Source organism: Turicibacter sp. (assembly GCF_017941855.1).
In the GTDB taxonomy this organism is placed as follows: Bacteria; Bacillota_I; Bacilli_A; order MOL361; family Turicibacteraceae; genus Turicibacter; species Turicibacter sanguinis.
The window spans coordinates 1-57,671 of record NZ_JAGAVR010000123.1; the positions used below are offsets into that span (position 1 = coordinate 1).

Consider the following 57,671-nt stretch of genomic DNA (forward strand, 5'->3'; position numbering starts at 1 on the left):
ATTTATTTTAAGTTTTCAAAAAACAGGTGATTTTGGATCTTCTCAATGGGCTGGTTTTGAAAATTATAAACGTTTATTTTCAGATCCAGCCGTTTGGCAAGCCACAGGGAACACATTAAAATACGTCCTCATGGTGATTCCATTTATTATCATCTTTTCATTATTAGTTGCTGTCTTATTAAATCAAAAAATTAAAGGGAAAAGCATTTATCGCGTTATTTATTTTTTGCCAATGGTTGCGGCACCAGCTGCTGTTGCGATGGTTTGGAAATGGTTATTTAACTCAGAATTCGGTTTAATTAATTATTTATTAAGCCTCATTGGAATACAGGGACCTCAATGGGTAAGTGATCCTAATTTCGCTTTAATTGCCATTGCCATCGTTGGAATTTGGAGTGCTGTTGGTTACAATATGATTTTATTATTAGCAGGTCTTCAAGAAATTCCAAAAGATTATTACGAAGCCGCTAGTATTGATGGAGCAGGATCAATTCGCCAATTCTTCAGTGTCACATTACCATTAGTTTCACCAAGCTTATACTTTGTAATGGTCACAAGTATCATCTCAGCGTTCCAAGTATTCGATGTTATCTTCATGATGATTGATAAAACAAGTATGGCAATTGAAAGTACACAATCACTTGTTTACTTATTCTATCAACATTCATTCACCGTTAATGATAAAGGTTATGGATCAGCGATTATCATGTTATTATTAGCCATTATTATGGTCATTACATTTATTCAATCAAAAATTGAGAAAAAATGGGTACATTACTAAGAGAGTAGAGGTGAGAAAAATGAAAAAAATTAAAAAAGGGAATCTATTAATTCACATCATCTTAATCTTAGGTGCTGTCGTCATGATTTTACCTTTCGTATGGATGGTCTTAACATCTTTAAAAACATTAGGAGAATCAACTCAGATCCCTCCAAAAATTTTCCCAGACAAAATGCAATTTAGTAACTATACAGAAGTACTTCGTTTATTACCATTTGGAAAGTTCTATCTTAATACGATTTTAATGATAATCTTCCGCGTTATCGGATCAGTATTATTTAGTGCCATGGCTGCTTATGCTTTTGCAAGATTAAATTTTCCAGGAAAGAAATTTTTCTTTAGCTTAGTTTTAATTCAAATGATGGTACCAGGACAATTATTTATCATCCCACAGTTTAACTTAGTTCAAAACTTAGGGTTATTAAACACCGTCACTGCCTTAGTGATTCCAGGGGTAGTAAGTGCTTTTGGAACATTCTTATTGCGTCAGTTTTTTATGGGAATTCCAGCCGAACTTGAAGAAGCAGCAAAACTTGATGGATGTAGTATTGGACGTACTTTCTTTACCATCATGCTCCCGCTTGCTAACTCTGGACTCGTTGCACTTGGAATTTTCACAGCATTATTTGCTTTCAAAGACTTAATGTGGCCGTTAATTGTTAACATGTCAATTGATAAAATGACGCTATCTGCTGGATTAGCCTCATTACAAGGACAGTTCTCAACAAACTTCCCGCAATTAATGGCGGGGTCATTACTTGCCATTTGGCCAATGTTATTAATCTTTATCGTTTTCCAACGTAAATTTATTGAAGGAATTGCAACAACTGGAGGAAAATAATTAAATTTCATTCTTTATACCTGCCTATTTTAAAATATAGAGGACTGATTGCTGCCTACCCATATCAGTCCTTTTTTCTGTTATAATTTAATAAAAGGGTAGAAACATGAAGATCGAAAAGCAAATGTATGAAATAGTAATAAAATTTATTGAGAAAAGATATCTAACTGGCTTAAGAGAGACAGTTGTCATAAAACTCGGTACTGTATCATATAACAATGGTATATTAGAATTTCGTATTACCTAGTGATTGAGGAACTCTCTCTACGAGAGGTTGGGGCCCAAAAAGTTATTCATCAATACAATGTTAAAAGGGACGCTAAATTGTTAGCGTCCCTTTAGATTATTTATATTCTGGTAACCATCCTTCGTGGGCTTTGATTAAATCATCGACTAAGGCGTAGATGTCATCAATTGAAAGCTCAGATGAAGTATGAGGATCAAGCATGGCTGCATGGTAAATATGTTCTTTTTTTAGTGTTAAAGCTGCTTTAACGGTTAACTGATGGACGTTAATATTGGTACGATTTAAAGCGGCAAGTTGTGGAGGCAAATCTCCTACAAAGCAAGGTGTGACACCACTTGCATCAACTAAACATGGGACTTCAACCACGCAGTCATTAGGAAGGTTAGTAATTAAGCCAGTATTTAAAACGTTAGCGCCAATTTTATAAGGCTTGTTTGTAATCATGGCTTCCATGATATAGGAAGCATATTCGTGGGTACGGGTATGAGATAAGCTATGATCATGAACAATCTCTTCGCGGAGTTTATTCCAGTTTTTGATTTGTTCTATACAACGACGAGGATATTCATCTAGTGGAATATTAAAACGCTCAATCAACTCAGGGTATTTCTCTTTAATGAAGTAAGGCATATATTCTGAGTTATGCTCACTTGATTCCGTTACATAGTAGCCAAATCGTTTCATGATTTCAAAACGAACCATATCATAGTGTTTTCCTTCAAAAGCAATTGCTTTCTCTTTGATTTTTGGATATAAATCTTGACCATTCGATTCAACTTCTAATAACCATGCCATGTGGTTAATCCCTGCAATTTTATACGAAACATTGTCGTATTCCATCCCTAAATGACGTAAAAGATCTGGTGCACACACTTGAACGCTATGGCAAAGCCCGATTGTTTTAATTTTAGTCGCCTTTAAAACGGCCAACGTTAAAATACTCATTGGATTCGTGTAGTTTAGTAGCCAGGCATCTGGACAAACTTCTTCCATGATTTTGCAGTAGTCAAGTAGAACGGGAATCGTACGCAGTCCTCTAAAGATACCGCCAATTCCTAACGTATCGGCAATCGTTTGACGAAGACCATACTTTTTAGGAATCTCGAAATCTGTAACCGTACAAGGCTCATATCCTCCGACTTGGATGGCATTCACAACAAATGTTGCATCAGTCAAAGCTTCGCGAGCATCCGTATAAGAAACAATTGTTGCACGGCTTTCATTGCAGTTTTTATTAATATTTTCAAGCATTTGATATGATTCGTCTAATCGTTTTAAGTCAATATCGTATAAAGCAATATGAGCATCTTGAAGACTTGGGGTTAACATACAATCCCCTAGTACATTTTTAGCAAAGACTGTACTTCCGGCTCCAATAAAGGTAATTTTAATCATTTATAAATCCCCCTAATAGTAAGTTGTTTTTACCTCTCCATTATAATTATTGTGAAATCGTTTTAATAGGTCTAGATGTCGGATGCATATGGAAAAATGATGGTTGTTATAAAAAATAACTAAAATTTTACTAAAACGAAGTTGTTTATTCAGGTTAACTATAATATAATAACTTTGGAAACGTTATCTTTAAAAACGATTAGAAGACGTCTTAGGTTATGAGGAAAAAAGCAATAGAAGTGTATAAAGAGGAGAGATAGGATGGGATTTTTAATTGATGAAAAACGCCAACTGTTTGGATTAGAAACAAATAAAACAACATATGCTTTTGCAGTTGATAATATGGGATTATTACGTCACTTATATTGGTGACCAAAAGTAAATAATCTTGAAGATTTTGACGTACCGGCTTTAGCGGAAATGTCGAGTAACGATCCAATCTTGGATTTAACGGATGAAGAATATCCAGTCTTTGGTGGGATGCGTTATAAGGAACATTGTTTAAAAGTAAACTTTGCTGATGGAACGCGTGACATTGAGTATCGCTATGTTGGGTATACGCAGACTGAAGAGACGTTAGTGATTCACTTAAAAGATGCACATTACGAGTTTGAGTTTGATTTACATTATAAAGTATATGAAGTTCAAGATTTAATCGAACGTACAGTATCGGTTCGTAATACTGGGAACGATATCATTGAAATTGAAAAAGTTCATAGTGGACAAATCCATCTTCCATATCAAGATTTAACGTTAACAAGCTCTCATGGACGTTGGTTAGCGGAGTTCCAAGAATTTAAACAACCACTTGGTCAAGGGAAAATCGTGTTAGAAAACCGACGTGGGATTTCAACGCATCATCACAATCCATTCTTTGTTTTAGATCATCAGGCATCAGAAACAAATGGAGAAGTATACTTTGGGGTTTTAAAATTAAGTGGAAACTTCCAAACGATTATTGAACCACGTCCTTATGGCGGAACGCTTGTTCAAATGGGAATCAGTTCACACGACTGTGTGATTTCACTGCAACCAGGTGAGGAATTCATGGCTCCTTCCATGTTAGTGGGTTACACGAATTCAGGATTTGAGGCGATGACACATGCCATGAATGACTTTGCTAAACAACATGTCCTGCGTGATGGAGTTCGTCCTGTCCTTTACAACTCATGGGAAGCAACTGAGTTTGATGTTCACTGTGATGAACAAATTGCATTAGCTAAAAAAGCGAAAGAGATGGGAGTCGAGTTATTTGTTATCGATGATGGATGGTTTGGGCAACGTCATTCTGATGCAGATGGACTTGGAGATTGGTATGTAAATACCGATAAGTTCCCTGAAGGATTAACCCCCTTAATCTCGGCTGTTAAAGAGATGGGAATGATGTTTGGAATTTGGATTGAACCAGAAATGGTGAATCCACCAACACAGTTATTAAAAGATCATCCGGACTGGATTTATCATTTTGAAAATCGTATGAATGATACGTCACGTAACCAAATGGTATTAAATGTAACGTTACCCGAAGTGCAAGAATTTATATTTAATATGATTGATGATTTATTAGCAAATTACGAGATTGATTATATTAAATGGGATGCAAATCGCCCAATCTCTCAAACAGGAATTTCACGTGATATGTGGTACCGTCATATTGAAGCGGTGTATGACATTGCACGCCGTGTGAAAGAGAAGTATCCAAACTTATTACTTGAAGCTTGTGCAAGTGGTGGAGGACGAGTAGACTATGGAATGTTAGATTCATTTGATGATTTCTGGACAAGTGATAACACAGATGCCTATGACCGTCTAACAATTCAACGTACTTACTCATATGTGTACCCAATTAAAGCGATGCGTGCCTGGGTAACAGATGCTAACAATCGTTCGACGATTCCATTAACATTCAAGTTCCATAGCGCTATGATGGGGACACTTGGAATGGGATGCAATATTTTAAAATTTACAGAAGAAGAGATGGAATTATCTCGTCAGTTGATTGAAGAATATAAAGAAATTCGTCATATTATCCAAGATGGGGATTTCTATCGATTAAATCCGATCACGTCAAATAACTATCAGGTATATGAATATGCAAATGAAGATGAAGCTGTCTTATTTGTCTTCTTACCTCAAACACAAATTTCACGTCTTGGCGCTTGTATTAAAATACGAGGACTTGATGCAGATGCACGCTATGAATTTAACTTAAGTGATGATCTCATCATCAAATCGGGATCGTATTTAATGAATCACGGAATTCAAGTGAAGTTATCAGGTGATTATGCAAGTACCATTATTAAATTTAAAAAAATAGCTTAACCAAAAGACTGTATCAGCTTATTTGATACAGTCTTTTTGGCTAATGAGGGGGGGATTGTTTTTTGTAATTTAAGTAAAATAAACTAATTTTTAGTTTTATAAAACGGAAAACGATAACTTCAATGTTTTTATATAGGTGTAAACGGTTTTTCAAAGATGGTTTAATGGAAATAAAAAAGGAATAATATGATCTATTTTCAATATATTTTCGTTTAAAAGTCGCTATTAAAGGTAAAAAAATAAATAAATTTTACTCAAATATGTTGTAAAACGATTTCACACGTGGTAGTATATAACCATGATAGATGATGTAAGCAATTACAGAAAACGATTGCTTTCAAACCAAAAAGGAGGGGGAGTTAGTGATGAAACTAACTGCTAAAGAGAAATATTCGTATGGTATAGGGGCATTAGGAAAAGATTTAGTTTATGGTATTGTGGCGACCTATTTAATGTTTTATTTTACAGATGTTGTGGGGTTAGCTCCAGCGTTTGTCGGAACATTATTCTTAGTTGCACGTATTTGGGATACAGTAAATGATCCAATTATGGGAATGATTGTAGATAATACCAAAACTCGATTCGGTAAATTTAGACCTTGGATTTTAATCGGAACACTTATTAATGCTGTTGTGTTAATTTTCTTATTCAAAAAACCTGATTTAGAGGGATTACCTTTATATGCTTACTTCTCAGTGATGTATATTTTATGGGGGATGACGTATACCATTATGGATATTCCTTATTGGTCAATGATTCCTTCTTTAACAAAGGATAAACAAGAACGTGAACGTGTGGCTGTTATTCCTCGTATCTTTGCTAGTATCGGTGGTTTAACAATTGGAACATTTGGTTTAACATTTGTTGCCCTTCTTGGGGGTGGAAACGATGTTAAAGGATTTGAATTATTAGCAGTTGTCATTGCAGCCATCTTTATTTTAAGTTCTGTGATTACCTGTCTTAATGTTAAAGAGCCTTCAACATTAACGGCTGAAGGAACAGATAAAAAAGCAGACCGCGTAACATTCAAACAAATGACTCAAATTATCCGTAAAAATGATCAGTTAATGGTCTTCATGGGTGTTGTATTATGTATGAATTTAATGATGCAACTTTTAGGTGGAATGGCGATTTACTACTTTAAGTATGCAACAGGTAATGATGGAATGTTCAAAATTTACAATGGAACAGCAGGACTTGCTGAAATTGGTGGTTTATTATTATTCCCGATTTTAGCTCGTAAAATTGGACGTCAAAAATTATTTAAAGTGGGATGTTTCATTCCAGTTATCGGATTGGTCGGGTTATTATTCTCAGGATTATTAGCACCAAATCAACCGATCTTCACCATGATTTCAGCCATTTTAGTACGTGGTGGAGGAGGGTTCGTCTTAGCTTCAACAACCGTTATGCTTGCAGATGTTGTTGACTATGGGGAATTTAAATTAGGAACACGTAATGAAAGTATTATCTTCTCTGTTCAAACGTTATTAGCAAAAGCAGCGTCAGCCTTTAGTGGATGGGCGATTGGTGTAGGGTTACAATTAATGGGATATGAAGCGAATCAATTACAATCTGCTGGAACAATTATGGGAATGCGTGGATTAATGATTTTCGGACCGATTGTGTTTATCATCTTATGCTTCGTCATTTACAAAAAGTTCTATAAGTTAAATGGAGATTTCCATGAGGAAATCATCATGGAATTAGAAGCACGTCAAGCTTTAAAACCTGCAAAGATTCAAGGATAATAAAGAGCCTCAGCGATAGCTGAGGCTTTCTTTTTAGGTAAAAACGATGATGAAATGACAAAAAAGAAGATAATTTAATCAAATGAATAAGAATACGAGCAGATGTGTTAATACAGTCAAAAATATGTCTTTTTAAATAAAATTCAGGCAATCATTTTCCGACAATCAATCAAAGAATGGAGAAGAAGCCTGTCATATTAACGGAAAATCGACATTGTAAACGGTTAACTATTCGTATTGTTGGATAGTTTTGTAAAATGATAGATTTTCAAAAATGGGTAAGGATGCTAAAATGTTGTTATATGTTTATTTAGGTTTAACTGGGGGGAATTATAGATGCGAGTATACGAATTTGCACGAAAATATAATATGACAAGTAAAGAAGTTGTAACGGTATGTCAAGAACTAGGGATTGAGGTCAAAGCTCAATCTAAATTAAATGATGAATCTCTTGAAGTACTGAATGGACGTTTAAGTCAAGGAAAAGACACAGAGGTAAAAGAGATAAAAGAGGTCGTGAAGCCTACAGTCATTAAACGTCAAAAAGTTAAAAAGCCAATGTTATATGTGGTAACGGAATGTGAACCATTTACAAACCTTGGAGAGCTTGGAAAAGTTTCGAAAGCATTTGTTGAAGCTCAAGAGGGAGATGTAATAGTGGCTTTACCAAAGTATTTAAATATATCTGAAACATTTGGAAATGAAATGGATTGGCTTATGGATTTACCGGTTAAATTCGGAACACATGAAGCTCGTGCTTCAATTTTTAAATTAGTAGAAGGAAATGTGACGTATTTATTTGTTGGAAATGATCACTACTTCCACCGTAATGAGATTTATGGATTCGCAGATGATGTGGAACGTTTTGCTTTCTTTAATCGTGCCATCTTAGATGTGTTACCTCTTTTAGGAATGCAAGTGGGTGAAATTCAGGTGAATGAATGGCATACAAGTATGTTACCGTTAATGTTACATGTTGATTATCATCAACATCCTTATTTCTCGAAAGTCAAAACAACGTTAAACATTCATAATTTAGAATATCAAGGTTGGTATGATGCAAGCATTTTAACAGAAGTATTAGGAATCAGTCGTGAGTATTATGACAATGGATTGACACGTATGGGGGATTCTGTTAACTTACTAAAGAGTGGAATTGAAACAGCACATAAAGTCGTTTTAACAGATATTAGTGCTGGGCAAATGAAGTTAGATGGAATGGTGAACAGTGGAATTACGGCTGTTTTGGAAAATAAAGTCCTAAATCAAGCAGTATAAGAGATGATGAGTTGTTTCAACAGAAGGTGAAACAACTCTTTTATTTTTCATTTTAAGAGAAGAAAGGGGGACTAAATCTAAATCCGTTAGTTGATTTAGTTTGAAAAGAAGTGCATAATAAAGGTATCTAAAAAAATCAAAATAAGATTCAGAATAAATGGTTAATATTCTGTCTCGTTATAGAAGGTGAATCAATATGTCAATTCAGCGTAATGCACCATGTTGGTGTGGTAGCGGGAAAAAATATAAGCAGTGTCATTTAGATTATGATCGAGTAGTTGAATCATACAAGCGTAAAGGGATTGTGAAAACACCTGAACAAATTGAAGGAATTCGCCGTGCAGGTATTGTGAATACGAAAATTTTAGATCGTGTGGCACAGTTTATCAAAGCAGGAATTTCAACGGAAGAAATCAATACGTTAGTCCATAACTATACGATTGAATTAGGTGGGACACCGGCACCGTTAAATTATCAGGGATTCCCTAAAAGTACATGTACGTCAATTAATGATGTTGTTTGTCATGGAATTCCGTGTGAGGAAGAAGTTTTAGAAGAGGGAGATATCATTAATGTTGATGTCACAACAATCGTTGACGGTTACTACGCAGATGCTTCGCGTATGTTCACGGTTGGAACTGTTTCAAAAGAAAATGAAGATTTAATCCGTGTGACGAAAGAATGTTTAGAACTTGGATTAGCGGAGGCAAAACCAGGGAATCATATTGGTGATATCGGTGCTGTCATTGAAGAACATGCTGAAAAACACGGTTATAAAGTAGTCGCTGAAATTGGTGGTCATGGAGTGGGAGTTGAGTTCCATGAAGAGCCGTTTGTACCACACGTTGGAAAGCGTGGAACAGGTCCATTAATTGTGCCAGGTATGACGTTTACAATTGAACCGATGATTAACATGGGAAGGGCAGATGTTTGCCAGGATGAAGAGGATGGATGGACAATCTTCACTGAGGATGGAATGCCGAGTGCTCAGTGGGAATATACTATTTTAATCACAGAAGATGGAAATGAGATTTTAACTCATTAGTTGAAGAGGACGTTAAGTCCTCTTTTTTTACATCATTAAGGTAATGGATAATCAAGATTGTTGAGTTAACTAGGTGGTATCGTATTTAAATGAGTAGGAAAGTTACGGAGAAGGCTTGCATGTGATTGCTATCGGTAAAAAAATTTTATTTACCTTAATGGATGGGGTGCATCATGATCAAATCAACGTAAAGAAGAGGTAGAAAATTAAAGTTTCTACCTCTTTTTTTTTATTTAATGGATAAATACTAGGCGCCATGTTATAATTTGTAGAAAGATGTAGAAACATCGTGAGGGGGAAAAACTAAATGAAAAAGTATAAGAGTGTTTTTGTGGGGATTGGAGTGGTTATTGTAACACTGATTGTGTTGAGTATGTGTACAACAAAGATTAAACCAGGGTATGTAGGTGTTGTTTATAGTTTAAATGGTGGAATTAAAGGTCAAGTATTAACGCAGGGGTTACATGTTGTTAATCCACTTTATAAAGTGACGAGCTATTCAGTGGCAACAGAACAAGGATATTTATCTGCGGATTCGAAAGAAGGATCAAGTGGAGATGATAGTTTCTTAATTCCTACTTCTGATGGAAAAACAGTTAATATTGATTTGGAGTATTCTTATCATTTTGACAGTGAGTTATTACCACAAACTTTTACCAAGTTTAAAGGTCAAGATGGAAAGGCAATTGAAGAAACATTTATGCGCGGAAAATTAAAGACGTGGGTTGGAGAAGTTTCATCAAAGTTTTCAGTAATTGATATTTATGGTGATAAACGTACAGAATTAAATGCTAATGTTTTAGAGTATGTAAAAGATAAATTTTATGAATATGGAATAGTAATTGACTCAGTCAATGTTTCCCGTATTGGATTAGATGCTCAAACAGAAGAGGCGATTCAACTAAAAATTAATAAGCAACAAGAGCTAGAAACAGCTCGTTTAGATAAAGAAAAAGCAGAAATACAGGCTGAACAAAAGTTAGTAGAAGCACAGGCTGAAGCAGATGCGAAAAAAATTGAAGCTCAAGCTGAAGCAGATGCTGAATTGATTAAAGCAGAAGCTCAATCGGAAGCTAATCGTATGATTTCAGAGTCATTAACTGAAGAGTTATTAAAATTAGAACAAATTCAAAAGTGGAGTGGAGAAGTTCCGCAAGTGCAGGGAGCCTCAACGCCAATTATTAGTTTGGATTAATATGAAAAGGAGTTGTCTTTTTTACAGATAACTCCTTTTTTCTATAAAGGTTAATAAATTTCGTGAAAACGATTTACCTTAATAAAAATCTATGATAAAATATTACTATAATTATTAATAAAATTTAGTAAAATATTTTCCGAAGGGGAGGAATCGGGTATGAAAACAACAGAAGAAATTCAATCAGTGTTAATGAATCCAGAAATTTTTGAAATCAACCGTTTAAAGGCACATAGTGATCATCGTTATTATCAAACATTAGCAGAAGCAGTGTCTAAAGGTGAGATGACGTGGCGCCACTCATTAAATGGACAATGGTTATTTAAATATAGTGAAAATGTGATGGAGCGTCCAGTTGGGTTTGAAGCGTTAAACTTTAATCTTGATGGATTTGAGCGTATTAATGTTCCAGGGCATATCCAATTACAAGGTTATGATAAACCACACTATGTGAATACTCAGTATCCTTGGGATGGGCATGAAGAATTAAAACCTCCATACATTCCAGTTAACTATAATCCAACGTCATCTTATGTGACTTACTTTGATGTGCCAAAAGAGTGGGGTGGGCAACCAGTTTGTATTTCATTTCAAGGGGTCGAGACTGCTTTTAACGTTTGGTGTAATGGAGAGTTTGTTGGATATAGTGAGGATAGCTTTACGCCAAGTGAGTTTGACTTAACAAATTTTATCAACCGTGAAGGTGAAAATAAATTAGCAGTTCAGGTTTATAAATGGTCAACAGGAAGTTGGCTTGAAGATCAAGATTTTTGGCGTTTATCAGGAATCTTCCGTGATGTTTATTTATTCACGAAACCAACGACTCATGTCGAAGACTTATTTGTGAAAACAACACTAAAAAATGACTATCAGGATGCAATGGTCAGCGTAGACTTCAGGGTAATCGGTGAAGAGGCAACGATTGTCGCACAATTAGTGGATGTAGAAGGTCAAGCTGTAGCAAGTGGAACTTGCGAAGTGGTAAATGAAACAGCACACCTTGAACTAGAAGTAGAAGGTGCCCACCTATGGAGTGCAGAACATCCGTATCTTTATCAATTGCAATTAGAAGTGAAAGTGAAAGGTGAAGTTGTTGAAGCGATTTGTCAACGTGTTGGAGTCCGCCAATTTGAAATGATTAATAAAGTGATGCACTTAAATGGAAAACGTATCGTCTTCCGTGGAGTTAATCGCCATGAATTTAGTGCGACTTATGGACGTAGTGTCACAAATGAAGAAATGGAATGGGATGTTAAATTCTTAAAAGAATATAACTTCAATTCAGTTCGTACGTCACATTATCCAAATGCGTCTTACTTCTATGAATTATGTGATGAGTACGGTCTATATTTAATTGATGAAACGAATCTTGAAACACATGGAACTTGGCAACGTATGGGGGCAGTTGAAGAAAATGACGTGACACTTCCAAACGGACGTCCTGAATTTTTAGAAATTATTTTAGATCGTGCAAAGTCAATGCTTGAACGAGATAAAAACCACCCAAGTATTTTAATTTGGTCTTGTGGAAATGAAAGTTTCGGGGGAGAAAACTTATATAAAATGTCGGAGTACTTCAGACATCGTGATGAAACGCGCTTAGTCCATTACGAAGGGGTATTCTGGGATCGTCGTTTCAATGGGACATCGGATATGGAAAGTCGTATGTATGCAAAGGTTCCAGAAATCCGTGAATACTTAGATAATAATCCTGAAAAACCATTTATTTTATGTGAATATACCCATGCAATGGGCAACTCAAATGGTGGAATGGATCGCTACATTGAATTAGAAAATGAGTATGACATGTACCAAGGTGGATTCATTTGGGATTATATAGATCAAGCATTATGGACTGAAGATCGATATGGTAAGCCATATTTAGCGTTTGGTGGAGATTTTGGTGATCAGCCAACGGATTATAACTTCTGTGTCAATGGAATTATTTATGCTAATCGTGAAGCATCGCCAAAAATGCAAGCGATTAAAGGAGCATATCAACCATTTACAATTGAAGTTAAAGACGGTGGGGCGCAAATTCAAAACAAGAACATGTTCACAAATTTAAATGAATATACTCTAAAGTGGGAAATTGTGCGTGGTGAAGAAGTCGTATCATCTGGTGAGGGATACTATGATTTAGAACCATTATCAACTGGTTTCATTGATTTAGGGATCAATGTGACTCCACATCAGGAAGAACAAGTGATAACCATCTCAATTTGTTTAAAAGAAGACACAATGTTTGCTCCATGTGGTCATGAGGTAGCATTTGGTCAGTTAATTGTGGATGCAGTTAAAGAAGAAGAGATTCGTCCTGTTAAAGCGTTCCAAATTGCAAATGGTGACGTGAATGTTGGAATTAGCGGTGAAGGATTTGAGGTCATCTTTGCTAAAAACTTAGGACGTATGGTTTCAATGAAATATGATGGGATTGAGTATATTCACCAACCAAACTTATCGTTAATGCCAAATTTCTGGCGTGCATCAACGGATAATGATCGAGGAAATCAAGCGCCGATTAGAATGGCACAGTGGAAGTTGGCTTCGATGTATGCCTTCAATGAATTTATGGAAATTAATCGTCTTGAAGAAGGATTAGAAGTTATTTTTACTTATAATTTAAATACAATGCCAGTTTCGCATGCAATTGTTAAATACTTCATTAATAGTTATGGTCAAATTCACGTGACAATGAGTTATGAAGGTGTTGAGGGATTACCAAACATGTTTAAGTTTGGAATGGATTTAGCGATTCCTTGTGAGTTCAATACGTTAACTTGGCGAGGATTTGGACCTGATGAAACGTATGCAGACCGTGAGTTTGGAGCACGCTATGGAACATTTACGAACCAAGTAGCTGACAATCTAGCGGCTTATGTGATTCCTCAAGCATGTGGAAATCATACGGGAGTACGTTATGCAACGTTAACAAACGAATCAGGAGCAGGGTTAAAAATTACAGGAGATGCTCCATTAAGTTTCTCAGCGCTTCCGTACACATCTCATGAGTTAGAAGCGGCGTTCCATCATTATGAATTGCCACCTGTTCACAAAACAGTTCTTTCAATTAATCATCAGGAAATGGGAGTTGGAGGCGATGATTCTTGGGGAGCACGCCCAGACGCAAGATTTGAATTGCCAGCCAACATGAAGTATGAATATAGCTTTGTAATTGAGTCAGTAAAATAGTTAAAATTCTTAGCACCTGAACTTTTTATAGTTTAGGTGTTTTTTTTATAGAAAGTTAATTTTTATTATTTCAACTTTATAAAGAAAGCGTTAATATTAAATCTAAGTATTCATATGAAAGGATATGATGGATGCTTAATGAGTGTTTGATTTTATGAGGAGAAAAGATTTCATCGTGATGTTTTCTGATGAGGGTTCATGCAAAAAATTAATTTATGAGTGGGGGATTAAAGTATGAAAACGACGCAAGAGATTCAGTCAGTGTTAATGAATCCAGAAATTTTTGAAATTAATCGTTTAAAAGCACATAGTGATCATCGTTATTATCAAACATTAACAGAAGCCATTTCTAAAGTACAGATGACATGGCGTCGCTCATTAAATGGAGAATGGTTATTTAATTATAGTGAAAACGTGATGGAACGTCCGGTTGGATTTGAAGCGTTAAATTTTAATTGTCAGAATTTTAATCGTATTCATGTTCCAGGCCACATTCAATTACAAGGTTATGATAAACCTCATTACGTAAATGCACAGTATTCTTGGGATGGGCACGAGGAGTTAGTCCCACCCTATATTCCGACGACATTTAATCCAACGGCTTCTTATGTCACTTACTTTGAAGTACCAAAAGAGTGGGAAGGACAAACGGTTTGTATTTCATTTCAAGGGGTTGAGACCGCCTTTAATGTCTGGTGTAATGGAGAGTTTGTTGGATATAGTGAGGATAGCTTTACACCGAGTGAATTTGATTTAACAAACTTCATCAACCGTGAAGGTGAAAATAAATTAGCAGTTCAGGTTTATAAATGGTCAACAGGAAGTTGGCTTGAAGATCAAGATTTTTGGCGTTTATCAGGAATTTTTCGTGATGTTTATTTATTCACGAAACCAACAACGCATGTGGAAGATTTATTTGTGAAAACAACACTAAAAAATGACTATCAGGATGCAACGGTAAGCGTAGACTTCAAGGTAATCGGTCAAGAGGCAACAATTGTTTCACAATTAGTAGATGCAAATGGACAGGTTGTGGCTAGTGGAGCTTGTGATGTTTTTGATGGATGTGCAAAATTAGAGTTAGATATCACTAATGCTCACTTATGGAGTGCAGAACATCCGTATCTTTATCAATTGCAATTAGAGGTAAAGGTAAAAGGTGAAGTTGTTGAAGGGATTTGTCAACGTGTCGGAATTCGTCAATTTGAAATGATTAATAAAGTGATGCATTTAAATGGGAAACGCATCGTGTTCCGAGGTGTAAATCGTCATGAATTTAGTGCAACTTACGGACGTAGTGTAACAAAAGAAGAGATGGAATGGGATGTGAAATTTTTAAAAGAGCATAATTTTAATGCAGTTCGTACCTCACATTATCCAAACGCTTCGTATTTCTATGAGTTATGTGATGAATATGGATTATATTTAATTGATGAAACGAATCTTGAAACTCATGGGACTTGGAAGTATGGTGTTTCGGTTGAAGAAAATGAGCCGGCTATTCCAAACGGACGTCCTGAATTTTTAGAAATTATTTTAGATCGTGCAAAGTCAATGCTTGAACGAGATAAAAACCATCCAAGTATTTTAATTTGGTCTTGTGGAAATGAAAGTTTTGGGGGAGAAAACTTATACAAAATGTCACAGTACTTCCGTGAAGCTGATGAAACCCGCCTTGTTCACTATGAAGGAGTTTTTCATGACCGCCGTTATCATAAAACATCAGATATGGAAAGTCGCATGTATACGAGAGTTCCTGAAATTCGTGAATACTTGGATAACCATCCTGAAAAGCCATTTATTTTATGTGAATATACCCATGCAATGGGCAACTCAAATGGTGGAATGGACCGCTACATTGAGCTTGAAGATGAGTACGAGATGTACCAAGGTGGATTCATATGGGACTATATTGATCAAGCGTTATGGACAAAGGATCGCTACGGTAAGCCATATTTAGCGTTCGGTGGAGATTTTTCTGATCAGCCAACGGATTATAATTTCTGTGTCAACGGAATTATTTATGCGAATCGTGAAGCATCACCAAAAATGCAAGCGATTAAAGGGGCATATCAACCCTTTACGGTGATTGTAAAAGAGGGTGGGGCACAGATTCAAAACAAGCATTTATTTACGAATTTAAATGAATATACACTGAAGTGGGAGGTTGAATCGGGTGAAAAATTAGTAGCATCTGGTGAGGGATACTATAACTTAGAACCATTATCAACAGGATTTATTGATTTAGGGATCGATATGACGCCACGTCAGGAGGAATTAGTGGTAACTGTTTCAATCTGTTTAAAAGAAGATAAATTATTCGCTTCATGTGGACATGAGATAGCATTTGGTCAATGCATCATAGAGGCAGTTAAAGAAGAAGCAGCTCAACCTGTAAAAGAATTTACGATTGTAGAAGGTAGTACAAATGTTGGAATTCATGGTGAAGGATTTGAAGTGCTGTTTGGTAAAATACTCGGGCGCATCGTATCGATAAAATATGATGGTGTGGAGTATATTCATCAACCAAACTTATCATTGATGCCAAGCTTCTGGCGAGCGGCGACTGATAATGATCGTGGAAGTCGAGCTCATCTTCAATCTGCACAATGGAGAACAGCAACCCTTTCTTCATTCCATGAAAAATTAGAATTTAATCGACGTGTAGACGGCTTAGAAGTAATCATTACGTATAATTTAAATACCATTCCAAGTTCTCATGCTATCGTGACCTACTTTATTAATAGTTATGGACAAATTCATGTTCACATGAGTTATAAAGGTATTGAAGGCTTACCAAATATGTTCAAATTTGGAATGGATTTAGCGATTCCATGTGAGTTTAATACATTAACATGGCGAGGATTCGGGCCAGATGAAACATATGCTGACCGTGAATTTGGGGCTAAATATGGAACTTATACAAATAAAGTTGCTGATAATGTAGCAGGATATGTGATTCCTCAAGCATGTGGAAATCACACGAGAGTACGTTATGCAACCATAACGAATGCAACTGGAGCAGGATTAAAAATTACAGGAGATGCTCCATTAAGTTTCTCAGCTTTACCTTATACATCTCATGAATTAGAAGTAGCGTTCCACCATTATGAATTACCACCTGTCCATAAAACAGTTCTTTCGATTAACGCTCAAGAAATGGGAGTTGGAGGTGATGATTCTTGGGGAGCACGCCCAGAAGCGAGATTTGAATTGCCTGGTAACGAAAATTATGAATACAGTTTTGTGATTGAGCCGACAAAATAAACTAACAGGGGACCTTGCTAAGTGAAGGTCCTCTTTTGTTTTGAAAAAAGAGCCTTTAAATTTTAAAGGATCTTTGAAACTCCTGTTAAATGATTATTGAAAATATTTCACTTATTGATGCATTTGTTGTCAAGCGCTTGTTTCGAATGTAGTAGATTTTTTTGTCTAAAAGATTATGTACGTTTTCTTTGAACTAAGGAGGAATCTCGCGAATATAGTTTATTAGATGAAACAAGCAACCAGAAACACTTCAAACATTAAAGGAGTTGTTACCTATGAGAGTGTATCAAATTAAATTTAATTCAGTTGAAGAGGTTAAAAAATTCGTTAATATTGTTGGAAAATATGGATATGAAATCGAGTTAGAGCGTGATGGTCATAAGGTTGATGCGAAATCAATCATGGGGGTTTTAAGTCTCGGATTCGAAAGACCCTTAAATTTAATTGCTTCTACAGAAAATGCAATTAGTTTACAAAAAGAAATTCAAGGTTATTTATTATAAGATTTTAAACCAATGACAAAAAAGGGGAGGTGTCATTGGTTTTTATTTTGTAAAAGATTTTGGGATAAAAAAATAGAGAGAGGTCGTAGGTGGATATCAGAGAATAGCCTATAAAATTCCGTTTAAATATTAATAATTTTTAGTTAAAAAATAAAGTTTCTAACTCATTATTCGACATTTTGAAAAGTAAATATGTAAAAATTGTAGAAAATACATTATCAATTCATTGGTTTTTTGAATAGAAACGATTCAAATTCGTTAATCTTAATAATCTTCCTAACAACAAATAAAAAAACGGTTAAATTTTAGAAAATAATATAACATTTCTATTCAATCTGTGTTGCAATGAAACCGTTAACATAGTAACTGATTTAAACTTTAAATTACTAAAAAAACTAAAAAAACTAGGGAATAGTTTCAAGATAGTAGGGGCAAGCATTAAAAGTTTATGTTAGTTATTGATTAAGTTAGAGGGGGATTCAAAAATGAAAAAAGTAACATCGTTATTGTTTGCAGCGACATTAGCAGCTGCAGGTTTAGTTGGATGTAGTAGTGGAAATGAAACAAAATCTGAAACGCCAACGGATTCATCAAGCAATACTGAAGTAAAACCTGAAACGACAACAGACTCAACATCTGGAGATAAAGTAGAAATTAAGTTATGGTTAGATTATGATAATTATGCAGAAGCATTAGAAGAAGCAATCGAAGCAAAATACTCTAATATTGATATTGTTTGGGAACACGTAGAATCAACTCAATCTAGAACTAAGTTAGAGTTAGATGGACCGGCAGGGGTTGGACCAGATATTTTCTTACAGCCACATGATACAATGGCACAATCGATTCAAGGAAATATTTTATTACCACTTGGATCATCTTTAAGTGAGAATGTAAAATCACGTTTTATTGAGAGCGCTGTTGAAACGGCAAAATCAGGAGATCAATATTATGGTGTTCCAATTTCAACTGAATCAATTGCTTTATTCTACAATAAAACATTATTAGAAGAAAATGGATTTGATGTTGCGACAACGTTTGAAGAAGTAAAAGCACAAGGAGATGTGTTTAATAATGCGGCTGAAAATAAATTCATCATGCGTTTTGAAGCGGGGAACGCCTATACGATGCAATTTTTCTTAACAGCAAACGGTTACCAATTATTTGGAGCGGATCATACTGACCCAAATGCAATTAATTTCGATTCTGAAGAGGCAATTGCTGGATTAGAATATTTCAAATCTATGCAAGAATATTTACCAGTCCCTTATGCTGACTTAACAACTGATACCGTTGAAGTTGAGTTCGGTAAAGGAACTGTGCCATACGTTATCGTTGGTCCATGGGCTATTTCTGAAATTAAAAACACAGCAGACTTTGAATGGGGAATTACAACCATTCCAACGATTAATGGGGTTCAACCATTAACATTCTCTGGGAATATCATTGCATCTATTAGTGCTTACACACAACATCCTGATGAAGCACGTCAAGTATTAGAATACATGATTTCTGATGAAGGATTAGAAATTCTTTATAAAGTTCGTGGAGCAATTCCAGCCTTACAAGATCCAACTGTTATTGATGGACTTTCTGATGATGCTTATGTAATGGGAGTTCTTGAACAAGCTCAATTCTCTGAACCGATGCCAAGTATTCCTGAAATGGCAAGTTTCTGGGCACCTGCTGAAACAATGTATCGTTCAGTTTGGGAAGGGTTAGCGACTCCACAAGAAGCGGCTACAAAAGCCATGTCAGATTACGAACAAGCATTATTGTTAGTACAATAATTTAATTTTGAAAGAAGTTATCTAGTTTGGGATAGCTTCTTTTTTTTAGATAAATAATAAGCTAAAATACTGTATTGATGTAAACTAAATATTTAGGATGTCTTGATTATTAAAGGAAAACAATAGATGCGATGATGAAAATAAGGAGTTTAGTTATGAAAGTTGGCGTTATTTCAGATACTCATAATGTTTTAAGAGAAGAGGTGTTAGATTATTTAAAAGACTGTGATTATATTATTCATGCAGGTGATGTCTGTCAGGTAGAGATTATGGAACGTTTAAATCAGATTGCTAAAACGTTCGTGGTAGCAGGAAATAATGATAAAGCACTCGATCTTCCAAAAGATTTAGAAATTGAGTTGGGTGAAATCTTAATTTATGTTGTACACGATAAATTAGATATTCCTAAAAATATGAATCATGTTAATCTTATTATTTATGGTCACTCACATAAGTATGAGTATGAGGAACGTGAGGGGATTAAGTATTTAAATCCCGGTGGTTGTGGACGTCGGCGATTTTCATTACCATTAACCATGGCAATCCTTCATCTAAATGATGATCATATGGAAATTGAAAAAATTGACTTACAATATTAAAAGGAGCATGTCATTAAAGAATGCTCCTTTTTTTGTGTTTATGGAATCAGATGAATCCAACCATAAGAATCAGGTATTAATCCCCACTGAATTTTTGTAAGAGTTTCATAAAGTTTATGAGTGAGAGGACCGGTTTCAAAACCATTAATGATAATTTCATCTCCCTTATAATAAAGTTCTCCAATGGGTGAAATAACGGCAGCAGTTCCTGTACCGAACGCTTCAGTTAAGGTTCCATTATGGCCTGCGTCCATTAATTCTTCAATACTTAAAAGTCGCTCTTCTACCGTGATGCCCCAGTCTTTTAGAAGATGGATAATCGAATTACGAGTGACCCCAGGCAAAATAGAACCGTGAAGAGGGGCTGTAATTACCTTGTTATCAATCACGAACATGGCATTCATTGTTCCCACTTCTTCAATATATCGACGATGAATCCCATCTAACCATAATACCTGTGTATAACCGTGCTCTTTCGCTTTTCTCTCGGCGACGATGCTTGAGGCGTAATTTCCACCGCATTTTGTGAATCCCGTTCCCCCGATGACAGCTCGAACATATTCATCTTCAACCCAAATTTTAACAGGGTTCACGCCTTCAGGATAATAGGAGCTGACTGGTGATAAAATGATGATGAATTTGTATTGTTTTGATGGATGAACGCCAACTCCCGCTTCGGTTGCAAACATAAAGGGGCGGATGTATAGAGAGTGTTCAAACTCATCTGGAATCCAATCCTGTTCGTATTTGACGAGTGTTTCAATCGCTTTAATGAATAAATCCTCAGGAACTTCAGGCATACAAAGTCGCGCATTGGATTGATTTAAGCGATGAGCATTTAGTTCAGGTCTAAATAAAGCAATTTGACCATCTTGTAATTTATAGGCTTTTAACCCTTCAAATGTTTCTTGAGCATAGTGAAACACCATGCAAGCCGGGTCGAGTTCAATCGGTCCGTAAGGAATAATTTTAGCATCGTGCCAACCGATTCCTTCTGTATAATCCATTGTAAACATATGATCGGTAAAATATTGTCCAAACCCAAGAGGTTCACCACTCGGTTTTTTCTTGAGATGATTTGAACGTTCAATTTTAATATCCATTATGATTCCTCCTTATGCACAAAAAGAGACTATGCAAGTCTCTCATCTGATTTGACCTTTGATTCAATCCCTTTGTACATGAACACTAGGTCGTTGTAGTGAAATTTATTTTTGTGGTAAAACTGTGCGGCATCTACGTTATTAGTCATCAAGGTAATACCAGCTAGATTTCTTTCTTTCACATACTTCTCCATAAATCGAATCAAGTGTGTTCCATATCCACGATGTTGAAGATCCGGTGAAATATAAAACTCATTTATATTCAATTCATCGTGACGCCACCATGTGCGTTCATGACAAAGTGAAACTCCAACAATTTCTCCATCGTCTTCAAGTAAAAAACCAACAAAGCGTGGCATTTGAGTGAGTTCTTCAATATAGGTTTTAGCTTTTTCAGTAGACCAGCGACAATCCCAAGTCGTTGTATTATAAACTTCAATTAAAAGGTGGGCACAAGCTGCTAGATGTTCGGGCTCGTAGTAGATAATCCTCATTCATTTCACTCCTCTTTCAAGTCTTATACTTCTAACATATGAAGGAGTAGGGGAGTTTATTAAAAACTTCGAAAAAAAGTGATTCATGAGTTTTATCGTAATTGAGGAGAAGATAGCCTATTAGCAGTAAGGAGTTATAAGTTAACTTTTTAAGTAATAGGATGAAATCATTTATTTGGTTAGTTCTTGTACAAAATAATAAAAGAGGTGACTTCTAATGAGCCACCTCTTTTGTTATTTTGTAAATGTGAAGGTTGTTTCTTGAGTATAAATTTCGCCTGGTTTTAAAACTTGTGATTCGAAATCAAATGGAACTAAATGTGTTTCAAAACAAGCCCCTAAATGATTTTCTCCCATACGACCATTTTCAAATGTTAAATCTGGTGTTAGGAAATTTCCGGCATAAAATTGCATAGAAGGTGAGGTTGTTGAAACTTTTAAGGTGCGATTTGAATCTAAATGTTTAAAGACAACGGCATGGTCAATATCGCTTAGAAGATATAAGTGATCATATCCTGATGTGTTTTCAAATAAGGGTAACACTTCTTTAGACTTATGATTAACAATCGTTGGTTGATTGAAATCAAATAATGTTCCTTTAACCGGTACTAATTGTGTTGTAAATGATAAGTTTTCATCCACCTCAGCAACATAATCAGCTTTAATTTGTAACTCATGATTATAAATGTTTTCTTTTAAGTTACCTGATAAGTTGAAGTATGCATGTTGTGTTAAGTTTACAATGGTATCTTGATCGGTTGTGGCTTCATAAGTGACTTTAAAGTTGTTTTTGTCAAGAAGGTAGCATACTTTAACTGATAAGTTTCCAGGGAATCCATTTTCTTGATGTGGTAGTGTCGTTGTTAAGGCATAACCTGATGGAATTTCTATCACGTCAAAGTTAGCATAAGTTAAACACTGTGCACCACCATGTAAATTATTAGGTCCATTGTTAAGATCAACGTTAATCGTCTGGCCATTTAATTCGAAGATTCCGTTTTTAATACGATTTGAGGTACGTCCGATAATCGTATTTAAGTAACATCCGTTATCAAAGTAAGATTCAATATTCTCGTAAGCAAGTACTAAGTTTTCACTGTAGTCATCACTTGCAAGAGCAATTTTAGTGATTGCCCCTCCAAGATTTAAAAAACGAACTTCTAACTCTTCATTTTTCATGCTATATTCAACCACATTGATGCCATTGAATATACCTTTTTCAACTGTTTTGTATTCCATTTTTATCCCCCTTAATCATTCATTATAAACTACTTGAACGTCGAATAAGACGAGTCGGAATCGTTACTTTTTTTGCAATTTCACGATCATTGGCAATGCGTTCAATAATTAAGTCAATCGCTGTATCCCCCATGTGTTTTGTATTCATATCAATGGTTGTTAATGATGGAATCGTATACTGTGCTAGTGAGATATTATCATAACTAATAATTGAGACAACATCTGGTACTTTAATGTTATTTTCATTTAATGCTTTTAAGCATCCAATGGCCATCGCATCTGATGCCACGATATAAGCATCAAGAAGATGATCTTTTTTGATAATCTCAGACATGATTTCATACCCTGAATCAGCTGTAAAAGCTCCAAGATAAACATGGCTTTGATTAAATCGTTTCATTTTTGTCATTTCATCAATATAAGTAGTTAAACGCATATCAAGAAGTTCTTGTCCATCTAATGTTTTTTCAATTCCACAGATAAATCCGATTGAATTTAATTTTAAATCTACTAAATATTTAATAATATCTTTTGTTGCTTCTGTTAAATCTGCCATCACGACATCGATATTATAGTGTTTTGAATAGCAGTCAACTAAAACAAGATGGGGATTGATTTCATACAGTTTATCAATCTCATCATGACTGTATTTTCCGAGGGCAATTAATCCATCTAAATTCATGGCAGCAATATCTTCAAATGATTTCATTGGAAGATAGATTTTTTCTAATTTTATATTTTGAACCTGACATTGGTTTTCGATAGCTAATCGAATTGACATATAATACGGATCTGTAATTTCTTCTGCTACTGAATACCAGTAAACTAATCCAATTGTTAATCCGGATGTCTTTTTTGTTGTTTTGTTACGACGACTAAGTGGAACATAATTCAATTTTTCAGCAGTTGCCATAATTTTTAAACGAGTATCATCTGATACATTAAAGTTTTTATCTTGATTTAAAACTCGAGAAATGGTTGTAATAGAAAAACCAGTTAAGTCAGCAATATCTTTAATTTTTGCCATAAGGCGCCTCCTTTCTATGAATAATGAATATTTTTATCACTATTTTCACTATTATTTTATCATCATCTTTCATAAAATAAAACAGAATAGCCGAAACATTTCAAAAAAATGTAAGGGTTTTAACAAAATACTATTGATTTTTTTAGTAAAAAAGTATAAAATTTTAGTACAGAAAGAAATCGTCAAGTAAAAGAACGAATAAAGAAATAGAAAAATTAAAAAAAGAGAGGGAAATGAAATGATGGTTGAAAATATGAAAGAAGCATTTGAAAAAGTATTCGGTGAGGGGAAAGAAACCAAAATGTTTTTCTCTCCAGGACGTGTTAATTTAATTGGGGAGCATATTGATTACAATGGGGGATGTGTATTTCCATGTGCAATTACTTATGGGACTTATGCAGTTGTATCAGAGCGTGAAGATAAAAAAGTTCGTTTATATTCAGGAAACTTTGAAGAACGCGGCATGATTGAATTTGAATTAACAAATTTAGCTCATACAGAAGATGAAAACTGGAGTGCTTATGTTAAAGGGGTTATGGTCCAATTTTTAGAAGCAGGATATGAAATTGCGAATGGATTCGATGCCTACGTCTTTGGAACAATTCCAAATGGATCAGGATTATCGTCTTCAGCATCACTGGAATTATTAGTGTCACAAATTTTAAAAGAATTAAATGGTTATGATATCACAATGGTTGATATGGTGAAGTTATCACAAAAGGCTGAAAACGAATATGTAGGCGTTAATTGTGGAATTATGGATCAATTTGCGATTGGGATGGGGAAAAAGGACTCAGCTATTAAATTAAATACAAATGATTTATCATATGAGTATGCAGAAGCTAATTTAGGGAATCATTCTATTTTAATTATGAATACAAATAAAAAACGTGAATTAGCGGATTCAAAATATAATGAGCGTCGAGGAGAGTGTGAGGCGGCATTAGAATTATTAAAAACAAAAGTAGATATTAATTTCTTATGTGATTTAAGTGTTGCTGAGTTTGATAATGTCTCAAGGGTATTAAATAAAGATATTTTATATCGCCGTGCAAAGCATGCTGTAACGGAAAATGAACGTGTTAAATTAGCCATTGATGCATTAGGAAGTGGCGACTTAAGACGTTTTGGAAAATTATTAAATGCTTCACATAAATCATTACGTGATGATTATGAAGTAACAGGGACGGAATTAGATACAATTGTTGAACTAGCTTGGGCACAAGAAGGTGTGCTAGGAGCTCGTATGACGGGAGCAGGATTTGGTGGATGTGCGATTGCGTTAGTTAAAAATGAAACATTAGAGACAGTTAAACAAGCAATCGCAAAAGGATATAAAGAAGCCATTGGCTATGATGCAGATTTATATGTTGCCACAATTGGAGATGGAACAAAAACTTTAGTTTAAGGGGAGAAAAGGCATGAATATCAATTATGAAATTAATCGTCTCATCAGTTTTGCATTAACTCATCACATGATCGAAGAAGCTGATGTCGTATATACTGCAAATAAAATCATCGATATTTTAAGATTGCCTGCATTTGAATATGAAGAAGTTCAATTAGAATCGATGGAAAATCCAAGTGAAATTTTAGAAGCTATTTTAGATTATGCTGCTTCAACTGGTGTACTAGAATGTGACAGCATCGATCATCGTGATTTATTAGATACTAAAATCATGGACTGTTTAATGCCACGTCCATCTGAAGTGATTAAAACATTTAATGGACTTCATGCTAATAATCCTAAAGTTGCGACAAGTTATTATTATAATTTAAGTAAGGCTTCGAATTATATTCGAGTAAGCCGTGTTGAAAAAAATTTAAGTTGGAAATCATCAACTAAATATGGTGATTTAGATATTACGATTAATTTATCAAAGCCTGAGAAAGATCCAAAGGCGATTGCGATGGCGAAAAGTCTACCAAGCTCAAATTACCCAAAATGTTTACTATGTAAAGAAAATGTTGGGTATGCTGGGACATTAAATCATCCAGCACGTCAAAACCATCGTATTATTCCTTTAACGTTAACAAATGAAGAATGGTTCTTGCAATATTCTCCGTATGTTTACTATAATGAGCACTGTATCATTTTAAAAGGTGCGCATGAGCCCATGAAAATTTCAGCCAAAACATTTGAACGCTTATTACAATTTGTAGAACAATTTAAACATTACTTCATTGGATCAAATGCAGACTTACCGATTGTCGGGGGATCTATTTTAACACATGATCATTTCCAAGGTGGAGCTTATGAATTTGCAATGGAGAAAGCACCGATTTTAAAAACGTTAAATGTTTTAAATTTTGCAGATGTTGAAGTTGGTTTTGTGAATTGGCCACTTAGTGTGTTACGTTTAAAATCAACGGATCGTCATCGTTTAGTAGAACTTGGGGATATTATGTTAAAGCATTGGCGTGGGTATAGCGATGAATCATTAGGAATTTTAGCTTATACAGATGAAACACCTCATAATACGATTACACCAATCGCTCGTTTTAAAGAAGGAAAATATGAGTTAGATTTAGTGTTACGTAATAATCGTACATCTGAAGATCATCCTGATGGAATCTATCATCCTCATGCTCACTTACATCATTTGAAAAAAGAAAACATTGGGTTAATTGAGGTTATGGGATTAGCTGTTTTACCAGGACGTTTAAAAGATGAATTAGAGGTAGTAAAAGAAGCCCTTATTTTACGAGATGCAGATGTCTTAATAAATGCTAAGTTAGAAAAACATGTGCCATGGCTTGAGGAAATGCTAAGACGTTATGAAGCGGTGGAAGTTTGCAAAGCCATGTCAATTATTGAAGCAGAAGTAGGTTCTAAATTTGTAGAGATTTTAGAATGTTGTGGCGTTTATAAACTAGATGAAGAAGGATTAGCGGGGATACAACGCTTTATTAACTCAATTAATCGTTCATTTTAAGGAGGAAGTTAAATGAAAGTTTTAGTAACAGGTGGAGCTGGCTATATTGGTTCTCATGCCGTTTATGCATTAATTGAACAAGGGCATGACGTCGTAGTCGTTGATAATTTAGTGACTGGGCATCGTGGGGATGTTCATCCGGAGGCGACTTTCTATCATGGAAGTATTTCAGATTATCGTTTTATGACAGAGGTCTTACGCAAAGAATTGGTAGATGGAGTCATCCACTTTGCGGCTTACTCTTTAGTCGGGGAAAGTATGACAAATCCATTTAAATATTATGATAATAACATGAGTGGAACAAATGTTTTATTAAAAGCAATGGAAGACTGTGGGGTAAAAAATATTGTCTTCTCATCTACTGCTGCCACATACGGAGAAGCACAAAATATTCCAATCCTAGAAACAGATCCAACAAACCCGACAAATGTTTATGGAGAAACAAAATTAGCAATGGAACGTATGATTAACTGGTACCATAAAGCTCATGATACAAATTATGTTTCATTACGTTATTTCAATGTAGCGGGAGCACATGAATCAGGATTAATTGGGGAGAAACATGATCCTGAAACGCATTTAATTCCAATTATTTTACAAGTTGCATCAGGACGTCGCGAAGCGATTAATGTTTTTGGTGATGATTATGAAACAGCAGATGGGACTTGTATCCGTGACTACATTCACGTTTGCGATTTAGCAGAGGCTCATATTTTAGCGATGCAATATCTTGTAAACGGTGGAGAAAGTACAATTTGTAACTTAGGAAATGGGGAAGGATTCAGCGTGCTTGAAATGATTGAAGCAGCACGTGAAGTGACGAACCACCCAATTCCAGCGATTATTTCACCACGTCGTGCAGGTGATCCGGCAAAGTTAATTGCTTCTAGTCAAAAAGCAAAAGAAATTCTAGGTTGGATGCCAAAGCATCCGGCAGTTAAAGATATGATCGCAAGTGCGTGGGCGGTTGAACAAAAACGAATAGTAAAATAACAGCGAAAAACGATAGCAGGTGCTATCGTTTTTTTACTTAAATTGAGATAAAGGGGAAGAAAAATTGACAAAAAATGATAAAATAAAACCTATAAAAAGACTATATAGACAATAAGTGTCCATGTTCTATGGTATAATAGGAAAGAAATGGTGAAGTTATGTTACAAGGGAAAGATTTAAAGTTTAATCGGATTTTATCCATTTATCAACGCCTAATAGAAGGGCGAGTTTTAAATAAACAACAATTAGCTCTAGAATTTGGTGTTAGTGAAAAATCCATTCAACGCGATATTGAACATTTAAACATTTATCTAGGGGAACAAACGGAGCGAGCTGACTTAATGATTAAGTATAGTCGGAAGCAAGGTGGATATATTTTAGAAAATGCTGAACAATATCATTTACGCCGAGAGGATATTTTTGCAATCATCAAAGTTATGTTGGGGACGCGGGCGTTTAATCAAAAAGAAATGAATGATTTGATTAACATGTTGTTAAAACAGATGGATCAATCTAATCAAAAGATGATTAAGGAATTGATTGGGAACGAACTTTTAAATTATGTTCCATTGCAGCATAATGAAGAACTATTAACAAAGGTCTGGGAATTTAGCGAGATTATTCAAAGAAGACAGGTTATTGAGATGTCTTATACACGCGAAGATTTTATTACAATTAAGCGTTATCTACAGCCAGTTGGCATTATTTTTTCTGAGTATTATTTTTATTTAATTGCTTATATGGAAGAATTGAAGCCGAATGCTTTAGATTACAATCACGTTAAAGATGATCATTTACGTATTTTTAGAATTGATCGCTTTAATGATTATAAAGTAATCAATCGAAATTTCTACGTCCCTTATTCAAATCGCTTTGAAGAGGGAGAGTTTAGAAAAAGAATTCAGTTTATGTATTTGGGAGAACTTTTACGTGTAAAATTTGAATTTTATGGCCCTCGAATTGAACCAGTCCTTGACCGTCTTCCAACAGCCACTATTATCGAACAAGATTTTAATAAATTTGTTGTTGAAGCAGAGGTCTATGGTAGAGGGATTGACATGTGGTTAAGGAGTCAGGGGAGTGCAGTTAAAGTACTATCACCTAGTAGTTTAGTTGATGAGATGAAAAAAGAAGCACAACGAGTTTTAGAGTTGTATTTAGAGTAAAAAATTTTTGAATTGAGAAGATTAGAGAGAATTTTGGGTAATGTCTTGATTCGAATCGTGAATTTTTTGATTTGGTTCAAGTGTTTGACTTGGTTTTCGCCAAGTGGAGAGCCAGGATAAGTGGGGACTTATATTTGAGTAATGAATTAACATAAAAAGATAACTTCTATGGGGGAAGTTATCTTTTTTTATTTAAGAATAATAAAGTGAAGAATATGACTTTTTTTTATGGAGTCATTTTTACCTAAATAAGCACAGTTCATCAAAAGAACACACAAACTTTGTTGTAAACGTATTCATGGTGTGGTAAATTTAATAGTGTAAATAACACTACTCTTTTTCAGGGTGAAAAATGTTAGTTTAATGTCTTTATCGGGGGGATAATGAGATTTAATATTTTAATTAAATTCTTGGCAAGGAATTATATAATTCTGAAAAATGAGGTTTAGTTAAAGAGTAGAGGACTTTAACATGGAGTGTTATTATACGAAAGGAATGTATTAAGAAACCTTTGTTGATATTTTTTCTTCTACTCGTTAGCAGAGAAAGTATTTAAGCCGTTTGTTTTGTTACACTATGTTTTAAAAAGCGAGCCCATTTGGCTCGCTTTTTAAATTTTAATTAACGTAAGATGGAACTTTTTCCTCAGGAAATTCATCTAAGTCTGAAAAGTCGTAACCGCGAAGTAAGTTTAGATGTGAGAATAATTGAAATAGATACAAATCGGTAATAAGTTGATCGTTGGAATGCTTTTGCCCTTTATCTTTTAATTCAATGGTTGTATAAATTTCATCACGATTAATGACCTCAATAAAGGCATTTAATTGAATAGAGGGTGACGGGAAAGAACTAAAAATATGCAGTATTCTTTTTATTTCAGCGATTGTTTGGTCAGCATTTAAATGTTTTAAAGTGATTAAAGTGTTGTCGGATAACGGTTTTTGATATTCTATCTCATAGATTAAACGGCCTAACTCATGTACAACATAAAAAAGATAATAAATATCAGTTTCTTCACCTGAGAAATCAATGGAACCTTGTTTGCGTTCATAAATAACTTGATATGTTTTAGCCAAACGTATTCCCCCTCTCTTGCGAGACTTTATACTATTATCATATTCAAAGATAACGGGGGATTTGACAAAATTCGAAAAAAGAAAATCTAACATAAGATAGTAATTTAATGATTAAATTACGTACAGAATAATATCTGAAGATTTTCAAGATTTAGACGTGTAATCATGGTATAATAGTAGGAAACGTTTTCTTTAAAGGAGTGCTTAAGGATGAGTTTAATTTTATCAATTGATCAAGGGACAACGAGTACCCGAGCAATTGTTTTTAATAAAAAAGGCGAAGTAATTGAAAAGGCACAGCGTGAAATTACGTGCTTATATCCCTCATCAGGATGGGTTGAACAAGATGCAAATGAAATTTGGGTTTCAACGATGTCAGTAATTAGTTCCGTGTTATTATCGGGGAAAGTAGATGTGAGTCAAATCAAAGGAATTGGAATTACAAATCAACGTGAAACGACCATCATGTGGGATAAAGTCACAGGAAAACCACTTTATCATGCGATTGTTTGGCAGTCACGTCAAACGGATGCTATTTGCGAAAAGTGGAAAGAAAAAGGTTATGAACAAATGGTAAAAGAAAAAACAGGATTGCTCATTAATTCTTATTTCTCAGCCTCAAAAATTAGATGGATGCTTGATCATATCGAAGGAATTGAAGAAAAAATTGCACGTCATGAAGTGTTATTTGGAACCGTTGATAGCTATTTAGTTTGGAAGTTATCAGGAGGAAATGCCCATATTACAGATGTCACAAACGCTTCGCGTACGTTATTATTCAATATTTATACTGGAACATGGGATGATGACTTACTTGAGGCATTTGGTATCCCAAAATCCATTTTGCCAGAAGTTAGACAAACGTCTGAAATCTATACTTACACCCTTCCTCATATAACAGGACGTCCTTTGCCAATTGCAGCTGTTTGTGGGGATCAACAAGCTGCTTTATTTGGACAAATGTGTTTTCAAAAAGGTCAGGTTAAAAATACGTATGGAACAGGGTGTTTTGTTTTAATGAATACGGGTCATCAACCGATTGAGTCAAGTCATGGATTATTAACGACAATCGCTTGGAAACTTAATAATCAAACATATTATGCATTAGAAGGAAGTGTGTTTGTGGGAGGAAGTGCGATTCAGTGGTTGCGAGATGGTCTACGTATGTTTAAGGATGCAAAAGATTCGGAAACTTATGCTCAACGTGTCGGTGATTGTGGTGGTGTTTATGTGGTGCCAGCTTTTGTTGGTCTTGGAACACCGTATTGGGATAGTGAAGTTCGTGGCGGTGTGTTTGGATTAACACGCGGTACATCAAAAGAGCATTTTATTCGTGCCACACTTGAAGCGATTGCTTATCAAAGTAAGGATGTAATCATGGCCATGAAAGAAGATTTGAATGATGAAATTTTAGATTTAAAAGCGGATGGTGGTGCAACGTTAAATCAATTTTTAATGCAATTTCAAAGTGATATTTTAGGAGTTGAAGTTAGTGTTCCAAAAGTAACGGAAACAACTGCGTTAGGGGCTGCTTATTTAGCGGGACTTGCAACAGGTGTTTACGAGAATCTTGAAGAAATTGCAAGTTATGCCTCTGCACCAAAGCGCTATGATCCAAAATTATCTAAAGAAGATCGAGATGAACTTTATAGTGGTTGGCAAAAAGCGATTGAAGCAGTTAAACTCTTTAAATAAGTTTAAGAAGACGAATAATTGAGAAGACTTAGGAATGAGTCTGACGTTATTCGTCTTTTTTTGTTCATGAGGGATGGTATTAATTAAGAATGGAAGGTGATAAAATGGTCGATATTTTAATTATTGGATGTGGGATTGTTGGATCTTTAATGGCATATGAGTTATCAAAATATGATGTTAAAGTGGTGGTTGTTGATAAAGAAAATGATATTGCAAATGAAAGTACGATGGCTAATAGTGCGATTATTCATGCTGGGTTTGATCCTGTTCCTAACACATTAAAGGCTAAGTTGAATTTACTTGGAAAAGATTTATATGAACCGTTATGTAAAAGTTTAAAGGTTGGATATAAAAAGATAGGTTCTTTAACAGTAGCAACGAGCGAAGAAGAAGTTAAAAAGCTTGAAATACTTGAATCGCGTGCCAAGGAAAATAAGGTGAAGGTCCGTTTAATCTCAGGTGACGAGGTTCGAGTTCTAGAGCCCCAATTATCTACCAATATTGTGAAGGGGTTAGTGTGTGAGGAGACGGCGATTGTTTATCCATGGGAAGTGGCAATTGCTGCGATGGAAGTTGCCTTAAATAATGGAGTAGAACTTCAGTTAAATACGGAAGTTTTGGCAATCCATAAGGGTGATAACTATGAGGTTCAAACGAGTAATGGCATGATTCGAGCGAAGATGGTGATTAATGCAGCGGGATTGTTTGGCTGTGAGGTTGGACGAATGATTAACCCTGAGTTCGAGTTTGAAATCCAACCACGTCGTGGAACTTATTTTGTTTTAGATAAAGATTTTAATGCTATCTCGCGTGTTATTTATCCAACGCCAACTGAGCGTGGGAAAGGTGTCTTAATCGTACCAACGACTCATGGAAATACGTTGCTTGGTCCTGATTCAGAGATAGTGGATGATAAAGAGAATGTGGCAACAACGGTGGAGGCATACGATTATATTAAGGATCAGTTATCACGTATCTTACCACAGTTTCCCGCGACTCATGTGATGAGATCTTTTACAGGGTTACGCGCAAGTGGTAGTAGTGGTGATTTTTATATTCAACCCGATTCACGTTATGAAACGTTTGTGCATGTAATTGGAATTGAATCTCCTGGTTTATCAGCAGCTCCTGCGATTTCTAAATATGTTCTAGATTTTATTCGCCCCCATATTGAACTCAATGAAAAAGAATGGGATTCATCAAGACGTCCGTATGTGAATTTAAAGGCGTTAACTCGAGAGGAGAAGAATGCACTAATTCAAAAGAATCCTGCTTATGGACGAATGGTTTGTCGATGTGAGCAAATTACGGAAGGTGAAATCATAGATTCGATTCGACGTCATGCAGGGGCCACGACTGTTAAAGGTGTCAAAAAACGTTGCCGTCCTGGAATGGGAAAATGTCAGGGAAGTTTTTGCGAACCGTATGTCTTACAAATTTTAGCACGGGAGTTGAATCAGTGTGTGGATGAAGTGAATTACGATGAAGTCGGTACGAATATATTAGTTGAAGAAAAGTAAGTGAGGTGAAATAGATGTTACAATATGAGGTCGTTATTATTGGTGGCGGATCGGCTGGAATGGGTGCCGCGATTGGTGCTTGTGAAGGTGGTGCTAAAAAGGTCTTAATAATTGAACGAGATAGAGAACTTGGCGGTATTTTGCAACAGTGTATTCATAATGGATTTGGTTTGCATAAGTTTAAAGAAGAGTTAACGGGGCCACAGTATGCGAATCGTTATATCGAAAAGTTGAAGCAGTATCCGGTTGAAATTATGTTAAATACGATGGTAACGAATTTAACGAATGAGAAAATCATCACAATTTTGAACGAGCAAGGGGAGCAAGATATCAAGGCATCAGCCGTTGTTTTGGCGATGGGATGTCGTGAAAATAATCGCCAAGCTCTAAGTATTCCAGGAACTCGTCCCGTGGGTATTTTGACCGCTGGAACAGCCCAACGTTATTTAAATTTGGATGGTTATTTGGTTGGAAAGAAAGTTTTTATTGTTGGATCGGGAGATATTGGTTTGATTATGGCACGTCGAATGGCACTTGAAGGGGCAGAAGTTTTAGGGGTAGCTGAAATCATGCCATATTCAAATGGATTGACACGAAATATTGTGCAGTGCTTAGAGGATTTTAATATCCCACTCTTTTTATCTCATACCGTGACAGATATTAAAGGAAATCGACGTGTCGAGGGGGTGACGATTTCTGAGGTCGATGCTGATCGTCAACCGATTCTAGGTACTGAAAAACAGTTTGAGGTTGATGCAATTTTATTCTCAGTTGGTTTGATTCCGGACAATGGGTTAAGTAAAAAAGCAGGGGTCATCTTTGATCCCGCTACAAAGGGAGCTTGTGTTTTTGAAAATTTAGAGACGACGGTCAGCGGAATTTTTGCTTGTGGGAATGTGTTGCATGTTCATGATTTAGTTGATTTTGTATCGGATGAGGCAGAGCGTGCAGGATATTATGCTGCTTTATATGCGCTTGGTCATTTAGGTCATGATGATAGGGTGTTAGAAGTCAAGGCAGGAGAAGGAATCAAATATGCGCTACCTCAAAAAATTAGACCAAAAGAACTTGAGGCTTCACTTGAGTTAATGTACCGTGTGACAAAAAAGTATCAGCAAGCAATTGTTAATGTTGTTCAGGATGGAAAAGTCGTTCATCAGTTGAAACGTCATGTATTGTTACCGGCAGAAATGGAAAAAATTAAAATTCCAACTGAAGTGTTAAATTCATCAGGTAAGGATTTAACGATTGAAGTCAAATGTCTATATAACTCCTGATAAGTTTTGTGTCGTTGAAAACTTTTAACGGGACTATCGTTATACCTCAGTATCAAAAGGGCTTAGATACTAAGCTAGATTATAAAAATATAAATTATATTTCAGTTTCTATTTAGGAGGAGCGTTACATGAGTCAAGCGTTAACGTGTATTGTTTGCCCGGTTGGATGTTCACTAAACATTGATGAAGAAGGGCATGTGAGTGGAAACCATTGCAAAAGAGGGCTAGCGTTTGCAAAGTCTGAAACAACGAATCCAACGCGCGTTGTGACAACGACGATTGCTATTGAAGGGGCGATTTATCGTCGCTTACCAGTTGTAAGTAGTCAGCCAGTCCCAAAATCTAAAATGATGGAGTTTGTTAAAGCAGTTCAATTAATAAAGGTAGAGGCGCCAGTAAGTTGTGGCGATGTGATTTTATCCGATGTGCTAGGGCTTGGAATTGATGTGATTGCTTCACGAACGCTCAAGAGGTGTCAGGATGTTAAATAAAAAAGTGAGTGTGGTGATAGATCGCCCACTTGGCTCAAGGCATCCGAAGCACGGGTTTTATTATCCGATTAATTATGGGTATATTCCTAATACGATTGGGGGAGATGGTGAGGAGATTGATGCCTATGTTATTGGAGAGTTTGAACCGCTCGAGACGTTTTGCGGGTATGTGGTTGCGATTATTCATCGTGAAGATGATGTGTAGGAGAAGTTAGTGGTATGCCGCGAGGTATCAAAATACAGCCAGTCTCAAATTGAGGCATTAGTTGAGTTTTGTGAACGATTTTTTAAGTCGAAGGTATTAATGGGGGATTTAGATGACAGGGGTGAAGATTCAAAGGTTAAGTGATTTAGGAAGTAATCGCATTAAAGAGGCAGCTCACTTTACTGTGCATCAGTTTCGTGAGATGTTTCTTTCAATTAGTGAGGATGAGGAGGCATTTATTTTATTGTTTATGAAGGCGATGGTCGTTGAACAATGTTTTGTTGCCATCGCAGAGGATAAGGTAGTTGGAATAGTTGGGGTTTCGACGCCTGTTAGAGGGGCTTTTGAGGTTAGTTTAAAGGAGGTACAAGGCTGTTTAGGTTTTTTTAAAGGATTAAAATTTTATTTTAATCTTGTAAATTCTGGACTGACATTAAAGCCTTATCAAATTTATATTAATACGTTAGCAGTTGATGAAGCGTATCGCCGTCTTGGAATTGGAACATTATTGCTTGAAGAATGTATGTTAAAATCATGTGGACATGAATATTTGTTAGATGTGATTGATGTGAATACAGGAGCGCTTAAGTTATATGAATCGTTAGGTTTTAAGGTTCTGAAACGTAAAAAACAGATGTTTGCGAAGCAGGCAGGCTTTAATGAGTGTATTTATATGAGTAAGCGATTAAGATAAAAAAGTAAAAGAATAGGTGAAAAGGAGTGGGGGAAAATTTGTTAATCCCCTCCTTTTTCTCTATTCTTTTTTTAGTTGATTGTGTATAATTTATTCATTATGTAAGGGAGGGAAAACATGGTAGGAACATTGGTGAATACAGGAGCGATTATCATTGGTGGAAGTTTAGGACTACTTTTTAGAAAAGGAATTCCAAGTAAACTAACAGATACAATTATGAATGGGTTGGCCTTATGTGTGTTGTATATCGGTTTTACGGGAGCTTTGAAGGGGGAAAATAGCCTTGTTATTATTTTTTCGATGGTCATTGGAGCCGTTATCGGTGAATGTTTGGATTTAGATGAGCGTGTTAATCAGTTAGGACTGTGGCTTGAGAGGAAGTTTAAAAAGGTTGATTCTAAGACCTCGATTTCAGAGGGGTTTGTGACGGCGAGTTTGTTGTTTTGTGTTGGAGCCATGGCGATTATCGGAGCTTTACAAGATGGATTAGTTGGAAATTATGATATGTTATTAACGAAGTCGATGCTTGATGGGGTTTCCGCCGTTATTTTTGCGTCAACGCTTGGAATCGGGGTTATTTTATCGGGTGCTTTTGTTCTGACTTATCAGGGCAGTATTTCATTATTAGCCGGTGTATTAGCACCATTTTTAACGGATAGTGTGATTAATGAGATGACGTGTGTAGGATCTTTATTAATCATTGCACTGGGGTTCAATGTTTTGAAGATAACTCATATAAAAATTATGAATTTAGTTCCTGCCATTTTTATTCCTATCTTATTAGGGCTATTTCTTTAGATAAAAAAATGGCACTCTTATTGATGAAGGCAAAAAACGACAAAAAACTTGACTTATTGTCGTTATAATCAGTACAATATAAAAACTTTAGAGTTTGAAAGAGATAAGGTGAGATAAGTTTTTCATATTGTAAAAACTTTACTTTACGACTAGCAGGTGAGGGTTAGATTGCCTGTGGCAATTGATAGGAGGGCTTCATTATGTTAAGTGAACTTTAGGTCCTAGTTTTCTTTTAAAAAAGGGTGTTCCCGTGACTAAAGTTGGCCTTATTATCAAAAGACTTAGCGATTAAGTCAGACTCTAAAAATAAAGAAACATTTCTGTTTCTATAGATAAGGTGGGATAAGTTTTTCATACTAGAAAAACTATACTTTTCTTATCAACTGAGGAGACCACTGGACTAGGGGATACCTTAGTCTCAAAGAGGTTTAAATCCTGAGATGGATTTATAATTGTGAAATATAGATTGGAAGTGTAAGGAATGGTAGAAGCTGTTTTTGGAGAAAAGTTAGCCGATCAAACTTATATTGATCGAAAAGGTGTTTATGCAATTATTATGAATGAGAAGAATGAAGTTGCAACAGTCAAATTGCCACATGGATATTTCTTGCCAGGTGGTGGACTAGAAGGAGAAGAGAGTAAAGAGGCTTGTTTACGACGCGAGTGCTTAGAAGAACTCGGATGGGAAATTGAAATTAATGAGTATGTTTGCCAGGCGGCTAATTATCATTTTTCAATTTATCGTGACAAATATCTGTACTCAACAGGTTATTTTTATTTAGCAAGCAAAGTGGATGAAGTGACAGAACCGATTGAACAAGATCATGAATTAGTCTGGTTACCTCTAGAAGACTGCATTAGTGAATTGTTTCTTGACCATCAGGCTTATGCTATTGAAAAAGTATCACAAATGTTATAGCACAGGAAAAGAACATTCTATTGAATTAGAATGTTTTTTTATATATAAGAGCAGATAAGTTTTTCATCCTTAGAAACTTTTATTTTCCCTACCCGAGGGGGACTAATGGAGGAAAGCGATAGGTGAGTCATGTAGCCTAGGGAATCGGTTGTGCTCACTACGTTTGTTTAAAGAGAGAGAAATTTTTAGGATGAAATGAGTTTTTTTACATGTAAATTACATTATTGAATACCTCTTTTTATGCTATAATAGTAACAATTCTTGTGAAAAGGAGTGTTAATGATGATCGAAATATTAAAGTCTCGTCGTCGTAAGCTAGGAGCTAATATTAAAGACGATTCTATTATTGTATTATTCTCGGGAGAGGCTCCGGTTAGTTCAGGAGATCAACGTTATACTTATACACCACAACGTAATTTTTATTATTTAACGAATATTGACCGCCCTAAAATGGCTTATGTTTTAAAGAAAATGAATGGTGTGATTGAACATCATTTATTCATTGAGACTGTTTCAGAAGTCGAAGAAAAATGGACTGGAAAACGTTTAAGCAAAGAAGAGGCGCATGAGATTTCAGGAATTAAAAGTATCTTACCAATTTGTGAATTAGAAAATGTTTTAGGACGCTGGCTATTAAATGACCGCATTGAATCCATTTATTTAGATTTAGAGCGCGGTTCATATCATCATCCTGATACAGTGCAAATTGAATTTGCTAAACAATTAAAAGAGAAATATCCATTTGTACGTCTTGAAAATGTTTATCATGATATTACGAAATTACGTTTAATTAAGTCAGAAGATGAAATTAAAAATATGCGTACAGCGATTGAAAAAACACGAATCGGGATTGAAAGCTTAATGAAAGCTTCAAAGCCTGGGATGCTTGAGTATCAATTAGAAGCACATTATGATTTTGCAATTAAAACGGAAGGGGTTAAGAAAACCTCATTCCATACGATTGCAGCTTCAGGAGTTAATGCAACAGTGCTTCATTATGATAAAAATGATTCTGTGTGCCAAGACGGAGATTTAATTTTATTTGACCTTGGATGTGAGTGGAATTATTACTGTTCAGACATTTCACGTACCTTCCCGATTAACGGAAAGTTCACGGATCGTCAACGCGCCGTTTATCAAGCAGTTTTAGACGCACAATTAGCAACCATCGAAATTATTAAACCGGGTCTTCCAATGGCAGAAGTTAATGAGTTTGCCCGTCGTAAATTAGCTGAAGGATGTAAAAAACTTGGCTTAATTGAAAAAGATGAGGAAGTTTCACGTTACTACTACCATGGAATCGGACACTATTTAGGACTTGATACACATGATGTTGGAGGTCGTGGGGGTGTCTTACAACCAGGTATGGTTATTACGATTGAACCAGGATTATACATTGAAGAAGAAGGAATCGGAATTCGTATTGAAGATGATATCTTAGTTACAGAAGATGGATATGAAAACTTATCAAAAGATATCATTAAATCAATCGAAGACATTGAAGCCTTTATGAACTAAATAAAAAAACATCTCGCACAGAGATGTTTTTTTGTGCATATTATTTGATAATAATTATCATTGTTGGTAAACTTTAATTACAGTAGTTGATAATAATTATCAATTATAACTAAATGAGGTGATTGAAATGAAATTTATGATGGACATTAGAGAAAAAACGTCTTTACTACATAGTGCAGCAGAACATACAGGATATATTAAGAAGTTAGTAGATGGAGAGGCATCGGTTGAGGGATATGCAGAGTACCTTTATAATCTAGAAAAAATGTATCAAGCCATTGAAAAGGCACTTGATGAAAATGAACAAAATGAAGTCGTCAAACCATTTGTGACAAAAGAACTATATCGTTCTGAATTAATGCGTCAAGATTTAGCCTTTTTATTAGGAGATAAATTATCATCAATGCAACCATTAGCATCAACGGAAGCATGTGTGGCCAAAATTGAAGCTTTATCAACCTCACAACCTGAATTAGTGGTTTCTTATGCTTATACAAGATTTTTAGCTGATTTATTTGGAGGACGTATGTTCTTATCCCTCTTAAGTACAAGCTATAAAATTGACCAACAAGCTTTAAATTATTATCAATTCCCAGAAATTAATGATTTACGAGGATACGTGATGAAATATCACAACATGTTAGCGGATATTCAACTATCTGATGAGATGAAGATTGATTTTATTAATGAAGTTAACAATGCTTATATCTATAACTTAGCTATTTCAAATGAATTAGATGCAAAGTTAAAATAAGATGAATGGATTAATCTTAATTGAGCTAAGCAATGTTTTGAGAAAATATTAAATGGAATACCTATAATAGAAATAGAATACCAAGCGTTTGTAAAATAAAAAGGGAGTTCGTCTTAGAGACGGACTCCCTTTTTTCGATCTTTAAAAATAGTGGTGGCAAATTTAACGAAGTATTTAGAGAAAGGTAAAAATAGTAGGACGGTGACGAGATTAAAGACAAGTTGAGCATTGGCGATTTGACGTTCAGGAGACGGACTAAAGGTGGCGGTAAAGTCGATGAGTAGGCTAATGAATGGCAGAAAGAGTAGTGTTCCTACCAAGTTAAAAGTAAAGTGAATCAGTGCCGCTTGTTTTCCAGCTGTATTTCCTCCTAAACTTGATAATATGGCTGTCATACAAGTTCCAATTTCATGTCCAAATAAAATAGGAATTGCGGTATATAAAGAAATCGCACCGGTGGAAACAAGTGAAATAAGGATAGCGGTGGATGCAGATGAACTCTGGATGAGGAAAGTAATCGACATTCCAAGAAGTAGACAAAGGATAAGATTGCCTTGGACGTTGAAAATCAATTGTTGAAAGAGGGTAGACTCAACAATCGGGCTCATGGCTGTTTTAACCATTTGAAGCCCAAGAAATAATAGTCCAAAGCTAAATAAAAAATATCCAATTTGGTGAAAGGGTCTTTTTTTAAAGCAGACAATGATACAGGTTCCTACGCAGATAAAGTAAGGAATAAAATCCGTTAAATTTAAGGTGATTAATTGTGTCGTCACAGTGGTTCCAAGATTGGCTCCCATAATAACACCTGTGGCTTGTAATAAGCTCATCAGACCTGAATCAACGAGTCCGACAACTAATACAGTAATAGCTGAGCTACTTTGAACCAGCGCTGTGAAAATCGCACCAAGGAGCGCCCCTTTATAAGGGGAGGTAATGGTTGTTTTGAAGATGGTCTTTAGTTTATCTCCAGCTAGTGATTTAAGAGCGTGACTCATTTGTCTCATTCCATACAAGAATATGAGTAACCCACATAATAAGTTTAAAATAATCGGGATGGTGTGCATAATGTACCTCCAAAAATTGAGTTCTTTTTAGAGTGTACGATCTTGATTTTTAAAATAGTCTATCTTTCGCTCGACTAATTATTATCGAACTTTTGATTAAAAATGAAAATTCTTGTCCATAATGAGGTAGTCGAAGAGAAAGGGATGACGTTTAATGAATAATATTTTATTTAAAATGATAGAAATTGAAGATATGTTAATGAAACGAATGGAAAATGGAAGTTATACCGATCAATTAGTTTGCCAAATTCAACTGAACACATTAGAGTTGTTCAAACATTATCCGATTCGCAGTTATGAAGAATCGCAAGATGTGTTAAGACAAATGGATTTAGTTTTTGGTATTTCATATCGATAAGTCTAGATAAGTCTTTCACACTTAGAAACCTTTTATCTAAACGATAAGGGAACTTAGGACTAAAAAGATTAAGTATTGAGACTGATTTCTAATTGTGGAATAAAACTCGTTTTTATATAGATAAAAAAAACAAGCTAACGTAAATTTAGCTTGTTTTTTTATGGTTTATTTGATTGAATTATCACTTAAGTTTAAGATATATTCAGCGATATTGATTGAGTGGTCTCCGATACGTTCAAAGTTTGAAATAGCATCTAAGAATACGGCACCACTATGAGCATTACATTTATTTTCACTTAAACGCTTAATGTGTTTATCACGTAATAATTCTTCTAAGCGATCGATATTCTCTTCAAAAATCACCGTATCATTTGCTTTTTGACGGTTGTTGTTTTTGTAACTTGCATAAGATGAATTAATAGATTCTAATGTGTAGTTATACATTAATTTTAATTCTTCAATTGCGTCAGATGTGAATGATAATTTACTTGTTGCCACTTCTTCAGCAAGCTCTGCAATGTTTTTACTATGATCTCCGATACGTTCAATATCACTTACAATCTTAATCATCGAAGCAATACGATTTGTATCTACCTCTGTGATATCGTGTGATGAAATCGAAACTAAGAAAGAAGAAAGATCACGTTCCATACGATTGATTTCTGATTCATTTTCATATATTTTTCTGTAGTCTGTAGTTTTTCCATCCATTAATGCATTAGTTGCTAGCGTTAAGTTTTCTTTCGCTAGATCATACATGGTTAAGCTTTCTTGGAAAGCTTGCTCAAATGCAATGGCAGGAGTTTCTAAGAAACGACGGTCAAGGCGATTAATAGACGCTTGTTCACCTTCTTTGTCTTTAAGTGCTAAGTTAGCTAACTTAACAAATACACCAGCAAAAGGTAGTAAGATAATCGCATTTACAACGTTGAAGATTGTATGAGCATTTGCGATTTGCTTATCAATGTCACCACCCATATGAGTCACGATATTTGATAAGATACCGATTAGTGGTAAGAAAATCAGGGTTCCAATTAAGTTAAATGACAAGTGAATGAAAGCCGCTTTTTTGGCAACTTTATTTGCATTTAAACTTGATAGTAAAGCAGTAACACATGTTCCGATATTATTACCAAATAGGATAGGAATTGCAACTTGCAAACTAATTGCTCCTGTTGCGGCTAATGATAATAAAATCGCTGTTGAAGCCGAAGAACTTTGAACGACAGCAGTCATAACGGCCCCGACTAAAATTCCTAAGAACATATTTCCTTCAAGGGCTATAATTAAGTCTTGGAAGAATGTTGTTTGAGCAATTGGACTCATTGCATCCTTCATTGCTGTTAATCCCATGAATAGTAAACCGAATCCGAAGATAATTTTTCCGATTTCTTTTCGGTTTTGTTGCTTCATGAATAGGATTAGTGCAGCCCCGATGATAATAAATAGTGGAATATAGTCATCGATTTTGAATGTAATTAATTGACCTGTAATTGTTGTTCCAATATTAGCCCCCATAATGACCCCTACTGCTTGGTATAGGCTCATTAATCCAGCGTTTACGAAACCAACGACCATAACGGTTGTAGCACTACTACTTTGAATAATTGCTGTGACGATTGTTCCTACTAATGCCCCTTTTAATGGATTCGTGATGGCTTTATCGAAGAATGATTTCAGCTTTGAACCAGCTGCATTTTCAAGACCATCTCCCATAAACTCCATTCCAAATAGGAATAGGGCTAGTCCACTAAATAGACCTAAAAAGATGTTGATGTAATCCGACATACAGTAACCTCCATATTTTATCCTGTTCAATCATACTACAAAATCCTACAATTGAAAATAATATGTTAGTAATAAAGACTCATATTTGGAGTCATTTTAAATTGAATTTATAATTTTTTAAATATTTTAATTTTTTGTGTTAAAAAAACACAAAAAAAAGGTATAATTATCAATTTGTGTAACTGAGAAAAATGCGTTATTAATAGGATAAAATTTTACATGTTAAATTAATTTTGATAAAAAAACGCGTATGTATACAACTTTTATATCGAAAACTAATAGAGATTAATTACAAATTGACTGGATTCAAGAAGAAGATTATTATATCATTTGGTTTTGGAATGTGAATTTAGTATAATAAAGTTACTTTGAAAAGTTAATTGATTTGAGTGGAGGAAATAAAACATGCAAAAACCTGTTTTAAACATATCAGAATTACGTGCAAATGTTGAAGATAAAGAAATTTTAAAAGGCGTAAATTTAGAAATTAAGGGTGGAGAAGTTCATGCGATTATGGGTCCTAATGGGACAGGTAAATCAACACTATCTTCAACCATTATGGGGCATCCTAAATATAAAGTAACAAGTGGAAATGTTACATTAAATGGTGAAGATGTATTAGCGATGTCAGTTGATGAGCGTGCTCGTGCCGGATTATTCTTAGCGATGCAATATCCTGCAGAAGTTCCAGGTGTGACAAACTCAGACTTCTTACGTACAGCCATGCAAACACGTATGGAAGAAGGAAAAGACGTTCCTTTATTTAAATTTATCCGTGAATTAGATAAGAACGTTACAAAACTTGAAATGCGTGAAGACTTACCTCACCGTTATTTAAATGAAGGATTCTCTGGTGGAGAGAAAAAACGTAATGAAATCTTACAAATGATGATGTTAAAACCAAACATTGCAATTTTAGATGAGATTGATTCAGGGCTTGACGTTGATGCATTACGTATTGTTGGAGAAGCTGTTAACTCAATGCGTTCTGAAAACTTTGGATGCTTATTAATCACTCACTATCAACGTTTATTAGACCACATTAAACCAGATTTCGTTCACATTATGATGAAAGGTCGTATCGTTCGTTCTGGTGGACCTGAGTTAATTGAACGTATCGATCGTGAAGGATACGATTGGATTAAAAAAGAATTAGGAATTGAAGATGAACGTGTGATCATTCCTGAAGAAGGTCGCAAAGTGGTTTCAATCGGAACTTGTGCAACTAAGGAAATGTTAGATCTATAACAATTAGTGCTTGATTGAAAAAAACAATAAATTAATGTTATAGATGAAAGGGGCAAAGAACTGATGATACAGTTACCAACATGGGTACAACAGATGCAAACAGAGGCGCAGTCTGTTATGCCGTCTTTAAAATTACCAAAAGCAGACCGTACAATAATAAAAAACTGGGCGTTTGAAGCTATTGAAGTTCAAACACCATCTACATATAACAATGAAATTCCGAGTGCTGTGGCACATTTAGTATCAACTGAAGATCAAAATGTTGTGATTTTATGCGATGGAAAGATCGTGTATCAAAATTTAGGAATAGCTTTTGATGGAGTTATTATTGCTAATTTAGAAGAGGCACTAACGAAACATGAAGCGATTTTTAAACCTTACTTTATGAACGTAGCGTCGGTTGACACAAATCGTTTAACAGCATTACATATGGCACATTTAAATAGTGGATTATTTATTCACGTCCCTAAAAATAAAGTGGTCAAAGAAGCCTTAAACGTTATCTATTTACAAGAAAATGGTTCTTTATTTAATCACACTCTGATTGTGGCGGAGCCAAATTCTGAATTCAAATACATTGAAAACTACTGCAACACAGTTTCAGGAAACATTAATGTCATCTCAGAAACTGTTGTAAAAGAAAATGCTCAAGTTGACTATGCGGCAATGGATCGCTTAACGAGTGAGACATTAGTTTACAATTTACGCAAAGCAAGGGTAGAGGCTAATGGTCGTCTTCTTGTTTCTCTTGGAGCTTTAAATGATGGAAATACAGTTTCAGAAAACTTAGTTTCATTAGTTGGACAAGGGGCACACGCAGAAGTGAAAACAGTAGCGATTGCAGAAGGTTCACAAAAACAAAATATTACGGTTAATATTGAACATTTAGCACCGTTTACTGAGGGACATATTGTAAATCATGGTATTTCTAAAGATGATGCTCAATTAACATTTAATGGAATTGGGAAAATTCATAAAGGAATGAATGGTTCTAATGCACAACAAGAAAGTCGTGCAATGATTTTATCAGAAACGGCTCGTGCTGATGCTAATCCAATTCTTTTAATTGACGAGTATGATGTGAAAGCAGGACATGCGGCTGGTGTTGGAAAAATTGATGAAGAACAATTATATTATTTAATGAGTCGTGGATTAACTCGTCGTGCAGCGGAAGTCTTAATTATTTATGGGTTCTTAATGCCATTTATTGATGAAATCCGTAACGAGTCAATTAAAGCTGAATTTGAAAAAGTAATTGCGCGTAAAATCAACGCGTAACGAGGTGAATCAAATGACATTAGACATTAATCGCATTCGAGAAGATTTTCCTATTTTAAAAGAAACAATGAATGGTCGTCCGCTTGTTTATTTAGATAGCGGAGCTACAACGCTTAAACCACAAGTCGTGACAGATGCAGTTAATTATTACAATACGAAAAAAACGTCTAACGTGCACCGTGGTGTTTATCAATTAAGTAACGATGCGACTGAACTATATGAGGGAGCTCGTGAAAAAGTAAAGAATTTATTAAATGCTAAAAAAGTAGAAGAGATTGTCTTTACAAAAGGAGCGACTCAGGCTTTAAACTTAGTCGCTCAAAGTTATGGGTTATATAATTTAAAACCAGGAGACGAAGTGATTGTTTCAGAGCTTGAACATCACAGTAGTTTTTTACCTTGGCAACATGTAGCTCGTGTAACAGGGGCAGTCCTTAAGTTTATCCCACTAGATGAAACAGGACATATTACAGTTGAAAACTTTAAAAAAGTATTAAGTGACAAAACAAGAGTTGTTGCGATTAATTATGTTTCAAATGTAATGGGATACATCTCACCAATTAAAGAGATTACAGCATTAGCACATGAAGTAGGGGCTATTGTTTCAGTTGATGCGGCACAAGCTGTTCCACATATGAAAATTGATGTTCAAGATTTAGATTGTGATTTCCTATCATTCAGCGGTCATAAAATGTGTGGACCAACAGGTGTTGGAGCATTATACGGAAAATATGAATTATTAAATGCAATGGAACCGATTGAATTTGGTGGAGAAATGATTGATATTGTTGGAGAAGTAACTTCAACATGGAAAGATGCACCATACCGCTTTGAAGCGGGAACACCCGTGATTGCAGGAGCGATTGGACTTGGAGCGGCCATTGATTATTTACAATCCATTGGATTTGATGAAATTGCACAACATGAATATGAATTACGTCGTTATGCTTTAGAAAAGTTAGAAGAGCTGGGAGGCATCACCATTTTCAATAAAGATGCAAAAACGGGTATTATTTCATTCAATATTGATGGAGTACATCCTCATGATGCTGCTACGATTTATGATGCCGAAGGAGTATGTGTTCGTGCAGGACATCATTGTGCTCAACCTTTAATGGGATGGTTGTGTCAACCTGCAACACTTCGTGCAAGTTTCTATTTATACAATACAAAAGAAGAAGTGGATGCATTTATTGAAGCCACTCGAAAAGGAAAGGAGTTTTTCGACGGTGTCTTTTTCTAATTTAGAACAATTATATCGCCAAGTGATTATGGACCATTATAAAAATCCACGTAATAAAGGATTATTACAACAAGATGGATATCATGAGGTACATTTAAAAAATCCAACCTGTGGAGATGACATCACAGTTCAAGTTAAAGTTGAAGATGGAAAAATCATCGATCTACGTCATGAAGGAACTGGATGTTCTATTTGCTGTTCATCAGCTTCTGTTATGTCTCAAACATTGAAAGAGAAAACATTAGAAGAAGCTCAAGAGATTACAAATAACTTCTATGAACTTGTCAAAGGTAATGAGTTTGATGAAGATTTAGATATGGGAGATGCACCTGTTTATCAAGGTGTTTCTAAATTCCCGGCACGTGTAAAATGTGCAACCATTTCATGGAAAGCTGCTGAGCAAGCATTAAATGAAATGAAAAAATAACACCACTTAATTTCTATTGAGTGGTGAGACGCCAAAATGAAATGGAGGGTTACCGGGTGAGTGCTGAAGTACAAGAGAAAAAACACGAAATTGAAGGCATCGTAACCGATTATAAGTACGGATTTAAAACGGACTATAAAAATATCAAAGATACAGGTAAGGGAATTTCAGAAGCAGTTGTCCGTGAAATTTCTGAAATTAAAGGTGAACCTGAGTGGATGTTAGAGTATCGCTTAAAAGCATATAATCATTTTGCGAAAACTCCAATGCCTGAATGGGGACCGGATTTATCTGAAATTAATTTTGATGATTATACATATTATATTAAACCATCTGAAAAAACTGAAAATAGTTGGGATGAAGTTCCAGATGAAATCAAAGACACGTTTGACAAATTAGGAATTCCTGAAGCAGAAGCAAAATTCTTATCAGGAGTTTCAACTCAATATGAATCAGAGGTTGTTTATCATAATAATCAAAAAGAATTAGAAGAAGCTGGTGTTATCTTCATGGATACAGATTCAGCTTTAAAGCAATATCCTGATTTATTCAAAGAATATTTTGGAAAAGTTATCTCGTATGCAGACAATAAGTTCTCAGCGTTAAACAGTGCCGTATGGTCAGGTGGATCATTTATTTATGTTCCTAAAGGTGTTAAGATTGAAAAACCATTACAATCATATTTCCGTATTAATACAGAAAGTATGGGGCAATTTGAGCGTACATTAATTATTGTTGATGAGGGAGCAGACATTCACTATGTAGAGGGATGTACAGCACCAACCTATTCAGCAGATTCATTACACTCGGCTGTCGTTGAAATTTATATTCGTAAAGGTGGACGTTGCCGTTATTCGACGATTCAAAACTGGTCAAATAATATCCTAAACTTAGTAACAAAACGTGCCGTATGTGAAGATTATGCACATATGGAATGGATTGATGGAAATATCGGTTCAAAAATTACAATGAAATATCCTGCATGTGTCTTAAAAGGAGAAGGAGCAAAAGGAACAACTATTTCGATTGCTTTCGCTGGAGAGGGACAAATTCAAGATGCAGGAGCTAAAATGATTCACTTAGCCCCTAATACATCTTCAACAATTATCTCTAAATCATTATCACGTAATGGTGGAAATGTAACATACCGTGGAATTGTTGAACATGGGAAAAATGCAAAAGGTGCTAAATCACACGTTGAATGTGACACACTCATCTTAGATAATGTTTCTAAATCAGATACAATTCCTTATAACATCGTTAAAAATGATGATGTAACTATTCAACATGAAGCAACTGTTTCAAAAGTCTCTGAAGAACAATTATTCTACCTAATGAGCCGTGGTTTAACGGAAGAGCAAGCAACAGAAATGATTGTTATGGGATTCATTGAACCATTCGCAAAAGAATTACCAATGGAATACGCAGTCGAACTTAACCAATTATTAAAACTAGAAATGAACGGATCGATTGGCTAATCCTGAGTAAAGGTGATTTAAACTACACAAACGCTCAGTTAGTGTTATTTAAAAGGTCGAGAAGAATAATCAATCTACCTTCTGATTTCTTTTATACTTAATGTTTTAGTGATCGTTTTAAAAATATACAAAAGCTAGTAGGCAATTCTGTCTACTAGCTTTTTTTCTTGAAACTGTTAATTTTGTTTTTGTATGAACTTGTCGAAAAAACTAAAACTATAAAAGAAAGGAGTGATTATTATGTGTCAAAAAAATGTTGGACGCCTAGATTCATATGTTCGTATTAGTGCCGGTTTAATGATGATTAGTTTAGGGATTATGAAACATAAAGGATGGTTAGCGGCTATGGGTAGTATGAAAGTAGCCGAAGGGATTACTCGTTATTGTCCAATCCTTGATTTATGTCATTTTACAACACTAAGCGACGATGAATTGTTAGAAGAGGTTTTACTTGAAGAAGCGTTAGAATGTGCTATCGATGATGCTTGCGGTTGTGGATGTGACGATGACTTTGATGATTATGATGAATTAGAAGATGAACATGATTGTCATTGTTGCCATCACGATATCGAAGATTACGCAGAAGAAGGAATGTAGTTAAAAAAAGAGCACCACTTGTCATTTTAAACAAGTGGTGTTTTTTTAGGATGTAAAAAGAAGCTGAGAAAGTCTCAATTTCTTTTTATTTTATAGTGGAAAATCATCTACCTCTAAATCTCGGTTTGGATTCGTATTAGGTTCAGAAATTTCTTTTAAAGCTATTTCTGCTCTTCCATCGGTTAGTTGATGAACGGCAAGATCTCCAAGAGAAATCATTCCTACTAATTTTTGATCATGATCGACGACTGGGAGACGTCTAACCTGTTTATCTGCCATTAAAGAGATTGCTAATCCAACTTCTGAATGTTGTTCAATTGTATAAACTGGATGAGTCATGATATCTTCAATTTTGGTACTCATCGGAAGAATATCAGCAAATACACGAATGACAATATCGCGGTCTGTTACTAGTCCAATGACTTTTGAGTTTTCATCGATGACAGGAATCGAACCGACATTATGTTTTTTCATAAGACGAGAGGCGTTAAGAACCGTTTCAGTTGGTGTTAAGGCTTCAATGCCATCGGTCATAAATTGTTTTACTTCCATAAACAAAACTCCTTGTATTTAAATTTCGTTTTTAGTTTACTCAATCAAAGATGAGTTATGCTTTTATTTCTAGAAAACATAAAATAGTGTCACTAAACTAGGCTTTTTGTATAGATTATAGAGAGGTGATTGAAGTGTTACATGTAAATAAAATTAACATTGAAGGTTATGAATTTTTAACTTATGAGGTAGAGTTACCTAAAACAACTCTCTTTATCGTGTCACATGAAAAAGTAGGATATATCATGTGTGCTGCACTCGATATTGATTTCTTTAACAATTCTCCCAAATTAATTGCACGTAAAATTATTGCAGGACGCGCAGAAGGGGTTCGTAGTATTGAACAACTTTTAGATGCTCCACTTGCCAAGGTAACGGTTGCAGCTGATGAAATGGGAATTAAGGTTGGAACGATTGGTAGAGATGCCCTAGTTCTAATGGCTAAAAGTTTAGAAGAATAATAAATTTTAAAAGACTGTTTTCAATGGAAAAAACAGTCTTTTTTGCATACTTTTTAGGTAATTGTTCACTCTAAAGAATGAATATTATTTTGGTGAATTTTTGACGCTATTAATCTAAAGGTCAAAAGGATACTCATTGATTTCGTTATAATAGAGGTGAATTGAATGAAGAAATGGATTGGTTGGTTACTAGTATTGGTTGTCATTTTAGTGTTAGGAGGATTTCTTTTAAGTCGTCCAAAAGACGTGTTATACGATCATGTGCAGGCAACAACGCAAGATTTGACGACCTATTATAGTTTTAGCGGGAATGTCGAAGCAAAAGATGCACAGTCCTTAATTTCAACATCAATGTTTCAAGTAAATGAAATTTTAGTTGAAGAGGGACAGTGGGTTGAAAAAGGAGAAGTATTATTAACAACGTCTCAAGGTATGAAATTAGAAGCAAGCGTATCAGGTGAAGTGTCAACGATTTATGTACGTGAGGGAGATTTAGTGACAAGTGGTACCCCTCTAGTAGATGTGACGGATTATGAACACTTACAGATTAAAGTTAAGGTGGATGAATATAATATTATCCCGGTATCGGTTGGAAAAGAAGTGAGTGTTCATGTGAATGCGTTAAATCAAGATTATTCTGGTAGTATCTCTCATGTGACGAAAGAAGCACAAATCAGTAGTGGGATTGCCTACTTTATAGCGACAGTTGATATCGAAGAAAATGCGAATTTATATATTGGAATGTCATCAGAAGTGAAGCTTGTCAATGAAAGTGTGACAGATGCCATTGTTTTACCGATGGATGCTATTCAATTTAAATCGGATGAAACACCTTATGTTTATTACCAAAATGAAAATGATGAAGTGATAAGCAAAGATATTACGGTTGGGATCAGTGATGGTGTCTATGTGCAAGTGTTGAGTGGCGTTAATCAAGGTGAGGACATACTAGTTCCTAAAGCTATCGAAATTAAGACCCCTTTTGAAATGATGAAGCACTCGAATAAATAGAGGTGAATCAGATGTCAGAAGAAATTCTATCAATGAAAAGTATAGTCAAGTCCTATGTGCTAGGGGATGAGGAGCAAGTTGTTTTAAAAGGCATTAACTTCCGTGTTAATGAAGGAGAATTTGTCTCTATTTTAGGGCCATCTGGTTCTGGAAAATCGACGATGATGAATATTATTGGCTGCTTAGACTGTTCGACCAGTGGTTCATATATTTTATCAGGACAAGATATTAAAGATTTAAATGAAAATGAATTGGCGGATATTCGTAGTCATGAAATTGGATTTGTTTTCCAATCGTTTCAATTGCTACCAAGATTGACGGCTTTACAAAACGTTGAGCTTCCAATGATATATGCAGGAATTCCATCACATGAACGAAAAGTAAGAGCAAAGGAAATGCTTGAACGAGTTGGACTTGCTAATCGTATCCATCACTATCCTAATCAATTATCTGGTGGGCAACAACAACGTGTTGCGATTGCAAGAGCTATTTCTACAAATCCAACGATTTTATTAGCAGATGAACCGACTGGAGCATTGGATCAAAAAACAAGCAATCAAGTGATGTCATTATTTAAAGAATTAAATCAAGAAGGTCGGACAATTATTATGATTACACATGATGAAACGATTGCCAAAGAAGCATCAAGAATCGTGCGGATTTTAGATGGAAACCTCTTAGAGGAGGTGATAAATCGTGTTTAAAGAAAGTATCATTATGTCTTGGCAAAATATCATTTATAATAAAATGCGTTCCTTTTTAACGATTTTAGGGATTGTAATTGGAGTTAGCTCAATTATTGCCCTTATCTCGATTGTAGAAGGCGTAACAATGGAAGTGACAAGTCAATTTTCTGAACTAGGTGCAAATAAATTAACGATTCAAGCAAAAGGCACGCCATTAAAAAAAGGATTAACCGATTATGAAGTACAATTATTAGCCGATATTGATGAGGTTAATGGTATATCTCCGACAATAAGCACGACAACCTCTGTTGTAGGAAACGGACAAGTCCATGATAAAGTGACAATCGAAGGAAAAAATGCTTCATACTTTAAGTATAATCAGTTGGCATTAAAAAGTGGGCGATTACTTAATTCGATTGATTTATCTCAACAATCAAATCTCGCTTTAGTCAGCGAGTCGCTTGCAGATACCTTGTATTTTGGTGAACAACCGATTGGGCAGTATCTGTTAATTAACGGAATTTCTTATCGGATTGTTGGGGTTTTAGAAAAAACAGATCAAATGGATATGATGTCTTCAATGTCAGGTAAGCAGTCAGAAAATAGAGTGATTGTGCCGTATCAAAATTTAATGGGATTAGTGGGCCTCAATTGTATTAATAATGTTGAAGTTTATATGCAAAATAATGCAAATGTAGATGAAATTATTGGGAAAGTTGAGCTAATTTTAAATCAAGCATTTAATTACAAAGAGAATAGCTATAGCATCATTAACATGGAGGGGTTACTTGATACAATTCAAAGTATGAATTCGATGATGACCATGATGCTCGTTGGGATTGCCTCGATTGCGTTATTAGTCGGAGGGATTGGGATTATGAATATGATGCTTGTTTCTGTCACAGAGCGTACGATGGAAATCGGACTTAAAAAAGCCTTAGGAGCAAAGCCTCGAAGTATTCAACTTCAGTTTTTAATTGAGTCGATTTTTCTTTCGTTATTTGGTGGAGTTGTAGGATTAGTACTCGGAGTTATGATTGCTTTTGTAGTGGCCTTTATTATTGGATTTACACCGAGCATTTCTACTAATTCGATTGCATTGGCTTTACTATTTTCAGGTGGGGTAGGGGTGATATTTGGTTTAGCTCCTGCTAGAAAAGCAAGTCAATTAAATCCCATTGATGCTTTACGAAGAAGTTAAAAGTCTATCAATCACCTATACCTTTTTTTAGAGGAGGACATATATTAAAAATAGGAGCAAACTATCTTATTTTTAAACTTGTAACTAGTCCCCCTAATACAGGATATCTTTGCTTTAAACGTTTGGATAGATTCCAACAATATCCTGTTTGCAAATAGAAAGAGTGATAGATATGGTCTTAATTGGATTTTTGCATCATAATAAAAATCCACAAAACGTAGAGAAAGCTGTATATGTAGCCAAAGCAGCCAAAGCACAGCAGGTAGAAATGATTTATTTCGGTACTGAAGATGTTGATTTAAAAGAACAGACAATTAATGGGTATATCTTACAAAAAGATGAATGGGTAAGAGTGACATCTCCATTTCCACAGGTGATTATTAATGCAGGAAGCCCTCATAAATTTGATAATAACATTATCAGTGCTTTAAAACAAAAAATTCCTTTTACAAGTGTTCCAATCGGTAATAAAATGGAAGTTTACACGCGAATTAAACAATCGAAAAAGTTTACATCGTATTTAATTCCAACAGAAAGTGTGTATAAAGTAGAAGATGTTCAACGATTTTTATCAAAGCATCATCAAGCCATTTTAAAACCAATTAATGGTCATCAGGGAGAAAATGTATTATACATAGAGAAAAAAGGGCACGAATATATCATCAATGATAAAGGATATATTAATCAATACAATGAAAGATGGTTCGCTTCTTATATAAAAAAACGATTGGCTAAACGTAAATATTTAATTCAGGTTTATATTCATTCAACAACAAAAGATGGTTTTGCTTATGATATAAGGTTACATATGATTAAAAATAAGGATGGAGAGTGGCAAACTCCTATCATATTTCCACGGGTTTCAACGACAAAGAGTGTTGTAACAAATTGTGCGAGTGGTGGAAAGTATGTAGAACCTTATGAATTTTTATCACAAAATTTTTCGATAAAAAGATATCAAATAAAGCGAACACTTGAAGTGTTTGGAATTGAGTTATCAAAACATTTAGATCAGTTACAGATCCAACAAAAAAAACAAGTCTTTGATGAACTTGGAATTGATATTGGGATTGATAGTCGAAATTATATTTGGATTTATGAAGTCAATTGGCGTCCAGGATTTATTTATCCTACAGAAAATGAAGATAGCGTGATTGCTAAAAATTTAGTAGAGTATGCTATCACCTTAATTAAATAGGCTTAACAAAGAAAGTCTTTTAAGACGAGTTTCGTTTTAGAAGATTTTTTTTGTTAAATCTAATTAAAATTGTCTGAAAAAACCGTATAAAAACAAATTAAATACAAATTTAGACAAATCAAGCGCCTGGCTTTAGATATAATAAAAAAGATGTTTAAAAGGGTATCTTAAATAAAAACATGTAAATGTTTACAATTTAAAAGGATACCTTTACAGGGATGATATTAGTTATAATAAAGATATATTCTGTAAGCAGAATGATGAACAAGGGGGATATCAATTATGATTGAATTTACATCAGGTGATCGTTATTTATTTAATGAAGGAACACATAAACAACTATATAAGAAGTTTGGATCTTTTGTTGTTCGTGATAATGAAGAAGTGTTGGGAACGTATTTTTGTGTTTATGCACCACATGCTTCAAAAGTTTGTGTAGTAGGGGATTTTAATCATTGGAATGGAACGCATCATGAGATGCGAAGAGATGATGGGATTTGGTCATTGTTTATTCCAGGAATTGGTGAAGGTTCTATCTATAAGTATGAGATTGTAACGGCTTTTGGTCAAACCATTTTAAAGGCTGATCCATATGCCTTTTATGCGGAACAACGTCCAAATACGGCTTCTATTGTTTATGATATTGAGGGGTTTGAATGGACAGATGCAGAGTGGGCGAAAAAACGTCAATTTTCGAATATTTTTGAGGAGCCATTAAATATTTATGAACTTCATTTAGGATCTTGGAGACGTAATAAAGAATTAGTAGAGTCTGAAACGTTTCATAGCTATACTGAAATTATGGATGAGTTAATTGAATATGTTTTAGAGCATAGTTATACGCATATTGAATTGATGCCTTTATATGAGCATCCATTTGATGGGTCATGGGGATATCAAGCAACAGGATACTATGCGGCAAGTAGTCGTTATGGTGAACCAAAAGATTTAATGATGTTAATTAATCGTTGTCATGAAGCGGGAATAGGGGTCATTATGGACTGGGTACCAGGACATTTTTGTCGTGATGCTCACGGTTTATTTAAATTCGATGGAGAAGCAGTCTATGAGTATCCATATGAGGATGTAGCCGTTTCAGAATGGGGAACAGGAAACTTTGATTTAGGTAAAGGAACAGTTCGCAGTTTCTTAATTTCAAATGCTCTTTTTTGGATGAAGTATTATCACGTAGATGGTTTCCGTGTCGATGCGGTTGCGAATATGATTTATTGGGATGGAAATAAGTCTCGCGGTGTGAATCATGGCGCTGTAGAGTTTATTCAAAAGTTAAATGAGGCAGTTTTCTTAGAAGATGATAAGATTTTAATGATTGCTGAAGATTCAACCAGTTATCCGTTAGTAACAGCACCAGTATCGGTAGGTGGACTTGGTTTTAGTTATAAATGGAATATGGGATGGATGAATGATACGTTAGATTATATTGAATTAGATAATATTTATCGCCCATATCACCACAATTACATTACTTTTGCAATGGCTTATGCTTACAGTGAAAACTTCGTTCTTCCATTCTCTCACGATGAAGTAGTTCATGGAAAGAAATCATTAGTGGATAAGGCACCAGGTGATTATTGGCAAAAGCTTGCACAATTTAGATTGCTATGTACCTATCAAATGACGTTGCCAGGGAAAAAATTGAACTTTATGGCGAATGAAATTGCACAGTTTCATGAGTGGAAAGATAAAGAACAGGTGGATTGGCATTTATTAAAATATCCGGCACATGATGCTTCGAATCGTTATATTAAAGATTTAAATAAATTGTATTTAAATGAGCCAGCACTTTGGGAACTTGATCACTCATTTGAAGGATTTGAATGGATTGATGTGAATAATAATGAGCAGAGTATTTTCTCTTATATCCGTAAATGTAAGAATGCGGATGAATTTGTTGTAGTGGTACTAAACTTTAAACCAGTTCCATATCATCAATATAGAGTGGGGGTTCCATGCTTTGGAGAGTATACAGAGGCCCTAAATAGTGATCGTGATTATTATCATGGTTCAAATCAATATAATGGATTGCCATTAGTGGCGAAAAAAGGGATGACACATGGGAAACCATATTATATTGAAGTAACGATTCCACCTTATGGAGCAACGATTTTTAAATATCGTCCACTCGAAGAAGAAACAGAGGTAGAAGAAGGGTTAGAAGTTGAACTAGCTTAACACACAAGAAATGGGGGATGGGGTTGGCTGTCAATGTTGTGGCGATTATATTAGCCGGGGGAAAAGGGACGCGCTTAAAAGAATTAACGATTCATCGTCCAAAACCAGCTATTTCGTTTGCTGGAAAGTATCGATTGATTGATTTTGTTTTAAGCAATTGTACGAATTCAGGGATTGAACAAGTAGGGGTTCTAACACAGTATGAACCCCTAGAATTAATTAGTTATATTGGAGAAGGTAGTTCGTGGGATTTAGATGTTCATGGAGCATCTGTTACGGTTATGGGACCATATACTTCACGTGATTATGGATTTTTATGGCAAGGTGGAACGGCCGAAGCTGTCATTATGAATATGCCGTTTATTGAGCAGTATGATCCTGATTATTTACTTGTCTTATCTGCAGATCACATTTATAAAATGGACTATCGTAAACTTATTGACTATCATATTGAAAAGCAGGCTGAGTTAACGATTTCAACGATTCGTGTTCCAAAAGAGGATACCAGTCGTTTTGGAATGTTAAAGGTTAACGATCAAAATCGAATTATTGAGTTTGAGGAAAAGCCAAAGGAGACGGATAGTCAGTTAGCTTCAATGGGAATTTATGTTTTTAATTGGAAGAAGTTTAAAGAGGAGATTGTCCATAAATATTACAAGCATTTGTATGAAGGTGTTGATTTTGCTCAAGATGTGATTCCACATTTTATTGAAGCAGATAGCGCTGTTTATGCATATGAGTATGAAGGGTATTGGCGTGATGTTGGAACAGTAG

General features: G+C 35.1%; 49 protein-coding genes (1 of these 49 running past the window's edge). 40 read left to right on the forward strand and 9 right to left on the reverse strand.

What is annotated here, in order from left to right:
* Both J6D32_RS13225 and J6D32_RS13230 read left to right on the forward strand, forming a co-directional pair.
* On the forward strand, positions 1 to 781 hold a 781-nt coding region (locus tag J6D32_RS13225; protein WP_287467755.1), incomplete at its 5' end, for a carbohydrate ABC transporter permease.
* A 19-nt stretch (positions 782 to 800) separates the two neighbouring features.
* Complete coding sequence (locus J6D32_RS13230) at positions 801 to 1,622, forward strand: carbohydrate ABC transporter permease (protein ID WP_006784373.1); 822 nt, start codon at positions 801 to 803, stop codon at positions 1,620 to 1,622.
* Between the two features lie 343 nt (positions 1,623 to 1,965).
* On the opposite strand, the gene J6D32_RS13235 is transcribed toward J6D32_RS13230, so the two are convergent.
* On the reverse strand, positions 1,966 to 3,264 hold the full coding sequence (locus J6D32_RS13235; protein ID WP_006784372.1) for an alpha-glucosidase/alpha-galactosidase: 1,299 nt from the start codon (positions 3,262 to 3,264) through the stop codon (positions 1,966 to 1,968).
* 420 nt (positions 3,265 to 3,684) lie between these two features.
* Here J6D32_RS13235 and J6D32_RS13240 point away from each other — a divergent pair, with 420 nt between their 5' ends.
* From J6D32_RS13240 to J6D32_RS13285, 10 genes are all read left to right on the forward strand, one after another.
* Positions 3,685 to 5,586 (forward strand): alpha-galactosidase, encoded by a 1,902-nt coding sequence (locus J6D32_RS13240; RefSeq protein WP_262949720.1) that lies wholly within the window; start codon positions 3,685 to 3,687, stop codon positions 5,584 to 5,586.
* A 365-nt stretch (positions 5,587 to 5,951) separates the two neighbouring features.
* Positions 5,952 to 7,337: a melibiose:sodium transporter MelB gene (melB, locus tag J6D32_RS13245; protein WP_147633497.1), complete on the forward strand. Its 1,386-nt coding sequence runs from the start codon at positions 5,952 to 5,954 to the stop codon at positions 7,335 to 7,337.
* A 336-nt stretch (positions 7,338 to 7,673) separates the two neighbouring features.
* The gene (locus tag J6D32_RS13250; RefSeq protein ID WP_006784369.1) at positions 7,674 to 8,615 is read left to right on the forward strand and encodes a translation initiation factor IF-2 N-terminal domain-containing protein; all 942 of its coding nucleotides are present in this window, start codon (positions 7,674 to 7,676) and stop codon (positions 8,613 to 8,615) included.
* Positions 8,616 to 8,811: 196 nt separating this feature from the next.
* Positions 8,812 to 9,660, forward strand: coding sequence for a methionyl aminopeptidase (locus J6D32_RS13255; protein ID WP_287467756.1), 849 nt, complete (start codon positions 8,812 to 8,814; stop codon positions 9,658 to 9,660).
* A 307-nt stretch (positions 9,661 to 9,967) separates the two neighbouring features.
* Positions 9,968 to 10,855: an SPFH domain-containing protein gene (locus J6D32_RS13260; protein ID WP_009607015.1), complete on the forward strand. Its 888-nt coding sequence runs from the start codon at positions 9,968 to 9,970 to the stop codon at positions 10,853 to 10,855.
* Positions 10,856 to 11,014: 159 nt separating this feature from the next.
* Positions 11,015 to 14,047: a beta-galactosidase, LacZ type gene (lacZ, locus tag J6D32_RS13265; protein WP_287467757.1), complete on the forward strand. Its 3,033-nt coding sequence runs from the start codon at positions 11,015 to 11,017 to the stop codon at positions 14,045 to 14,047.
* A gap of 234 nt (positions 14,048 to 14,281) precedes the next feature.
* Entirely contained in the window at positions 14,282 to 17,314 is a 3,033-nt protein-coding gene (gene lacZ / locus J6D32_RS13270; RefSeq protein ID WP_055165455.1) for a beta-galactosidase, LacZ type, read from the forward strand.
* A 275-nt stretch (positions 17,315 to 17,589) separates the two neighbouring features.
* Positions 17,590 to 17,817, forward strand: a complete 228-nt coding sequence (locus tag J6D32_RS13275) for an HPr family phosphocarrier protein (protein WP_009607006.1) — start codon at positions 17,590 to 17,592, stop codon at positions 17,815 to 17,817.
* A 485-nt stretch (positions 17,818 to 18,302) separates the two neighbouring features.
* Positions 18,303 to 19,607, forward strand: coding sequence for a sugar ABC transporter substrate-binding protein (locus J6D32_RS13280; RefSeq protein ID WP_009607023.1), 1,305 nt, complete (start codon positions 18,303 to 18,305; stop codon positions 19,605 to 19,607).
* A gap of 155 nt (positions 19,608 to 19,762) precedes the next feature.
* Entirely contained in the window at positions 19,763 to 20,206 is a 444-nt protein-coding gene (locus J6D32_RS13285) for a metallophosphoesterase family protein (RefSeq protein WP_055165449.1), read from the forward strand.
* Between the two features lie 38 nt (positions 20,207 to 20,244).
* Here the strand turns inward: J6D32_RS13285 and J6D32_RS13290 are convergent, their stop codons facing one another.
* The 4 genes from J6D32_RS13290 to J6D32_RS13305 all read right to left on the reverse strand — a co-directional run bounded on the left by J6D32_RS13290 (position 20,245) and on the right by J6D32_RS13305 (position 24,069).
* Positions 20,245 to 21,309 (reverse strand): branched-chain amino acid aminotransferase, encoded by a 1,065-nt coding sequence (locus tag J6D32_RS13290; protein WP_006784361.1) that lies wholly within the window; start codon positions 21,307 to 21,309, stop codon positions 20,245 to 20,247.
* Between the two features lie 29 nt (positions 21,310 to 21,338).
* The gene (locus tag J6D32_RS13295; RefSeq protein ID WP_006784360.1) at positions 21,339 to 21,803 is read right to left on the reverse strand and encodes a GNAT family N-acetyltransferase; all 465 of its coding nucleotides are present in this window, start codon (positions 21,801 to 21,803) and stop codon (positions 21,339 to 21,341) included.
* Between the two features lie 234 nt (positions 21,804 to 22,037).
* Positions 22,038 to 23,042, reverse strand: coding sequence for an aldose epimerase family protein (locus tag J6D32_RS13300; RefSeq protein ID WP_055165447.1), 1,005 nt, complete (start codon positions 23,040 to 23,042; stop codon positions 22,038 to 22,040).
* Positions 23,043 to 23,064: 22 nt separating this feature from the next.
* Positions 23,065 to 24,069, reverse strand: a complete 1,005-nt coding sequence (locus J6D32_RS13305; RefSeq protein WP_006784358.1) for a LacI family DNA-binding transcriptional regulator — start codon at positions 24,067 to 24,069, stop codon at positions 23,065 to 23,067.
* Between the two features lie 238 nt (positions 24,070 to 24,307).
* Between J6D32_RS13305 and J6D32_RS13310 the strand changes: the two genes are divergently transcribed.
* The 4 genes from J6D32_RS13310 to J6D32_RS13325 all read left to right on the forward strand — a co-directional run bounded on the left by J6D32_RS13310 (position 24,308) and on the right by J6D32_RS13325 (position 29,164).
* Positions 24,308 to 25,477 (forward strand): galactokinase, encoded by a 1,170-nt coding sequence (locus J6D32_RS13310; RefSeq protein WP_006784357.1) that lies wholly within the window; start codon positions 24,308 to 24,310, stop codon positions 25,475 to 25,477.
* Positions 25,478 to 25,490: 13 nt separating this feature from the next.
* On the forward strand, positions 25,491 to 27,005 hold the full coding sequence (gene galT / locus J6D32_RS13315; RefSeq protein WP_055165445.1) for a UDP-glucose--hexose-1-phosphate uridylyltransferase: 1,515 nt from the start codon (positions 25,491 to 25,493) through the stop codon (positions 27,003 to 27,005).
* Positions 27,006 to 27,017: 12 nt separating this feature from the next.
* Positions 27,018 to 27,998, forward strand: a complete 981-nt coding sequence (gene galE / locus J6D32_RS13320; protein ID WP_287467758.1) for a UDP-glucose 4-epimerase GalE — start codon at positions 27,018 to 27,020, stop codon at positions 27,996 to 27,998.
* A 158-nt stretch (positions 27,999 to 28,156) separates the two neighbouring features.
* Entirely contained in the window at positions 28,157 to 29,164 is a 1,008-nt protein-coding gene (locus tag J6D32_RS13325) for a helix-turn-helix transcriptional regulator (protein WP_009606988.1), read from the forward strand.
* 617 nt (positions 29,165 to 29,781) lie between these two features.
* Here J6D32_RS13325 and J6D32_RS13330 read toward each other — a convergent pair.
* A complete protein-coding gene (locus J6D32_RS13330; RefSeq protein WP_006784353.1) occupies positions 29,782 to 30,240 on the reverse strand; it encodes a hypothetical protein in 459 nt (152 codons plus the stop codon).
* Positions 30,241 to 30,450: 210 nt separating this feature from the next.
* On the opposite strand from J6D32_RS13330, the gene glpK reads away from it, so the two are divergent.
* The 10 genes from glpK (at position 30,451) to J6D32_RS13380 (ending at position 40,111) form a co-directional block, all read left to right on the forward strand.
* On the forward strand, positions 30,451 to 31,935 hold the full coding sequence (gene glpK, locus J6D32_RS13335; RefSeq protein ID WP_009606992.1) for a glycerol kinase GlpK: 1,485 nt from the start codon (positions 30,451 to 30,453) through the stop codon (positions 31,933 to 31,935).
* 104 nt (positions 31,936 to 32,039) lie between these two features.
* The gene (locus tag J6D32_RS13340; RefSeq protein ID WP_147633490.1) at positions 32,040 to 33,455 is read left to right on the forward strand and encodes an NAD(P)/FAD-dependent oxidoreductase; all 1,416 of its coding nucleotides are present in this window, start codon (positions 32,040 to 32,042) and stop codon (positions 33,453 to 33,455) included.
* Positions 33,456 to 33,469: 14 nt separating this feature from the next.
* Positions 33,470 to 34,732 (forward strand): NAD(P)/FAD-dependent oxidoreductase, encoded by a 1,263-nt coding sequence (locus J6D32_RS13345; protein WP_147633489.1) that lies wholly within the window; start codon positions 33,470 to 33,472, stop codon positions 34,730 to 34,732.
* Between the two features lie 128 nt (positions 34,733 to 34,860).
* Entirely contained in the window at positions 34,861 to 35,223 is a 363-nt protein-coding gene (locus J6D32_RS13350; RefSeq protein WP_006784349.1) for a DUF1667 domain-containing protein, read from the forward strand.
* Positions 35,213 to 35,428, forward strand: a complete 216-nt coding sequence (locus J6D32_RS13355) for an inorganic diphosphatase (protein WP_238698353.1) — start codon at positions 35,213 to 35,215, stop codon at positions 35,426 to 35,428. The genes J6D32_RS13350 and J6D32_RS13355 overlap by 11 nt, the downstream gene beginning before the upstream one ends.
* 112 nt (positions 35,429 to 35,540) lie before the next feature.
* Positions 35,541 to 36,122 (forward strand): GNAT family N-acetyltransferase, encoded by a 582-nt coding sequence (locus J6D32_RS13360; RefSeq protein ID WP_006784346.1) that lies wholly within the window; start codon positions 35,541 to 35,543, stop codon positions 36,120 to 36,122.
* Positions 36,123 to 36,239: 117 nt separating this feature from the next.
* Entirely contained in the window at positions 36,240 to 36,920 is a 681-nt protein-coding gene (locus tag J6D32_RS13365; RefSeq protein ID WP_009606982.1) for a DUF554 domain-containing protein, read from the forward strand.
* A gap of 481 nt (positions 36,921 to 37,401) precedes the next feature.
* The gene (locus J6D32_RS13370; protein WP_006784344.1) at positions 37,402 to 37,839 is read left to right on the forward strand and encodes an NUDIX hydrolase; all 438 of its coding nucleotides are present in this window, start codon (positions 37,402 to 37,404) and stop codon (positions 37,837 to 37,839) included.
* A 282-nt stretch (positions 37,840 to 38,121) separates the two neighbouring features.
* Positions 38,122 to 39,357 carry an aminopeptidase P family protein gene (locus J6D32_RS13375; protein WP_287467759.1) on the forward strand — a complete coding sequence of 412 codons (1,236 nt, stop codon included), beginning with the start codon at positions 38,122 to 38,124 and terminating at the stop codon, positions 39,355 to 39,357.
* 127 nt (positions 39,358 to 39,484) lie between these two features.
* Positions 39,485 to 40,111, forward strand: coding sequence for a biliverdin-producing heme oxygenase (locus tag J6D32_RS13380; RefSeq protein ID WP_287467760.1), 627 nt, complete (start codon positions 39,485 to 39,487; stop codon positions 40,109 to 40,111).
* Positions 40,112 to 40,224: 113 nt separating this feature from the next.
* Here the strand turns inward: J6D32_RS13380 and J6D32_RS13385 are convergent, their stop codons facing one another.
* Entirely contained in the window at positions 40,225 to 41,178 is a 954-nt protein-coding gene (locus tag J6D32_RS13385) for a Na/Pi cotransporter family protein (RefSeq protein WP_006784341.1), read from the reverse strand.
* A 154-nt stretch (positions 41,179 to 41,332) separates the two neighbouring features.
* Here J6D32_RS13385 and J6D32_RS13390 point away from each other — a divergent pair, with 154 nt between their 5' ends.
* Positions 41,333 to 41,536: a hypothetical protein gene (locus tag J6D32_RS13390; RefSeq protein WP_009607000.1), complete on the forward strand. Its 204-nt coding sequence runs from the start codon at positions 41,333 to 41,335 to the stop codon at positions 41,534 to 41,536.
* Between the two features lie 165 nt (positions 41,537 to 41,701).
* Here the strand turns inward: J6D32_RS13390 and J6D32_RS13395 are convergent, their stop codons facing one another.
* A complete protein-coding gene (locus J6D32_RS13395; RefSeq protein WP_006784339.1) occupies positions 41,702 to 43,324 on the reverse strand; it encodes a Na/Pi cotransporter family protein in 1,623 nt (540 codons plus the stop codon).
* Positions 43,325 to 43,729: 405 nt separating this feature from the next.
* Between J6D32_RS13395 and sufC the strand changes: the two genes are divergently transcribed.
* The 6 genes from sufC to J6D32_RS13425 all read left to right on the forward strand — a co-directional run bounded on the left by sufC (position 43,730) and on the right by J6D32_RS13425 (position 49,595).
* On the forward strand, positions 43,730 to 44,572 hold the full coding sequence (gene sufC, locus J6D32_RS13400) for a Fe-S cluster assembly ATPase SufC (protein ID WP_195217829.1): 843 nt from the start codon (positions 43,730 to 43,732) through the stop codon (positions 44,570 to 44,572).
* A gap of 63 nt (positions 44,573 to 44,635) precedes the next feature.
* Positions 44,636 to 45,850 (forward strand): Fe-S cluster assembly protein SufD, encoded by a 1,215-nt coding sequence (gene sufD, locus J6D32_RS13405; protein WP_009607001.1) that lies wholly within the window; start codon positions 44,636 to 44,638, stop codon positions 45,848 to 45,850.
* A gap of 13 nt (positions 45,851 to 45,863) precedes the next feature.
* Positions 45,864 to 47,093, forward strand: coding sequence for a cysteine desulfurase (locus J6D32_RS13410; RefSeq protein ID WP_009607014.1), 1,230 nt, complete (start codon positions 45,864 to 45,866; stop codon positions 47,091 to 47,093).
* On the forward strand, positions 47,080 to 47,520 hold the full coding sequence (sufU, locus tag J6D32_RS13415; protein ID WP_006784335.1) for a Fe-S cluster assembly sulfur transfer protein SufU: 441 nt from the start codon (positions 47,080 to 47,082) through the stop codon (positions 47,518 to 47,520). The genes J6D32_RS13410 and sufU overlap by 14 nt, the downstream gene beginning before the upstream one ends.
* A gap of 56 nt (positions 47,521 to 47,576) precedes the next feature.
* Positions 47,577 to 48,998 (forward strand): Fe-S cluster assembly protein SufB, encoded by a 1,422-nt coding sequence (sufB, locus tag J6D32_RS13420; protein ID WP_009606985.1) that lies wholly within the window; start codon positions 47,577 to 47,579, stop codon positions 48,996 to 48,998.
* Between the two features lie 240 nt (positions 48,999 to 49,238).
* Entirely contained in the window at positions 49,239 to 49,595 is a 357-nt protein-coding gene (locus tag J6D32_RS13425; protein WP_006784333.1) for a YgaP family membrane protein, read from the forward strand.
* A gap of 90 nt (positions 49,596 to 49,685) precedes the next feature.
* Here the strand turns inward: J6D32_RS13425 and J6D32_RS13430 are convergent, their stop codons facing one another.
* Positions 49,686 to 50,147 (reverse strand): CBS domain-containing protein, encoded by a 462-nt coding sequence (locus J6D32_RS13430; RefSeq protein ID WP_006784332.1) that lies wholly within the window; start codon positions 50,145 to 50,147, stop codon positions 49,686 to 49,688.
* 134 nt (positions 50,148 to 50,281) lie between these two features.
* Between J6D32_RS13430 and J6D32_RS13435 the strand changes: the two genes are divergently transcribed.
* From J6D32_RS13435 to J6D32_RS13465, 7 genes are all read left to right on the forward strand, one after another.
* On the forward strand, positions 50,282 to 50,608 hold the full coding sequence (locus tag J6D32_RS13435; RefSeq protein ID WP_170837673.1) for a YunC family protein: 327 nt from the start codon (positions 50,282 to 50,284) through the stop codon (positions 50,606 to 50,608).
* 165 nt (positions 50,609 to 50,773) lie between these two features.
* Positions 50,774 to 51,619, forward strand: coding sequence for an efflux RND transporter periplasmic adaptor subunit (locus tag J6D32_RS13440; protein ID WP_009607005.1), 846 nt, complete (start codon positions 50,774 to 50,776; stop codon positions 51,617 to 51,619).
* An 11-nt stretch (positions 51,620 to 51,630) separates the two neighbouring features.
* Complete coding sequence (locus J6D32_RS13445) at positions 51,631 to 52,323, forward strand: ABC transporter ATP-binding protein (RefSeq protein WP_287467761.1); 693 nt, start codon at positions 51,631 to 51,633, stop codon at positions 52,321 to 52,323.
* Positions 52,316 to 53,506 carry an ABC transporter permease gene (locus J6D32_RS13450; protein ID WP_009607013.1) on the forward strand — a complete coding sequence of 397 codons (1,191 nt, stop codon included), beginning with the start codon at positions 52,316 to 52,318 and terminating at the stop codon, positions 53,504 to 53,506. Before J6D32_RS13445 ends, J6D32_RS13450 begins: the two co-directional genes overlap by 8 nt.
* 172 nt (positions 53,507 to 53,678) lie before the next feature.
* The gene (locus J6D32_RS13455; protein WP_006784327.1) at positions 53,679 to 54,704 is read left to right on the forward strand and encodes a YheC/YheD family protein; all 1,026 of its coding nucleotides are present in this window, start codon (positions 53,679 to 53,681) and stop codon (positions 54,702 to 54,704) included.
* Positions 54,705 to 54,986: 282 nt separating this feature from the next.
* Entirely contained in the window at positions 54,987 to 56,897 is a 1,911-nt protein-coding gene (gene glgB / locus J6D32_RS13460; protein ID WP_006784326.1) for a 1,4-alpha-glucan branching protein GlgB, read from the forward strand.
* A 17-nt stretch (positions 56,898 to 56,914) separates the two neighbouring features.
* Positions 56,915 to 57,671, forward strand: the 5' portion of a protein-coding gene (locus J6D32_RS13465) for a glucose-1-phosphate adenylyltransferase (RefSeq protein ID WP_229059702.1). Its footprint extends 410 nt past the window's final position; only the first 757 of its 1,167 coding nucleotides appear in the window; its start codon is at positions 56,915 to 56,917; its stop codon lies off the right edge, out of view.

Excerpts from the sequence above, each read along its gene's own strand:
- J6D32_RS13425 (WP_006784333.1), top strand. The coding sequence starts at position 49,239 with ATGTGTCAAAAAAATGTTGGACGCCTAGATTCATATGTTCGTATTAGT.
- galT (WP_055165445.1), top strand. The coding sequence starts at position 25,491 with ATGAATATCAATTATGAAATTAATCGTCTCATCAGTTTTGCATTAACT.
- J6D32_RS13365 (WP_009606982.1), top strand. The coding sequence starts at position 36,240 with ATGGTAGGAACATTGGTGAATACAGGAGCGATTATCATTGGTGGAAGT.
- J6D32_RS13340 (WP_147633490.1), top strand. The coding sequence starts at position 32,040 with ATGGTCGATATTTTAATTATTGGATGTGGGATTGTTGGATCTTTAATG.
- J6D32_RS13440 (WP_009607005.1), top strand. The coding sequence starts at position 50,774 with ATGAAGAAATGGATTGGTTGGTTACTAGTATTGGTTGTCATTTTAGTG.
- glpK (WP_009606992.1), top strand. The coding sequence starts at position 30,451 with ATGAGTTTAATTTTATCAATTGATCAAGGGACAACGAGTACCCGAGCA.
- J6D32_RS13280 (WP_009607023.1), top strand. The coding sequence starts at position 18,303 with ATGAAAAAAGTAACATCGTTATTGTTTGCAGCGACATTAGCAGCTGCA.
- J6D32_RS13345 (WP_147633489.1), top strand. The coding sequence starts at position 33,470 with ATGTTACAATATGAGGTCGTTATTATTGGTGGCGGATCGGCTGGAATG.
- J6D32_RS13295 (WP_006784360.1), bottom strand. The coding sequence starts at position 21,803 with ATGAGGATTATCTACTACGAGCCCGAACATCTAGCAGCTTGTGCCCAC.
- J6D32_RS13240 (WP_262949720.1), top strand. The coding sequence starts at position 3,685 with ATGTCGAGTAACGATCCAATCTTGGATTTAACGGATGAAGAATATCCA.
- J6D32_RS13385 (WP_006784341.1), bottom strand. The coding sequence starts at position 41,178 with ATGCACACCATCCCGATTATTTTAAACTTATTATGTGGGTTACTCATA.
- J6D32_RS13430 (WP_006784332.1), bottom strand. The coding sequence starts at position 50,147 with ATGGAAGTAAAACAATTTATGACCGATGGCATTGAAGCCTTAACACCA.
- melB (WP_147633497.1), top strand. The coding sequence starts at position 5,952 with ATGAAACTAACTGCTAAAGAGAAATATTCGTATGGTATAGGGGCATTA.
- glgB (WP_006784326.1), top strand. The coding sequence starts at position 54,987 with ATGATTGAATTTACATCAGGTGATCGTTATTTATTTAATGAAGGAACA.
- lacZ (WP_287467757.1), top strand. The coding sequence starts at position 11,015 with ATGAAAACAACAGAAGAAATTCAATCAGTGTTAATGAATCCAGAAATT.
- J6D32_RS13395 (WP_006784339.1), bottom strand. The coding sequence starts at position 43,324 with ATGTCGGATTACATCAACATCTTTTTAGGTCTATTTAGTGGACTAGCC.
- sufC (WP_195217829.1), top strand. The coding sequence starts at position 43,730 with ATGCAAAAACCTGTTTTAAACATATCAGAATTACGTGCAAATGTTGAA.
- J6D32_RS13455 (WP_006784327.1), top strand. The coding sequence starts at position 53,679 with ATGGTCTTAATTGGATTTTTGCATCATAATAAAAATCCACAAAACGTA.
- J6D32_RS13250 (WP_006784369.1), top strand. The coding sequence starts at position 7,674 with ATGCGAGTATACGAATTTGCACGAAAATATAATATGACAAGTAAAGAA.
- J6D32_RS13325 (WP_009606988.1), top strand. The coding sequence starts at position 28,157 with ATGTTACAAGGGAAAGATTTAAAGTTTAATCGGATTTTATCCATTTAT.
- J6D32_RS13275 (WP_009607006.1), top strand. The coding sequence starts at position 17,590 with ATGAGAGTGTATCAAATTAAATTTAATTCAGTTGAAGAGGTTAAAAAA.
- J6D32_RS13235 (WP_006784372.1), bottom strand. The coding sequence starts at position 3,264 with ATGATTAAAATTACCTTTATTGGAGCCGGAAGTACAGTCTTTGCTAAA.
- J6D32_RS13445 (WP_287467761.1), top strand. The coding sequence starts at position 51,631 with ATGTCAGAAGAAATTCTATCAATGAAAAGTATAGTCAAGTCCTATGTG.
- J6D32_RS13285 (WP_055165449.1), top strand. The coding sequence starts at position 19,763 with ATGAAAGTTGGCGTTATTTCAGATACTCATAATGTTTTAAGAGAAGAG.
- J6D32_RS13255 (WP_287467756.1), top strand. The coding sequence starts at position 8,812 with ATGTCAATTCAGCGTAATGCACCATGTTGGTGTGGTAGCGGGAAAAAA.
- J6D32_RS13410 (WP_009607014.1), top strand. The coding sequence starts at position 45,864 with ATGACATTAGACATTAATCGCATTCGAGAAGATTTTCCTATTTTAAAA.
- J6D32_RS13305 (WP_006784358.1), bottom strand. The coding sequence starts at position 24,069 with ATGGCAAAAATTAAAGATATTGCTGACTTAACTGGTTTTTCTATTACA.
- J6D32_RS13310 (WP_006784357.1), top strand. The coding sequence starts at position 24,308 with ATGATGGTTGAAAATATGAAAGAAGCATTTGAAAAAGTATTCGGTGAG.
- J6D32_RS13370 (WP_006784344.1), top strand. The coding sequence starts at position 37,402 with ATGGTAGAAGCTGTTTTTGGAGAAAAGTTAGCCGATCAAACTTATATT.
- J6D32_RS13290 (WP_006784361.1), bottom strand. The coding sequence starts at position 21,309 with ATGGATATTAAAATTGAACGTTCAAATCATCTCAAGAAAAAACCGAGT.
- J6D32_RS13355 (WP_238698353.1), top strand. The coding sequence starts at position 35,213 with ATGTTAAATAAAAAAGTGAGTGTGGTGATAGATCGCCCACTTGGCTCA.
- J6D32_RS13375 (WP_287467759.1), top strand. The coding sequence starts at position 38,122 with ATGATCGAAATATTAAAGTCTCGTCGTCGTAAGCTAGGAGCTAATATT.
- J6D32_RS13390 (WP_009607000.1), top strand. The coding sequence starts at position 41,333 with ATGAATAATATTTTATTTAAAATGATAGAAATTGAAGATATGTTAATG.
- J6D32_RS13260 (WP_009607015.1), top strand. The coding sequence starts at position 9,968 with ATGAAAAAGTATAAGAGTGTTTTTGTGGGGATTGGAGTGGTTATTGTA.
- galE (WP_287467758.1), top strand. The coding sequence starts at position 27,018 with ATGAAAGTTTTAGTAACAGGTGGAGCTGGCTATATTGGTTCTCATGCC.
- J6D32_RS13350 (WP_006784349.1), top strand. The coding sequence starts at position 34,861 with ATGAGTCAAGCGTTAACGTGTATTGTTTGCCCGGTTGGATGTTCACTA.
- J6D32_RS13360 (WP_006784346.1), top strand. The coding sequence starts at position 35,541 with ATGACAGGGGTGAAGATTCAAAGGTTAAGTGATTTAGGAAGTAATCGC.
- J6D32_RS13230 (WP_006784373.1), top strand. The coding sequence starts at position 801 with ATGAAAAAAATTAAAAAAGGGAATCTATTAATTCACATCATCTTAATC.
- J6D32_RS13380 (WP_287467760.1), top strand. The coding sequence starts at position 39,485 with ATGAAATTTATGATGGACATTAGAGAAAAAACGTCTTTACTACATAGT.
- lacZ (WP_055165455.1), top strand. The coding sequence starts at position 14,282 with ATGAAAACGACGCAAGAGATTCAGTCAGTGTTAATGAATCCAGAAATT.
- sufD (WP_009607001.1), top strand. The coding sequence starts at position 44,636 with ATGATACAGTTACCAACATGGGTACAACAGATGCAAACAGAGGCGCAG.
- J6D32_RS13300 (WP_055165447.1), bottom strand. The coding sequence starts at position 23,042 with ATGGAATACAAAACAGTTGAAAAAGGTATATTCAATGGCATCAATGTG.